This is a genomic window from Arcticibacterium sp., from assembly GCF_055134445.1.
Genome location: NZ_JBSRVI010000019.1, coordinates 1 through 57,671, shown reverse-complemented (window position 1 = coordinate 57,671; position 57,671 = coordinate 1). Strand labels below are relative to the sequence as shown.

At 37.4% G+C, this 57,671-nt stretch carries 53 protein-coding genes (1 of these 53 running past the window's edge); 35 read left to right on the top strand and 18 right to left on the bottom strand.

Annotated elements, in window-relative coordinates; all coding sequences use genetic code 11:
• The 3 genes from ACTBZY_RS02695 to rpmH form a co-directional block, all read right to left on the bottom strand.
• Positions 1-1,360: the 5' portion of a S41 family peptidase gene (locus ACTBZY_RS02695; protein WP_463044785.1), read on the bottom strand. Its footprint begins 293 nt before the window's first position; 1,360 of the gene's 1,653 nt are visible here — the first part of the coding sequence; it begins with the start codon at positions 1,358-1,360; the stop codon falls past the left edge of the window.
• A 69-nt stretch (positions 1,361-1,429) separates the two neighbouring features.
• A complete protein-coding gene (gene rnpA / locus ACTBZY_RS02690) occupies positions 1,430-1,798 on the bottom strand; it encodes a ribonuclease P protein component (RefSeq protein WP_463044784.1) in 369 nt (122 codons plus the stop codon).
• A 128-nt stretch (positions 1,799-1,926) separates the two neighbouring features.
• Complete coding sequence (gene rpmH / locus ACTBZY_RS02685; RefSeq protein WP_341227090.1) at positions 1,927-2,082, bottom strand: 50S ribosomal protein L34; 156 nt, start codon at positions 2,080-2,082, stop codon at positions 1,927-1,929.
• Between the two features lie 85 nt (positions 2,083-2,167).
• Here rpmH and ACTBZY_RS02680 point away from each other — a divergent pair, with 85 nt between their 5' ends.
• From ACTBZY_RS02680 to ytxJ, 6 genes are all read left to right on the top strand, one after another.
• On the top strand, positions 2,168-3,607 hold the full coding sequence (locus ACTBZY_RS02680; protein ID WP_463044783.1) for a M61 family metallopeptidase: 1,440 nt from the start codon (positions 2,168-2,170) through the stop codon (positions 3,605-3,607).
• Positions 3,608-3,721: 114 nt separating this feature from the next.
• Positions 3,722-4,531, top strand: a complete 810-nt coding sequence (locus tag ACTBZY_RS02675) for a glycogen/starch synthase (RefSeq protein ID WP_463044782.1) — start codon at positions 3,722-3,724, stop codon at positions 4,529-4,531.
• A 4-nt stretch (positions 4,532-4,535) separates the two neighbouring features.
• Entirely contained in the window at positions 4,536-5,900 is a 1,365-nt protein-coding gene (locus ACTBZY_RS02670) for a DUF4270 family protein (protein WP_463044781.1), read from the top strand.
• 101 nt (positions 5,901-6,001) lie between these two features.
• Positions 6,002-7,840: a glutamine--fructose-6-phosphate transaminase (isomerizing) gene (gene glmS, locus ACTBZY_RS02665; protein ID WP_463044780.1), complete on the top strand. Its 1,839-nt coding sequence runs from the start codon at positions 6,002-6,004 to the stop codon at positions 7,838-7,840.
• Positions 7,841-7,861: 21 nt separating this feature from the next.
• The gene (gene panC / locus ACTBZY_RS02660; RefSeq protein WP_463044779.1) at positions 7,862-8,704 is read left to right on the top strand and encodes a pantoate--beta-alanine ligase; all 843 of its coding nucleotides are present in this window, start codon (positions 7,862-7,864) and stop codon (positions 8,702-8,704) included.
• Between the two features lie 69 nt (positions 8,705-8,773).
• Positions 8,774-9,109 (top strand): bacillithiol system redox-active protein YtxJ, encoded by a 336-nt coding sequence (ytxJ, locus tag ACTBZY_RS02655; protein WP_463044778.1) that lies wholly within the window; start codon positions 8,774-8,776, stop codon positions 9,107-9,109.
• On the opposite strand, the gene ACTBZY_RS02650 is transcribed toward ytxJ, so the two are convergent.
• A complete protein-coding gene (locus ACTBZY_RS02650) occupies positions 9,106-9,729 on the bottom strand; it encodes a 4'-phosphopantetheinyl transferase family protein (RefSeq protein ID WP_463044777.1) in 624 nt (207 codons plus the stop codon). The genes ytxJ and ACTBZY_RS02650 overlap by 4 nt on opposite strands.
• 43 nt (positions 9,730-9,772) lie before the next feature.
• Between ACTBZY_RS02650 and ACTBZY_RS02645 the strand changes: the two genes are divergently transcribed.
• The 3 genes from ACTBZY_RS02645 (at position 9,773) to folB (ending at position 12,344) form a co-directional block, all read left to right on the top strand.
• Positions 9,773-10,687: a WD40 repeat domain-containing protein gene (locus ACTBZY_RS02645; protein ID WP_463044776.1), complete on the top strand. Its 915-nt coding sequence runs from the start codon at positions 9,773-9,775 to the stop codon at positions 10,685-10,687.
• A gap of 95 nt (positions 10,688-10,782) precedes the next feature.
• Complete coding sequence (locus tag ACTBZY_RS02640; RefSeq protein WP_463044775.1) at positions 10,783-11,979, top strand: DivIVA domain-containing protein; 1,197 nt, start codon at positions 10,783-10,785, stop codon at positions 11,977-11,979.
• A gap of 14 nt (positions 11,980-11,993) precedes the next feature.
• Positions 11,994-12,344, top strand: a complete 351-nt coding sequence (gene folB / locus ACTBZY_RS02635) for a dihydroneopterin aldolase (protein WP_463044774.1) — start codon at positions 11,994-11,996, stop codon at positions 12,342-12,344.
• 19 nt (positions 12,345-12,363) lie between these two features.
• Here the strand turns inward: folB and ACTBZY_RS02630 are convergent, their stop codons facing one another.
• Together ACTBZY_RS02630 and ACTBZY_RS02625 are read right to left on the bottom strand one after the other, a co-directional pair.
• Positions 12,364-14,220: a M1 family metallopeptidase gene (locus ACTBZY_RS02630; protein ID WP_463044773.1), complete on the bottom strand. Its 1,857-nt coding sequence runs from the start codon at positions 14,218-14,220 to the stop codon at positions 12,364-12,366.
• Between the two features lie 62 nt (positions 14,221-14,282).
• On the bottom strand, positions 14,283-15,071 hold the full coding sequence (locus ACTBZY_RS02625) for a TatD family hydrolase (protein ID WP_463044772.1): 789 nt from the start codon (positions 15,069-15,071) through the stop codon (positions 14,283-14,285).
• 149 nt (positions 15,072-15,220) lie between these two features.
• On the opposite strand from ACTBZY_RS02625, the gene ACTBZY_RS02620 reads away from it, so the two are divergent.
• The 4 genes from ACTBZY_RS02620 to ACTBZY_RS02605 are packed head-to-tail and all read left to right on the top strand — an operon-like array spanning position 15,221 to position 20,289.
• Positions 15,221-17,668 (top strand): bifunctional UDP-N-acetylmuramoyl-tripeptide:D-alanyl-D-alanine ligase/alanine racemase, encoded by a 2,448-nt coding sequence (locus ACTBZY_RS02620; protein WP_463044809.1) that lies wholly within the window; start codon positions 15,221-15,223, stop codon positions 17,666-17,668.
• Positions 17,665-17,919, top strand: a complete 255-nt coding sequence (locus tag ACTBZY_RS02615) for a hypothetical protein (RefSeq protein ID WP_463044771.1) — start codon at positions 17,665-17,667, stop codon at positions 17,917-17,919. Before ACTBZY_RS02620 ends, ACTBZY_RS02615 begins: the two co-directional genes overlap by 4 nt.
• A 58-nt stretch (positions 17,920-17,977) precedes the next feature.
• Positions 17,978-18,910 (top strand): ComEA family DNA-binding protein, encoded by a 933-nt coding sequence (locus ACTBZY_RS02610; RefSeq protein WP_463044770.1) that lies wholly within the window; start codon positions 17,978-17,980, stop codon positions 18,908-18,910.
• A 2-nt stretch (positions 18,911-18,912) separates the two neighbouring features.
• A complete protein-coding gene (locus ACTBZY_RS02605) occupies positions 18,913-20,289 on the top strand; it encodes a vanadium-dependent haloperoxidase (protein WP_463044769.1) in 1,377 nt (458 codons plus the stop codon).
• A gap of 14 nt (positions 20,290-20,303) precedes the next feature.
• Here ACTBZY_RS02605 and ACTBZY_RS02600 read toward each other — a convergent pair whose 3' ends face one another.
• Positions 20,304-21,023, bottom strand: coding sequence for an LOG family protein (locus ACTBZY_RS02600; RefSeq protein ID WP_463044768.1), 720 nt, complete (start codon positions 21,021-21,023; stop codon positions 20,304-20,306).
• Positions 21,024-21,102: 79 nt separating this feature from the next.
• On the opposite strand from ACTBZY_RS02600, the gene rpiB reads away from it, so the two are divergent.
• Positions 21,103-21,534 carry a ribose 5-phosphate isomerase B gene (rpiB, locus tag ACTBZY_RS02595; RefSeq protein WP_463044767.1) on the top strand — a complete coding sequence of 144 codons (432 nt, stop codon included), beginning with the start codon at positions 21,103-21,105 and terminating at the stop codon, positions 21,532-21,534.
• Positions 21,535-21,852: 318 nt separating this feature from the next.
• Here the strand turns inward: rpiB and ACTBZY_RS02590 are convergent, their stop codons facing one another.
• Positions 21,853-23,190, bottom strand: coding sequence for a hypothetical protein (locus ACTBZY_RS02590; protein WP_463044766.1), 1,338 nt, complete (start codon positions 23,188-23,190; stop codon positions 21,853-21,855).
• Between the two features lie 186 nt (positions 23,191-23,376).
• Here ACTBZY_RS02590 and ACTBZY_RS02585 point away from each other — a divergent pair, with 186 nt between their 5' ends.
• The 6 genes from ACTBZY_RS02585 (at position 23,377) to ACTBZY_RS02560 (ending at position 32,102) form a co-directional block, all read left to right on the top strand.
• Positions 23,377-23,766, top strand: a complete 390-nt coding sequence (locus ACTBZY_RS02585; protein WP_463044765.1) for a ribosome-binding factor A — start codon at positions 23,377-23,379, stop codon at positions 23,764-23,766.
• Between the two features lie 9 nt (positions 23,767-23,775).
• Entirely contained in the window at positions 23,776-25,005 is a 1,230-nt protein-coding gene (locus ACTBZY_RS02580) for an FtsX-like permease family protein (protein ID WP_463044764.1), read from the top strand.
• Positions 25,006-25,007: 2 nt separating this feature from the next.
• On the top strand, positions 25,008-25,466 hold the full coding sequence (locus ACTBZY_RS02575; protein ID WP_463044763.1) for a hypothetical protein: 459 nt from the start codon (positions 25,008-25,010) through the stop codon (positions 25,464-25,466).
• Positions 25,467-25,473: 7 nt separating this feature from the next.
• Entirely contained in the window at positions 25,474-27,945 is a 2,472-nt protein-coding gene (locus ACTBZY_RS02570) for a M1 family metallopeptidase (RefSeq protein WP_463044762.1), read from the top strand.
• On the top strand, positions 27,945-28,955 hold the full coding sequence (locus ACTBZY_RS02565) for an SPASM domain-containing protein (protein WP_463044761.1): 1,011 nt from the start codon (positions 27,945-27,947) through the stop codon (positions 28,953-28,955). Before ACTBZY_RS02570 ends, ACTBZY_RS02565 begins: the two co-directional genes overlap by 1 nt.
• 84 nt (positions 28,956-29,039) lie before the next feature.
• Positions 29,040-32,102, top strand: coding sequence for a T9SS type A sorting domain-containing protein (locus ACTBZY_RS02560; RefSeq protein WP_463044760.1), 3,063 nt, complete (start codon positions 29,040-29,042; stop codon positions 32,100-32,102).
• 6 nt (positions 32,103-32,108) lie between these two features.
• Here ACTBZY_RS02560 and ACTBZY_RS02555 read toward each other — a convergent pair whose 3' ends face one another.
• Entirely contained in the window at positions 32,109-32,942 is an 834-nt protein-coding gene (locus tag ACTBZY_RS02555; RefSeq protein WP_463044759.1) for a sulfurtransferase, read from the bottom strand.
• Positions 32,943-33,116: 174 nt separating this feature from the next.
• Between ACTBZY_RS02555 and ACTBZY_RS02550 the strand changes: the two genes are divergently transcribed.
• From ACTBZY_RS02550 to ACTBZY_RS02515, 8 genes are all read left to right on the top strand, one after another.
• A complete protein-coding gene (locus ACTBZY_RS02550; RefSeq protein WP_463044758.1) occupies positions 33,117-34,601 on the top strand; it encodes a glycine--tRNA ligase in 1,485 nt (494 codons plus the stop codon).
• 110 nt (positions 34,602-34,711) lie between these two features.
• On the top strand, positions 34,712-35,122 hold the full coding sequence (parS, locus tag ACTBZY_RS02545) for a type II RES/Xre toxin-antitoxin system antitoxin (protein ID WP_463044757.1): 411 nt from the start codon (positions 34,712-34,714) through the stop codon (positions 35,120-35,122).
• Positions 35,119-35,577: an RES family NAD+ phosphorylase gene (locus ACTBZY_RS02540; protein WP_463044756.1), complete on the top strand. Its 459-nt coding sequence runs from the start codon at positions 35,119-35,121 to the stop codon at positions 35,575-35,577. Before parS ends, ACTBZY_RS02540 begins: the two co-directional genes overlap by 4 nt.
• 132 nt (positions 35,578-35,709) lie before the next feature.
• Complete coding sequence (locus ACTBZY_RS02535) at positions 35,710-36,585, top strand: SMP-30/gluconolactonase/LRE family protein (protein WP_463044755.1); 876 nt, start codon at positions 35,710-35,712, stop codon at positions 36,583-36,585.
• Positions 36,586-36,621: 36 nt separating this feature from the next.
• The gene (locus ACTBZY_RS02530; protein WP_463044754.1) at positions 36,622-38,202 is read left to right on the top strand and encodes a serine hydrolase domain-containing protein; all 1,581 of its coding nucleotides are present in this window, start codon (positions 36,622-36,624) and stop codon (positions 38,200-38,202) included.
• A 249-nt stretch (positions 38,203-38,451) separates the two neighbouring features.
• Positions 38,452-39,030 carry an RNA polymerase sigma factor gene (locus ACTBZY_RS02525; RefSeq protein ID WP_463044753.1) on the top strand — a complete coding sequence of 193 codons (579 nt, stop codon included), beginning with the start codon at positions 38,452-38,454 and terminating at the stop codon, positions 39,028-39,030.
• Positions 39,020-39,337, top strand: a complete 318-nt coding sequence (locus ACTBZY_RS02520) for a hypothetical protein (RefSeq protein ID WP_463044752.1) — start codon at positions 39,020-39,022, stop codon at positions 39,335-39,337. Before ACTBZY_RS02525 ends, ACTBZY_RS02520 begins: the two co-directional genes overlap by 11 nt.
• Positions 39,338-39,409: 72 nt before the next feature.
• Complete coding sequence (locus ACTBZY_RS02515) at positions 39,410-39,934, top strand: Spy/CpxP family protein refolding chaperone (protein WP_463044751.1); 525 nt, start codon at positions 39,410-39,412, stop codon at positions 39,932-39,934.
• Positions 39,935-39,938: 4 nt separating this feature from the next.
• Here ACTBZY_RS02515 and ACTBZY_RS02510 read toward each other — a convergent pair whose 3' ends face one another.
• A complete protein-coding gene (locus tag ACTBZY_RS02510) occupies positions 39,939-40,391 on the bottom strand; it encodes a tRNA (cytidine(34)-2'-O)-methyltransferase (protein WP_463044750.1) in 453 nt (150 codons plus the stop codon).
• A gap of 42 nt (positions 40,392-40,433) precedes the next feature.
• Positions 40,434-40,808: a hypothetical protein gene (locus ACTBZY_RS02505; RefSeq protein ID WP_463044749.1), complete on the bottom strand. Its 375-nt coding sequence runs from the start codon at positions 40,806-40,808 to the stop codon at positions 40,434-40,436.
• 327 nt (positions 40,809-41,135) lie between these two features.
• Here ACTBZY_RS02505 and ACTBZY_RS02500 point away from each other — a divergent pair, with 327 nt between their 5' ends.
• The gene (locus tag ACTBZY_RS02500) at positions 41,136-41,543 is read left to right on the top strand and encodes a hypothetical protein (protein ID WP_463044748.1); all 408 of its coding nucleotides are present in this window, start codon (positions 41,136-41,138) and stop codon (positions 41,541-41,543) included.
• A gap of 216 nt (positions 41,544-41,759) precedes the next feature.
• Positions 41,760-43,073, top strand: a complete 1,314-nt coding sequence (gene nhaA / locus ACTBZY_RS02495; RefSeq protein ID WP_463044747.1) for a Na+/H+ antiporter NhaA — start codon at positions 41,760-41,762, stop codon at positions 43,071-43,073.
• 36 nt (positions 43,074-43,109) lie between these two features.
• On the opposite strand, the gene ACTBZY_RS02490 is transcribed toward nhaA, so the two are convergent.
• Positions 43,110-44,255 carry an MFS transporter gene (locus tag ACTBZY_RS02490; protein WP_463044746.1) on the bottom strand — a complete coding sequence of 382 codons (1,146 nt, stop codon included), beginning with the start codon at positions 44,253-44,255 and terminating at the stop codon, positions 43,110-43,112.
• Between the two features lie 124 nt (positions 44,256-44,379).
• Here ACTBZY_RS02490 and ACTBZY_RS02485 point away from each other — a divergent pair, with 124 nt between their 5' ends.
• The 4 genes from ACTBZY_RS02485 (at position 44,380) to ACTBZY_RS02470 (ending at position 50,099) form a co-directional block, all read left to right on the top strand.
• Positions 44,380-45,336, top strand: coding sequence for a ThuA domain-containing protein (locus tag ACTBZY_RS02485; RefSeq protein ID WP_463044745.1), 957 nt, complete (start codon positions 44,380-44,382; stop codon positions 45,334-45,336).
• A 134-nt stretch (positions 45,337-45,470) separates the two neighbouring features.
• Complete coding sequence (locus ACTBZY_RS02480; protein ID WP_463044744.1) at positions 45,471-47,885, top strand: DUF1549 domain-containing protein; 2,415 nt, start codon at positions 45,471-45,473, stop codon at positions 47,883-47,885.
• A 1-nt stretch (position 47,886) separates the two neighbouring features.
• Positions 47,887-49,317, top strand: a complete 1,431-nt coding sequence (locus ACTBZY_RS02475) for a DUF1501 domain-containing protein (RefSeq protein WP_463044743.1) — start codon at positions 47,887-47,889, stop codon at positions 49,315-49,317.
• A 98-nt stretch (positions 49,318-49,415) separates the two neighbouring features.
• On the top strand, positions 49,416-50,099 hold the full coding sequence (locus ACTBZY_RS02470; protein WP_463044742.1) for a membrane or secreted protein: 684 nt from the start codon (positions 49,416-49,418) through the stop codon (positions 50,097-50,099).
• Positions 50,100-50,393: 294 nt separating this feature from the next.
• On the opposite strand, the gene ACTBZY_RS02465 is transcribed toward ACTBZY_RS02470, so the two are convergent.
• Entirely contained in the window at positions 50,394-50,804 is a 411-nt protein-coding gene (locus ACTBZY_RS02465; protein ID WP_463044741.1) for a GNAT family N-acetyltransferase, read from the bottom strand.
• 6 nt (positions 50,805-50,810) lie between these two features.
• Positions 50,811-51,674, bottom strand: coding sequence for a protein-glutamine glutaminase family protein (locus ACTBZY_RS02460; RefSeq protein WP_463044740.1), 864 nt, complete (start codon positions 51,672-51,674; stop codon positions 50,811-50,813).
• A gap of 374 nt (positions 51,675-52,048) precedes the next feature.
• Here ACTBZY_RS02460 and ACTBZY_RS02455 point away from each other — a divergent pair, with 374 nt between their 5' ends.
• The gene (locus ACTBZY_RS02455; RefSeq protein WP_463044739.1) at positions 52,049-52,558 is read left to right on the top strand and encodes a UpxY family transcription antiterminator; all 510 of its coding nucleotides are present in this window, start codon (positions 52,049-52,051) and stop codon (positions 52,556-52,558) included.
• Here ACTBZY_RS02455 and flxY read toward each other — a convergent pair.
• From flxY to ACTBZY_RS02435, 4 genes are all read right to left on the bottom strand, one after another.
• Positions 52,547-53,836 carry a flexirubin biosynthesis putative acyl-CoA ligase FlxY gene (flxY, locus tag ACTBZY_RS02450; protein ID WP_463044738.1) on the bottom strand — a complete coding sequence of 430 codons (1,290 nt, stop codon included), beginning with the start codon at positions 53,834-53,836 and terminating at the stop codon, positions 52,547-52,549. The two genes, ACTBZY_RS02455 and flxY, sit on opposite strands and share 12 nt — an antisense overlap.
• Entirely contained in the window at positions 53,833-55,503 is a 1,671-nt protein-coding gene (locus ACTBZY_RS02445; RefSeq protein ID WP_463044737.1) for a C45 family autoproteolytic acyltransferase/hydolase, read from the bottom strand. The genes flxY and ACTBZY_RS02445 overlap by 4 nt, the downstream gene beginning before the upstream one ends.
• Before the next feature lies 1 nt (position 55,504).
• Positions 55,505-56,737 (bottom strand): NAD(P)/FAD-dependent oxidoreductase, encoded by a 1,233-nt coding sequence (locus ACTBZY_RS02440; protein ID WP_463044736.1) that lies wholly within the window; start codon positions 56,735-56,737, stop codon positions 55,505-55,507.
• Positions 56,731-57,671 (bottom strand): phytoene desaturase family protein (locus tag ACTBZY_RS02435; protein WP_463044735.1); only part of this gene is annotated, 941 nt, incomplete at its 5' end. The genes ACTBZY_RS02440 and ACTBZY_RS02435, both read right to left, overlap by 7 nt.

Genomic DNA, 57,671 nt, shown 5'->3' with positions numbered 1-57,671 from the left:
CCTCATTCGTATACTGGAAGCCAGACTTTTTCACAAAACTCTCAAAGGATTTATACAATTCATCTGAGGGTGTAAAATTATCACCAGGAACATTATTTTGATGACTAAAGTAGTACTCCGTGGCAAAATCAAAAATTAGTCCTTCCCTAGTCAACTGTTTAGTCAAGGCAGCCAATTCCTTGGGTTCTAAATAAATATCTGGGTCAACACCACCACCATCGTAAACAGGACGACCATTCTTGGTATAAAACGTTGATTTTAAAGAGTCAGGAACTTTCCCAACTGAACCATCTTCGTTTCTATGACTATAATCTATGGCCTGAATACATCTTCCAGAAGGTATATAATACTTGGCCGTGGTTACTTTTAACTGGGTGTTAAAAGATAAAGGCCTGGTTGTTTGTACCAATCCTTTCCCAAAAGACTTCTGCCCTATCACCACGCCTCTATCATAATCTTGTAATGTTCCACTCACTATTTCTGAAGCTGATGCACTACCACTGCTTATCAGTACCGCCACCGGAATATCTAAATCGATTGGATTAAACCTTCCCGTATATTTCTTATTCCACTGTCCTACTTTCCCTTTTGTTTCTACCACTAATTCTCCTTTAGGAATAAAAAAGTTGCAAATATCAATTGCCATATTCAACAAACCTCCAGGATTTCCTCTCAAGTCTAGAATTAGTTTTTTCATGCCTTCAAGTTTCATTTCCTCAAAAGCAGCTTTTATTTCAGCGGCGGCCGTAGCACTAAAATCGTTTAATTGAATATAACCAACCTCTTCATTGACCATCCCGTAATGTGGGACGTTCGGCGTTTTAACCACGGCTCTTTTAACCGTCAAATTCAAAGGTTTATTTTGCCCAAAACGCTTAATAGTTAAGGCTACTTCGGTATCTGTTTGACCTTTTAATAACCGACCTAACTGATCATTATCTCTTCCTTCCAGACTTACGCCATTTATTTTACTGAAAACATCTCCTATTTTAATACCAGCTTTATCTGCTGGAGAACCCTCATAAATCATCACTACGGTATGTTCCCCATAGACTTTACTAACTGTTGCACCTATCCCGTTATATTTCCCTGTGGCCATCGTGCGGTAGTCTTCAATATCATCTTCAGGGTAAAAGTTGGTATAAGGATCCAGCTCTTTAAGCATGGCTGTGATACCTGTCCGCATCACCTTATTTGGATTTATTTCATCCACATAAAGGGCATTGAGTTCTTTAAAAAGCGTAGCAAAAATGTCAAGATTCTTCGCAATCTCAAAATAACGATCTTCATATTTAAAGCCAACCAGGGCTAAAGTTGAGGCAATTAACCCCACCACCAGAAATCTGTACGTCTTTTTCATTTATAATTAGGTTGACAATGATTTTATATACTAACGCAAAATCCAATCCAGTCTTTTAATATCTAAAAATCAATTTTTAATATTACCCAATAACTTTATCATGGCCTCCTCTATTCTGGAATATTCTAGAGATTCTTTTGCGGTGTAAAGAAAGGCAATTCGAAGAGAAGCCTGATTTTGCAATATATTTTTATGGAGCCTGTAAGCCTCCCTTAATCTCCTTTTTATGAGATTTCTTTCTACTGCTCTTTTGAATTTTCTTTTAGGAACAGAAAATAAAACCTTTGGCATTGTTCCTTCAACAGTAAGCGAACTACTGTATATCATCAAAACTGGATAAGCACTATTGCTTTTATTCCCCCCATTTCTTCTATCAAAAAGACTGTCAATCACCTTTACGTGACATAATCGTTCTGATTTTTTAAGAGAGTTATCCAATTAGCAATAAAGTTTATCTGAAGCCAAAATTACATATAAAAGGCATAGAAACACCACACATGGGTGGATCACAAACAAGAAAAGCCACCAAAAAAGGTGGCCAATCAAAGTCCGAAATGCTATATAGATTATTTATGCGTCTTTTCGTCAGAAACGGTCAGCTTCCATCTACCTCTGGTACGACGTGCTTTAATAACCTTTCTTCCACCTACTGTGGCAGAACGCTCACGAAAACCATGTTTATTTTTACGCTTTCTATTTGACGGCTGGAATGTACGTTTCATTCTAATTCAATTAATTTTGTCCTTTCCTAAATTTGGGACTGCAAAAGTATATATTTAATTCTTTATTTCAAAAGCTAAAGCCAGAATGAATTACAAATTTTCACGTAAAAACGCTAACAGTAAGTATATTCAAATAGAAGCGACCTTCTCAAACGTAACTAAACGGCGTCAAAAGGTCAATTTGCCAGCATGGAGACCAGGAAGATATGAAATTCAAAATTTTTCCAAAAATATTAAAAGTATCAGATCTGAGTCGCTCAATGGGACTCCATTAGCCATAAAAAAGGTCAAAAAAGACGTGTGGGAAGTAAGTACTAAAGGGCAGCATTCCTTCAAAATTATTTATGATTTTTATGCCGATATTCAAAACGCTGGAGGCAGTTATATCGACGAAACTTTCTTGTACATTAACCCCATAAATTGCTGTCTTTACCTTGAAGATCAGCAAGACAAACCCTGCGGACTAGAGGTTACTTTTGAGGCAAATCAAGACGTGGCTTCAGGAATGAAGCACATCAAAACTGGAAATAAAACTTTGTTTACCGCTAAATCCTTTCACGACTTAGTTGATTCTCCCTTTATGATATCCTCTGCAATACAGCATAAATCTTATGAGTGTATGGGCTATAAATTCCACATCTGGGTAAAAGGTAAAATTGAAATTCCTTGGAAAAGAGTTCTAAGAGATTTTGAGAAATTTACAGAAGAGCAAATCCGGATATTTGGAGAATTCCCAGAGGAGGAGTTTCATTTTATGCTCTGGATGATGTCAAAACCATATTATCACGGCGTGGAGCATCACAACTCTACCATGATGACTCTTGGGCCTGACGCCCAAAACTTTGATGACATATATGTTGACCTTCTTGGACTGGCTTCGCATGAACTATTTCATACATGGAATGTCAAAAAAATAAGACCTAAGGAACTTTTACCTTATGATTATTCTCAAGAAAACTACTTCCAAACTTGCTTTGTGGCAGAAGGCTTAACCACCTTTTATGGTGATTGGATTTTGTATAGAGCTGGTGTTTTTAACAAAACCCTTTACAAAAAAGAACTAGAAACGACCTTGAGGAGACATTTTGAGCACTCAGATAAGGCAGACCAATCTTTATTAGCGTCTTCTTACGATCTCTGGCTTGATGGCTATGAAACTGGAGTTCCAGACAGAAAAGTCTCCGTATACTTCAAAGGAGCTATTGCAAGTTTAATTTTACACGCTCTTATAAAGGAGAAAACAAACGGTACAAAAGGCTTAGACGACCTTATGAAATCTTTATGGATAAACTTCGGAAAACCCTTCATAGGCTATTCCTACAAGGATTATCGCCATAACTGCAAAGAAGTGATTGGAGAAAACATAAGCTCATATTTCACAAATATTATTGAAGGGAATGCTTCTATAAAAATCGAAACCAACATAGCCCTTAAAAGCTTAGGATTTGGATTATCAGAAGACTCAAAAGGGTTTATAAAAATAACGGATATTTCGACTCAGAAGGGTTTAATTCCAGAGGGTTAAAAGCTTTCTTATAAAAGCTAAAGCGAATTGTTTGGGAAAGATTAGTTTTTTTTTTAGTATCTTTGCAGCCTAATTAGGAAGCACCTTCCTCATATTTAACAAAAATAGTCTTTTATGAGCAAAATCCGAATCCTCTATCTTACGAGCGAGATCGATCCATTTCTAGAATTATCAAAAATTGCAAGTCTGACTAAAAAATTACCTCAAGAGATGCAGGAAAGAGGCATGGAAATCAGAATTCTGATGCCACGCTTCGGTACTATAAATGAGCGTAAGAATAGACTTCATGAAGTGGTAAGACTATCTGGGATAAACATTACTGTAGGAGATGAAGAAAAGCCGTTGATTATTAAGGTGGCTTCTATTCCGTCTGCGAAATTACAGGTATACTTTTTAGATAACGACGACTATTTCCATAGAAAAACTGTCTTTACAGATAAGAAAGGAGCATTTTATGATGACAATGACGAACGTGCCATTTTCTTCTGTAAAGGTGCTCTAGAAACCGTAAAAAAATTAGGATGGTCTCCTGATATCGTGCACTGTACAGACTGGATGACTGCTTTGGTTCCGCTTTATTTGAAAACAACTTATAAAAACGACCCAATGTTTAAAAATACTAAGTCTGTTTTCACCGTTTATAATAATGTATTCGACCATAAGTTTAGCCAAGACATGATTCCAAAGGCTAAAATGTTAGATATTTCTGACGAAAACTTGGCCAATTTAAGATCTAGAGATTTTACTGGCTTTATTAAAATTGGTTGTCAATACGCAGATGTTGTGGTTAAAGCTAATGAAAACTTAGACTCAGACATAAGCGACATCGTTAATGAAATTGCTGAAAAGAAAATTGATGCTCAAATTGAAGACGAGAATATCACAGAAACATTTTTCCAACTTTACACAGATTTGGCAGAATAGTTTTATGCTTAATAAAATCGAATTATTGCGGAATTCAGTTCTAATACTGACTTCCGCTTTCTTTTTGTCCTGTGAAGATCCAACAAACATTGGTCTTCCTGGCACTGGAGGAAGTGGAGAGACCTTCTTTACAGATACGCTAGGCATTCAAACAAGTACCTATTTAATGGATTCTGCCATTACTTCGGGTCAATCGGCAGCATTGGTCGGCTCTTTAGACGACCCCTCTTTTGGACAAGTGTCTTCGGTAGCTTATTTGCAACCTTCTCTAAGCCAAACCTCAAATCCTCTAACTTTTCAGACGGAGACAGCGGCTCTAACGACACCAACTAATGTGGTTTACGATTCACTGATTTTAAGTCTAATAAATAGAGACCTACTATTTTATGGAGACAGTTTGGCAAATATGACTATTGAAATTCATAGGCTTACCGAACCGTTAGTCTCTGGGAAGAACTACAATTACGACGACGAACTGAATTATGATCCAACGCCTTTGGCAACAAAAAAGCTTACGAGAGCAGACTTTTACGATCCTTCAGATTCCTTAACATTGTATATTAATATCAAACTCCCTGATGCTATGGGAAAAGAATTAATGGCTTTGGCAAATAAGGATGCATCAGCCACAAATGTAGCTTTTGCTCAAGCTTTCAAAGGCATTAGGATATCTGCCAAGGCGGGAGCTAAAACATTGGTGGCATTTAACCTAGGTACATCCTCTACTGCTACTGGATATTCTCGTTTAAACTTACTTTTTCATGAAGCAAATACGACCACTGCAAATGGCTACACATTTGAGTTTAACGCAGGTAGATATAATAAGATTGCGGCTAACAGAGCGGGTACATCCATTTCTAGTTTAACACTAAAAACCGGAAGTATTAGTAGTACTCAGACAAATAACAACGTTTTTGTACAAGCGGGAACAGGTGTAGCAGCCAAACTAGCATTTCCAGCAATCTCAAAATTAAAGAACCCACAAGTTGGGAGAGCGGAAATTGAATTTTCAGCAGATGTTAACACCTTGAAGAGCGGCATCCCTATAGCTCCATTTATCACCTTTATTGAACTTGGCGATAACCAAAGGGTTAAAAGAGTGAATAATGCTTATGGGTATGTTAACTATACTACAAATGCTACCACTGGAATTTTAAGTACTTATAATGACTCTACAAATCTTTTTGTGGCAGATATAACGCCTTACATTCAGGCCATAACGGCAAAGAAAAAAAATGACAATGGAATATTGCTAGTCGCTGGTGTTCCTTTGAGTTCAACTGGCTATTCTGCCCAAGTATTTAATGCTGGCTTTAATAGAATAGTACTTAAGAACTTCAAATTAAACCTTTATTACTCAGAAAAGTAACAGTATTTAGGTTCTAAAACTGGTTATAAAAAAAGAAACCTTATCGCAATAGCGGTAAGGTTTCTTTACTTTTGCATGAATTAAAATTCATACTCAATAATATGTGCGGAATAGTAGCTTATGTAGGGCATAGAGAAGCAGCCCCTTTAATTATTAAAGGACTAAAAAGACTCGAATACAGAGGATATGATAGTTCTGGAATTTCGCTTCTAAATGGTGACGGCCTAAAGGTTTATAAGAAAAAGGGGAAAGTAGCCGATTTGGAAGCAGAATTAAAAGACAAAAAACTTCACGCCACCATAGGAATAGGTCATACAAGATGGGCCACTCACGGTGAGCCTAACGACATAAACGCACATCCGCATTTTTCTCAGGGTCAAACCCTGGCCATCATACATAATGGTATTATTGAGAATTACGCTTCTATTAAAAAATCTCTTTTAAATAAAGGATACGTTTTTCATAGTGAAACTGATACTGAAGTTTTGATAAACTTCATAGAAGATATAAAAATACAGAAAGACTGCTCTACAGAGGAAGCTGTAAGGCTAGCCTTACTTAAGGTGGAAGGTGCTTATGCCATAGTGGTCATAGATAAGGATGTTCCTAACCAGCTTATAGCCGCTAGAAAAGGGAGCCCACTGGTAATTGGTGTGGGAAAGGACGAATATTTCTTTGCCTCAGACGCTACGCCAATTATAGAATACACCAAAGAAGTGGTCTATTTAGACGATTATGAAATTGCGGTGGTGTCAAACGGCATCTTGGAGGTCAAGAGTTTGGAAAATGTTGCTAAAGGAGCATTTATTCAAACCGTTGAAATGGAGTTAGAGTCTATTGAAAAAGGCGGTTTTGAGCACTTTATGCTTAAAGAAATTTTTGAGCAGCCTAAATCGATAGGTGATTGTATGAGAGGTAGATTAAATGTCGAAACCTCACATATCCAACTTGGTGGACTCACAAATCACTTAGATAAACTATCAAAAGCGAAGAGGATAATATTCATAGCCTGCGGAACATCATGGCATGCTGGTTTGGTGGGGGAATATCTTTTTGAAGAATTGGCCAGAATAAATGTCGAGGTGGAATACGCGTCGGAATTTAGATACAGAAACCCCATTGTAAAGGAAGGTGATTTTGTCATTGCCATTTCACAATCCGGAGAAACAGCCGATACGATGGCCGCTTTAGAGTTAGCCAAGCAAAGAGGTGCCACCATCTTGGGAATATGCAATGTAGTGGGTTCTTCTATCTCTAGATTAACAGAAGCTGGTGTTTATACCCATGCAGGCCCAGAAATTGGCGTAGCCAGTACCAAGGCCTTCACGGCACAAGTTACCGTTTTAGCCATGATAGCGATAGCTACGGCAAAGCAAAAAGCCACCATTACAGACGATGTTTACAGAAGACTCCTTTCTGAATTAGCCGCTATTCCGAACAAAATAGAGGACATTCTTAGCAAGGTGGATGAAATCAAAGACATTTCTAAACTCTTTACTTTCGCATCTAATTTCATTTTCTTAGGGAGAGGAATAAACTTTCCAGTGGCATTAGAAGGAGCATTAAAACTGAAAGAAATATCCTATATTCATGCAGAAGGATACCCTGCTGCAGAAATGAAACATGGGCCTATTGCTCTTATTGATGAAGATATGCCGGTGGTTTTTATTGCCACTAAAGATAGTTCTTATGACAAAGTCGTTTCTAATATACAAGAGGTAAAGGCTAGGAAGGGTCGTGTTATTGCGGTGATAAATGAAGGAGATGAAACATTAAAAGAGATGGTCGATTTTGCCATTGAAATTCCTGAGAGTCATGAAATGGTTTCTCCCCTGCTGACCTCTATTCCTCTTCAATTGCTGTCCTATTATATTGCGGTTTTAAGAGGTCGAAATGTAGATCAGCCTAGAAACCTTGCAAAGTCTGTAACGGTAGAGTAAACAGAAACTATAGCGTTTAAAATGAAAGTTTTACATACCATCTTAGAAACCAAAGATTATCTAAAATCCAAAGTAAAAGAAGGTCGTAGTATAGGATTTGTGCCCACCATGGGGGCTCTCCATGATGGGCACATTTCTCTGATAAATAAAGCCCAGGAAGAAAATGATCTAGTGGTATGTAGCATCTTTGTTAACCCTACTCAATTTAACAATCCTGAGGATCTCGCTAAATACCCGAGAACCTTAGAGGCAGATTGTGAATTACTGGCACTGGCAAAATGTGATGTGGTTTTTGCCCCTTCGGCAGACGAAATGTACGTTTCAATGCCAAAGCTGGAATTGAATTTTGGTAATCTAGAACATGTCATGGAAGGCAAATTCAGAACGGGTCATTTTAATGGCGTAGGTACTGTGGTTGCCAAACTTTTCCATATCATAAATCCTAACAAAGCTTATTTTGGGCTTAAGGACTTACAACAAGTGGCCGTTATAAATAGACTTGTGAAAGATTTAAGCTTTGATTTACAGCTTATCCCCTGTCCTATAATCCGAGAAAAAGATGGATTGGCTATGTCCTCAAGAAATAGAAGGCTCTCGGAAACTGCCAGAACATCTGCTTCTCAAATATCCATTGCCTTGCAAAAAGCCAAAGCGTTAATGATTCAAGGGAAAAGTGCTTCTCAAGTTAAAAAGACCATTGAATCGTTTTTTCATAAACTACCTGAGTTTGAGGTAGAATATTTTGAGATTTCAGATTTTGAAAATTTAGAACCGATTGAGATAAAAAGTGCTAAAGGCAATACCACCATTTGTATAGCGGCATATCTGGACGGAGTAAGATTAATTGACAATATAGTATTCTAGAATATGCAGTTTTTGAAACTTTTATTATCCAAAATTATGTTCACAGGTGATAAATCAAAATCACAGAAGATGAACTGGAATCAGCTAGAAAAAGAAGAACAATTAGAAACTATTATTAGTGAGTCTAAAGAAAACCCTGTTCTCATTTTCAAGCACAGCACCACTTGCCCTATTAGCGGAACCTCGCTATCTAGAATGGAGAGGAGCTGGTCAGAGGATAAAGCCAAAGGCATTAAACCTTATTATTTGGATTTATTAAATAACCGTCATATTTCAAATGCTATCGCTGAAAAGTTCTCAGTAGAGCATCAGTCGCCTCAGATACTTTTAATTAAAGACGGTAAAAGCGTATATGATGAGTCGCATTTTGGTATCTCTTTTTCAGATTTAATAACAGCCGTTTAAACCGTCCAAACTAGAATATAGTCTTCTACAGGTTCTTGGTGAATTTTGTGCTTTTTATTATAATCAGGCATGGAAATTTCTCCAAACAATCCTTCAGTGGTTTGATGGAGTTTTAGGTTTTTAACAAAGTCAACACCTCGTTTTCCGTAGAGTTTATAAAGAGCTTCTTTGGCAGACCAATAAACAGAAAGCGTATTTAAATCGCTACCGATAGCACTTATTTCAATTTCTGAGTAAAGTCTTGGTAAGATTCTCCACATTTTTGTTTGTGGTTTTTCAATATCAATACCCACAGGTAAACTGGGATGCATAATCACACCAATAAAGTTTTTGGAGTGGGTTATGGACATTTCCCATTCAGAATTCACCATATAAGGTTTACCATGTTCGTCTTTTTTAATCCCGTCGAAATTAATTTGAAGAGAATTAGCCAAATGCCTAATGGCTATTCTGCTGGTAAGCATCTCCAGTTTCTTTCTTGGCGTTATAATACTTTGATATTCGGCATCCGTAAGAATACTGGACGGCAAATCTGTAAGCAATTCAAGCTCTTCCTCTTTGGACTCCCACACTAGTAAATGTGCACCACTGTCACATTCCTTTTGAAACCGAACTGGCATAATCTATCTTTGAAAATCAAATATCCCCTTTTTCCCAGTCTATATGAAATATGAAGCAGAGAAATTAGAATCCTTTACCGGCCACAAAGACTGTGTTTATAATGTAGTGGGTCATATAGACCCCAATAAATTCATTTCCTCCGCAGGAGATGGCCTTTTAGTGGAATGGGATGCTACAAAATCGGATTTAGGAAGGCCTTTAGCTCAAATGAAGAATTCTATTTATGCCCTGCATCTAGAACTTTCAAAAAATAGAATTTGGGCTGCCGAGAATTTTGAAGGTCTACGTGTCATAGATTTAATCTCTAGAAAACAAATAGCTTCTATTGCCTTAAACAAGGCTACCGTTTTTGATATAAAAACGTATAAAAACTTAGTTTTTGTGGCTGGAGGAGATGGCGTAATCACAGTTATTGACAGCGATCTTATGGCCTTTAAGAAACACATCAAGTGTTCGGATAAGAGTGTTAGGGCTTTAGCCATTAATCCTGTGGAACGGGAACTAGCAGCGGGCTTTTCAGATCATTCCATAAAGATATTTGACCTTGAAACCTTTGAACTTAAAAAACAAATTCTCGCTCATACCAACTCCGTTTTCACTATAAAATATAGCCCAGACTATTTAACGCTCTTCAGTGGATCTAGAGACGCCAATCTAAAAACATGGGATATCAACAATAATTATGCTCCCGGAGAGCAGATCGTGGCTCATATGTTCACTATTAACCACATTGCCATTAATCCATCAGGAACCCTTCTTGCCACATGCAGTATGGATAAATCCATAAAGCTTTGGGATACTGAATCTTATAAACTGTTAAAGGTTATAGACAAAGCAAGGCATGCAGGACACGGTACCTCGGTGAATAGATTACACTGGTTAACGGATGATACCTTTATTTCTGCAAGTGACGATAGAAGTTTATCTTTGTGGAAAATTAACCAATATGAAGCCTAAAGACTCGTTTAATTTAAAAAATAGCGTCTAAATTCCCTTTTTACTAAAAGTGCGTGTAATTTTGTAACTATACATTTCCTGAATAATATAGAAGAATGAAAATAACTGCTTTAGAGATTAAACAACACGAATTTGAAAAATCCTTTAGAGGATATAATATTGAAGAAGTAGATATTTTTTTAAATAACTTGGCCTCTGAATGGGAAAGAACCAGCAATGAGTCCAAAATGCTAAGAATGCAATTGGAAATAGCGGAAAAAGAAGCTGCTAAACTTAGAGAGGTAGAAATGTCTCTTATAAGAACACTCCAAAGTGCTGAAAATACCAGCAATAAAATCACAGAACATGCTAAGCATGAAGCCGATAAGAAAATTGAAGATGCTAGTGTAGAGTCTCAATCTATCTTAGAAAAGGCAAAAAAAGAAGCATCACAAATTTTAGCACATGCGAACAATGAGTCTGAATCTATTTTGGCTAATGCTCAATTAGAAGTGAGTCAAAGCCAGAAAGCCCTTATTGACCAAGAAGCAAACCTGCGTAAGGAAATAAGTGGTCTAGAGTCTTATAAAGTAGACATTATCAATCAATTAAAAACGATAAACGCTGCAACCTCTGAAAGGATAAAAGGATTAGAAGCCCCTATTTCTGAAACTTCTAAGCTTCAAACTATAGAAAAAGAAGAAATTATAGTTGAAACCAAAGAAGTGTCAATTGAAATTTCTGAAGAGGTAGAAATAGAAAATGAGGCCGTTCAAGGGATTGCTTCATCTGCCAATACACTCGTTTTAGAAAAGACCGTAGAAAGTAAAGAGGACGACCTAACGGTGATTGAAGGCATCGGTCCTAAAATCGCAGATGTTTTAAGAGAGAATGGAATTAAGACATTTAGAGATTTAGCCACTAAACCTGTTTATCAAGTCAAAGAAATATTGGGATATGCTGGTTCAAATTACGCGATGCACGACCCTACGACTTGGTCTGAACAAGCCCTTTTGGCTGATGCAGGTAAATGGGAAGAACTAGAAATACTGAAAGATAAACTTATTGGTGGAAAGAACGTTTCTGTAGAATTTAAGCCGTCTGAAGAGCCAGCTTATGTAAATACACCAGAACAGGTTACTGAGGAAATGTTAGACAGAGTCAACAAAGTGAAAGCGGCTCTTAAGAAAGCAATGATAGAAAAGGATGCTGTATCAGTTTCTAATACTGCTCCTAAAGTAAAAACTATTAATGATATCGCAGCAGACAAAGCCGCAGAGGGAAGCGGGTCGTTTTTTGACAATTTGGGTTAATCCAGCATAAAATTATGGGACTTATTTCTCTGGAAGGCATGGAGTTTTTTGCTTATCACGGTTATTACGATGAAGAGCAAAAGATTGGTAATAAATATGCTATTGACCTTACCATTGAAACCAATCTTACAGACGCCGCCGAATCTGATTTGCTTAAAGACACCATAAACTACGAGGAGTTATACCAAGTGGTACTGTCCATCATGCAAATTAAACACCGGCTGTTAGAGCATGTGGCTCATGGTATTATTCAGAAGGTAAAAGCAACCTATCCTAATGTTATAAAAGTCACTGTAGGAGTTTCAAAATACAATCCGCCAATCGGCGGAATTTGTGAAAGAGCTAAGGTTCTAATAAGTAGATAACCCTACTTATTAGAACCTTTTAAGCTATCCAAAACAAAAAAGAAGTCATAATCTGCTGCAGCCAAAATAGAGATTTGACGGAATATTTAGCCAATAGGGTATTAGGCTTTTCTAAGCTGTATTGATTATTAATCAAATTCAAATCCATCAAATTCTTTTTCTTAGGATCAATCTGCACAGATAGAATGCTGTTTTTGTACTCAAATCTTTTTAAAGGGCTTTTTGCATCCCAGATGAGCAGTTCAGAACTTCCATCCGAAAAGTTGACCTGAACCTCTTGCGGCAAAATAAATCCCCCTTTTCTACTCAGTATAAAATAAGAATAATGGTCTCCATTGTTTAAGGTATCCACGGCATAATCGCAAGAATAAGATTTATTAAAAGCCTGCTCAAAATACCAGTTATAATCTTCTTTTAATACTTCATCTACCACATTTACAAAATCTTGAAGTTTTGGATGTTTAAACTTCCACTTCTCGTAATAGGTTTTTAAAATGGCATCCATGTTTGCTCTACCTATTATGTTTTCAAAAGTCCTAAGAATTGTAGCTGTCTTGGAATAAGTAAGATCTCCATAAACGCCTTTAGGATATTCCCAAGAAGGTTTATTTACTTTTGATAGCTCTGGAAATCTCATACTCACATAAGAATATCTCGAACTCTCCATATCTCCCACTATGAAACCAAAAAGGTTCATTTGCGAACCCTTGCCATAGCCTTCGTCCATTATCCTACCTTCCATATATTGGTTAAAACCCTCGTCAAGAAAAGACTGTTCAAACTCATTACTGGCCAAAATCCCTTGGAAGTACTGATGACCAAACTCATGCACAGTGACCATTTCTGCCATTCTTAACCACTCTCCCACTCCCCAATAAGAACCGCAAGTTATAAATGTTGGGTATTCCATTCCTCCAGAACTACTGCTTTCAATGGGTGGATCCACCATAGTTAAAGTGCTATGAGGATAAGCTCCTAAAGTTTTTTCAAAGTATGCCAATGACTTTTCTGCGGCATCAAAGTATCTTTTATACTGACTGCTGTGTTCAGGCTGCATCATGGCCTTTAACTTAACATGCTTCCAGGTTTTCTCATAAACCTTAAAAGATGGCGATGCCGTCCAAGCAAAATCATGAACATCATCTGCTTCATAAATGACCGTCTTTAAACCATTTTTTAGCCTTGTACTTAGAACCTCTTTACCAGTAGCTCCTACTTGTAATCCTTCTGGAAGTGTAATGCTCACATGGTATTTACCAAAATCAGCATAAAACTCGCTGTTCGCATGAAACTGATGGCAGTTCCATCCCCATTCTCCATTACTATTCTCTTCAAATACACCAATTTTCGGAAACCACTGACCAATCAAATAGTAGTCATTTTCTCCATAGCCTGTCCGAGCAAAAATCTTTGGTAATTTGGTTTTGAAACCCATATTTAAGGTTATCGTTTCACCAGGTTGAAGCGGATATTTAAGCGGTACTACTGCCACGGTTCTATCTTTTTCATTTCTGTCATCCGGTTGAAAATACCTTAAACCTCCTAAAAGTTCTTCTCCTCTAGAAGACTTCAAAGCGGTTACATAAATATTCCCAAATCCATCTTGTTTGAAATAATCTCCTCTTAATCGCCCTCCAGATTCTTTCATAAAGGTGGATTCCTTATCCTTAAATGCATTCATGTATAGATGAAACTGAAGTTCCTTCACAGGCACAGGACTGGCATTTGTCCATGTTAGAATCTGCTCGCCTGTCAAACTCTTTTCATCCCTATTTAAACTTACCGCAATTTTATAATTGGCAATATCTGGGGCTAAGTTTTGAGACAAACCCTGAAACGAAACTAAAAGCAGGGTGTAAATTAAACTTCTTTTCATTGAATTATATCTGTTAATCAAAACCATGGGAAAAAGTCTCTACTTAAAAAGTAAGAATCGAATTAAAACTTAGGATTAACAAGTCTTCTGGCATTTTCGGTTGTCTTTTCTACAACCTCTTTTTTGTCTTTAGCCATCCAGAATGCCACCTTCTCAGCTACCAAATCTATATAGCTAACCTCATTTCTTTTTCCTCTGTGAGGTACGGGAGCCAAATAAGGAGAATCAGTTTCCAAAACCAAATCCTCGAGTGTAACATAAGGCAGCACGTTATCTAAGCCTCCATTTTTGAAAGTAGCTACGCCACCTATTCCCAATAAGAAATTCAGACTGAGAGCCCTTTTTGCTTCTTCCAAATTGCCCGAAAAGCAATGAAAGATACCTCGTAAATCTTTCCATCCGAACTCCTCAATGAGTTCACAGCACCTAATTATAGCGTTATGTTCATTGTTTTTAGAATTCCTAGAATGTATGCATATTGGGATGTTATACTTCTTAGCCAACTTCAATTGTGCCAAAAAAGCTTGCTCTTGTTGATTGGTAAAACTCAAGTCCCAGTAAAAATCGAGCCCTATTTCTCCAATCATTTTAAATTTGCGATCCGCAAGCCATTGCTCTACTAAAACTAATTCCTCTTTAAAATCTTCCTTAACATAACAAGGATGTAATCCCATCATAGGAACACAAAAGTCAGGATGGACATCTGCCAAATTTAACATTCCGGCTATGGTTTCACTATTGCAATTTGGCATCCAAATTTCCTTAACTCCCACTGCTTTTGCTCTTTGGAGTATCTGCTCTATATCTTCAGTAAATTGCTCATCATAAATATGAGCGTGAGTCTCTATCATTTAGCTATCACTGTTTTGCATGCAAGATACCAAATAGCCCTTCCACATACAGAACTTTAAGCATTAGAATTCGGAATTTTAGAATTATAATTACTCCGATTAAACGTAACTTTGCAGTTTACGACACAAAAAAACTACCATTGCAAAAAGTGCTTAATCCTAAAAATAAGACAATTCTTACAGACAGCAGATTCCTGTCAAACCCTTCTGAAACCCTATTTATAGCTATTAAAGGGGATAGACATGACGGTCATAAATTTATAGAACATCTCATAAATGAAGGCGTTAGGGAGTTTGTGGTCGAAAAGGAATGGCTTAAAGAGCACCCGGGAATGAAGGATAAGGCCGCATTCTGGCCAGTAGATAATACGGTAAATGCTTTACAGGCTCTTGTAAAAAAACATAGAGAAAGTTTCAGTTTACCTGTGGTGGGTATTACAGGTAGTAATGGAAAAACTATCGTTAAAGAATGGCTCTCCGTAATTGTTCAAAATAGCTTCTCGTTGGTTAAAAGCCCACGGAGTTATAACTCCCAGATTGGTGTACCACTCTCTGCTTGGCAAATTAACGAGCATCATGACTTAGGTATCTTTGAAGCGGGAATATCTCAACCCGCAGAAATGCAAAAACTACAAGATGTCTTGCAGCCAGAGATAGGTATCTTTACAAATATAGGCTCTGCTCATAACGAGGGTTTTAGAAGTATAAAGCAAAAGATAACAGAAAAGCTTAGACTCTTTAGACATTCAAAGCAGCTCATTTACTGCCAAGATTATACAGAACTACACGAAGAAATAAGGATTTTCCTTTCCGCTGTTAATCCAAAAATAGAGCTTATCGCTTGGTCTAAAAACCAAAAAGGGGCTATTCAAATTGAAGTTTCTAAAAAGAAAGATTTCAGCCTTCTTAATATTTATTGGAAAGGCGAGGATTATAAAATTCGCGTACCTTTTACCGATGATGCATCCTTAGAAAATGTCATCCATTGCTTTTTTGTGGCTTTTATTGTTCTAAGGAAGAAATACGCTGAAAGCGAAACCCTGGCAATTATTCAGGCCGGTATTGACAGCTTAAAGCCAATAGCCATGCGGCTAGAGCTTAAAGAGGGCGTAAGAAATTGTTATTTGATTGACGACAGTTATAATAATGATTTTGGAGGATTGGCCATGGCCTTAAACTTCATGAATCAGCATCACATCAACAGAAAGAAAACCATTATTCTAAGCGATGTATTACAATCTGGGCTCAAAGATAGAGAACTGTATCTAAAGATAAATGACTTATTGATAGGTGCTGGTGTTGATAAAATTATAGGAATAGGTCCTAAAATCTCTAAAAATGCCAGAGCATTCAGAAGAATAACCTGTTATGCCACCGTACCTGAATTCCTTGCCAATCATCCGCTCCATACTTTTAATAATGAACTCATTTTAGTCAAAGGGGCAAGAAGCTTCTCTTTCGAAAAAATCGTTAATCAGCTGGTTAACAAAGTACACGGAACTGTTTTTGAGACCAATTTAGATGCCATTACGCATAACCTCAATTACTATAAAAGTAAGTTAAAACCGGAAACCAAAATTATGGCCATGGTGAAAGCCTCTGCTTATGGAAGTGGTAGTACGGAAATAGCCAGTTTGCTACAATATCACAGAGCCGATTATCTAGCCGTGGCCTATACCGACGAAGGTGTGGAATTAAGGAGAAATGGTATAGAATTACCCATACTCGTTTTAAATACACAACCAGAAACATTTTCTAAAATCTTAGAATATAATTTAGAACCAGAGCTATATAGTTTAAAGAACCTAAAAGAACTGCTCCAATTCTTAGACACCTCAATAGAAACTAACCTTGAAATCAAAGTTCACCTGAAACTAGATACGGGTATGAATAGGCTTGGATTTAAAGAGCAAGATCTCCCAGAAGTTTTAGAACTTATCACTAAGGATAAGAGACTAGAGATTGCCTCCATTTTCAGTCATTTGGCTGGTGCAGATAATAAAACTCATGATGCGTTTTCTAAAGAGCAAATAGCCACTTTTAAGAAACTATCTGACTTTATTATTAGTAAATTAAGTTACAAACCGCTTAGGCATATTTTAAATTCTGCAGGCATTATTCGTTATCCAGAAGCGTCATTTGACATGGTGAGACTTGGCATTGGATTATATGGTATTGAAGCCAATTATGAAGCTCAAGGAGACTTACAAACTGTAGGTACTTTAAAAACTACTATTTCGCAGATAAAAACAGTAAAAAAAGGGGATACCGTGGGTTACGGGAGAGTAGGCAAACCCGACAAAGATGTTCAAATAGCCACCATTGCCATAGGGTACGCAGATGGCTTTGACAGACACCTGTCTGCTGGCAAAGGAAAAGTATGGGTCAATGGCACCCTATGCCCTACAGTAGGAAATGTATGTATGGATATGACCATGATAGACATTACCGAAGCAAAGGCGGAAGAAGGAGATAGTGTGGAAATTTTTGGTTCTCACCAAAGCATCTTCGAAATAGCCCAAACGCTGGAGACTATTCCCTACGAAATACTAACAAAAATAGGACATAGAGTAAAAAGAGTATTTTTTAAAGAATGAAAATTTCTAATGCAAAAAGTACTTTTTTGATAGGAATTGTACTTTTGATAATTACTTTTTTTCTCTTGGTTTGGGCTGCAGTAAACTTAATGCAAAGTAAGTCTCATGAAACGATCTTGCCTTGTGATTGCGTTTCCGTAGTAGATGGAAGAAATTTGTGTGCTCAGTTTAGTTTCCTTCTTGTAGCCGCTTTTTCGTCTTTAACGGCTGTGCTTTTCTTAGTTGTTAAATCAGGAAAAACTCAAAGCTAAACTCTTCTTTATTTAAAATTAGTTATCTTTCTGATGAGTAACTCTTTAACTCATCCATATGAACGCACTAATTAAATCCATAAAACAACATTTTGAAGTTAACAGGCACGAGGCACTGAGCATTATTTTTGGAGTACTTGGCTTTATTATCATAGCCACGGCACTTTTGCTATCCGATAGCTGGTACGACCAAAGCGAAGCAAAGCTAATACTTACAAAGTATGACAATCTAGAACCAAGTTTGTCCAAAATCTTTTCCAAACGAAAGAAAATTAAAGAAGCAACAAACACTATAAACCATCAGCATTTTAACCCGAATACAGTCACTTTTGACGTTTTAGTGAAAAATGGTGTTTCAAAGTATGCCGCCAAAAACCTTATCAATTTTAGAAATAAAGGAAAGGTATATAAAGCCAAAGAAGACCTACTAAAAGTGTACGGTATTTCAGAAGAGACCTATCTAAAAATTGAACCTTATATTGACCTGCCGAGTCAAGAAGAAGATAAAACATACGCTACGTTTGAACGAATCTATGACGACACCACTGCTTCGAAACCAATTTTCAAAGCATATACGCCACCCATTATACAATCCTTTGACCTAAATTTGGCCACCCAAGAAGATTTAAGGCAAATTCGTGGAATTGGCGAAGTTTTTGCCAATAGAATTATTAAATATAGAGATGGCTTAGGAGGTTTTCATGATTTAAAACAAGTGAAAAGCACCTATGGATTGGCGGATAGTACTTACCAAGAATTATTGAAATCTACCTTTCTTAAAGAACCACCTAAAAAAATAAAAATTAATACGATTGAAGAAAAAGAATGGAAATCAACGCTTTTGAAAAACTACCAAAAAAGAGCCATTATTGCTTATAGAAAACAGCATGGCCCTTTTGAGCAGGCAGAAGACTTGATGAAAATCAAAGTACTAACACCCGATTTAATTGAGCGTCTCATTCCATACTTAGATTTTAGTAAGCCAATTTAAAAATGAAAAGAAAATTATTTTATTGTTTCACGCTCTTAGTATTTGTCTTTAATCAAAGCTGTAAAGAGAAAACCGAGGAAGAGATAACTCCTGATCCCATACCAGATCCTGTGGAATTAGAAATCTCTGCGGATTTAGCCATCAGATGGAGTAATACGACACTTAATGTTTTGAAAAACTCTCCTGATAACTCTCCTACTTATGCATCACGGTCTTTGGGTTATATTGGTCTTACCATGTATGAATCCATTGTTAAAGGAAGTATCGTTTTCAAGTCTATAACTCCTAGCTTAAATGGAATTGGTCAAACTCCGGATTTACCGATGGATCAAAAAATTGACTTTGAGGTGGCCTTAAATGCGGGTCAAAAAGAAATCATTCATTCGCTATATCCTCATGCACCTGAAAAAATATCTTCTAAAATTGACTCTCTTTATAACCTTGTTTTAAAAGAAAAACTAGCGGCCTCTGTTTCGCAGGAAACTATAAACGCATCTGACAATTATGGTAAACTGGTGGCTCGTCAAATTTTCGAATGGTCTAAATTAGACAAAGGACATGAGGGTTTTTCTAATACTTTTGATTTCAACTACAACTATCCTAGGGGAGCTACTTATTGGTCGCCCCCCGTGGCTGGTCAATCGAGTATTATGGCTCCAATGCACCCATACTGGGGCAATAACAGAACTTTTGCTTTGGCAAATTCTGCATTGGGAATCCCAACATTCATGGAGTCGAATAAGGACTCGAAAAGTCAGTATTTCATTGATATGAAAATGGTTTACGATAAAAATAATGCTCTTACCCAAGAAGAAAAAGAAATAGCCTTATGGTGGGGAGATGACCCATCAGTTTCGGCAAGCCCTCCCGGCCATTCTTATTATTTAACTGCTAGCTTAATCACTAAGAAAAACTTAAAATTATTTGAAGCTACTTCTGCCTTTGCCAAAGTAGGTATGGCTGCCGCTGATGCCTTTATAAATACCTGGAAATGCAAATATCACTATTACGGTGAAAGACCAGCTAATTTTATAAAAAGGAACATCGATGGCAGGTTTGTCCAATTTTGGCCTGAGCCTCCGTTCCCTGCATTTACATCTGGTCATTCGAGTCAAATAGCCGCCACTACCACCGCCATGATTAGTGTATTTGGAAACAAAATAGAAATAGAGGACGATTTCCATACAGGAAGACCATGGGATAGTACCAGAAGAGTTGAATATAAAACACGTCATTTTAGCTCTCTTACGGAACTGGCAGAAGAATGCGGCTGGTCAAGAATTCTGGGGGGAATTCATACACCTCAAGACAATATAATAGGGTTAGAAGAAGGTAAAAAAATAGGCGACAATATAGTCGCCTTAGATTGGAAATACTAAGAAAAATGCAAAGTCTAAAAATTAGGCTTGAGCATATATTTCCCGTAAAAATCGGTAATAACTTGGATAGCTTCATCGGAAGTATCCACCAGTTTAACGAGGTCCGTATCTTGAGGACTAATATTCCCCTCTTGATCTCCCATTACCTTTTTAATCCAATCAAAAAGACCGCTCCAATAATCTGTTCCGACCAAGACAATAGGAAATCGACCTATTTTCTTGGTCTGAATAAGTGTTAAAGCCTCGAAGAGTTCGTCCATCGTTCCAAAGCCACCGGGCATCACGATAAACCCCTGTGAATATTTCATAAAACACACTTTACGTGCAAAGAAATAGTCGAAGTTTATACTCTTATCAATATCCACATATTTATTTGGAACAGCTTCAAAAGGTAGTTTAATATTCAATCCAATAGATTTTCCACCACTTTGCTGGGCACCTTTGTTTCCTGCCTCCATAATGCCAGGTCCTCCACCTGTAATGACGCCATAACCCTTTTCTACCAACTTTTCCGCTATCTCAACAGACATTAAGTAAAACTTGTGGTCAGGTTTTGTCCTTGCCGAGCCAAAAATGGAGACACTGGGTCCTATTTTTGCCATTTTATCATAGCCTTCTACAAACTCCGCTATGGCCTTAAAAATTTGCCAACTGTCTTGGCTTTGAATCTCACTCCAGTCTTTTTCGGCGAAAGCATCCTTTATTTTATGGTCTTCTTCGTTATTATTTATCATAGTTCGTTGATTGATTTTATAAAGTCATGTACCTTTACGTTTGTTTAAATGTACGCTTTAAAATTAAAAAATTTCTGTCATGAAAATAGCAATCGGTGGTGACCATGCGGGTTTTGAATATAAAAAGTTTATTCTTAGCTGGCTTCAAGAACAAAATTTCGAAACATCCGATTATGGACCTTATTCAACAGATTCTTTCGACTATCCAGACTCCGTACACCCATTATGTAGTGCCATAGAAAAAGGCGAGTACCAGTTTGGTATACTTATTTGCGGTAGTGGAAATGGCGTTTGTATGACTGCCAATAAACACCAAGGAATAAGAGCTGGCTTGGCATGGACTAAGGAAGTGGTAGAACTAACCAGACTTCATAATAATGCCAATGTAATTTGTATTCCGGCTAGATTTGTAGATAAAGGGACCGCACTTGACTTTGTTAAAACTTTCATTTCAACCGAATTTGAAGGAGGAAGACACGGCAGACGCGTTGATAAAATAGCCTGTGTTTAAGTTATTGCTGGGATTATAGGTCTTTTGGCACAAAGTATAAGTTGGTGCCATGCTTTAGATAATCCCCAAAGAAAATAATGCATTAGGAACTAAGCTCAGACTTCACCGTAGTTTTAACAAAAAAGAGAAAGGTAAGAACAACGTTTATGCTTTTAGTATTTGAAACCTAAAGGATTCTGCAGAAATAGTCTATCCAAACCAAGACGCAATAAATTACTTTTTAAGTCCAAGTAATGGCTTTTAATTTTCTGGAAACTGGTAGATAGATAGTTGCTATACCAAGTTTAAGAAACCCCAAAGCCCATTAAACCTTCAGAATTAATCTTTAAGTCTGAAATTTCTGGTTCCCTCTACCCTTTCATACATTTGGGCTAGTTTGGGGATTCTTTTGAAAATAGCAGGAAATACTTGTTCATTATCAATGATAAACTCTGGCCTTTCCTTGGCAAAATTCTCGTCAATTGCTATCAAACTTTCATACACCCCCGGACTCGCTAAATCATACTTTGAGACGCCCCAATTAAGATATGGAGAACCCGATTTTGCCATAAAATAGTCGTCGTTTTTCGAACCTGTCACTAGTATAGATTTATTCACGATATAAGACTTCTCGGTTTTCTTTATGATCCTTATTTCATCAAGATGAACATATCCTGAACCTATGATTGGACTTACGCCAAGATTATTAATTAAAACAACCAAACCTAAGAACGTGAGAAAGACCATTTCTGGCAACATTGTACCCTTGAAGTGAAGGAAGTACCCCGCCATAAAAAAGGCTAAAAATGGGGATAAAGCAAGCAATTGATAAGTCGCCATATTATCCGAAAGGAAAAAGGCAAAAACCGCAAAAATACCCGAAAACACCATAATTTGCTGCTTTCTGTTCTGGAAGTTCGAATATCTAGAATTACCAAAAATCTTAAAAATTCCCAAAACTGCTAAAATCATGGGCAGGGTATAAACCATTAAACCATCAAAAAACTCTATGCCATTCAAAAAGTGAAGTGAAAGACCTTTCTGAATCCAGAAAGAATAAAATTCTTCAAACGAGCCCATCAAATAAAAGAACAATGCCATAATGAACAGTGGCAATGCAAAGCCCAACATTAATAAAATTATTTGATTAAACTTAACCGATGTAAACATAATTAAGCTCAATAAAGCCCAAAATAAAAAGACGGGGAACGGATACCAAAATAGGGAACCAATGCCGAGATATAAGCCCATTTCAAAAATGGGTTCGGAGCTACCGTCATTATTTTCAATATGCCTGAAGATGCTATTGATGGCTAAAAGTAAGAACGTAGTAGCGAGTAAGGCAGGAGAAAGTTTATTGGCATCAAAAGATAAAGACATCGCAATGGCATAGAACAAGCCTGGAAGGTAATTTCTTTCAATAAAAGCCCTGTTATTATTAATGATAATGGTGAAAAGAACAGCCTGAATAAACACAATGCAGAAAGAAACGATCTCATGAAAATATTGGCCTCTGCCAAACAAAAAATCTATAAGACCATAAAAATAGGCACTCAGAGGACCAGTATTAGTCCATATCTCTTTATATAAACTTTTGTCTGAATTTAAGCGTTCGCCTATTAACATCCATTCCAGTTCTGTATTAAGAACTGGTAAAACGTTAAATATATAGAGCACTTTAAGCAAAAAAAGTACTACCAATAAGGATAAAACGTGAAAAAAAGTATTTGCTCTAAAAAAGGTTATCAACTGCCTTAACTTTTATCATTAAAAAGGCAAAATTATACTTTTGACGAGCGATTAACCAAAATAAACAAGGATATTTGCAAAGAATTAGAATAGTGCATTTTACACTTCACATTCATGGAAAATAAGAGACAGAAACAAATTGCCCGTCAAATCCAAAAAGACTTAGGTGAAATATTCCAAAAAGACCTAAAAGATGTCATTGGCTCTGCATTTGTGACTATTACAGATGTACAGACAACGCCGGATTTGGCTATCGCCAGAATTCATTTAAGCTTCTTGATGGTAGAAAACAAGGAGGAGCTTCTTGAAAAAATAAAAGACAACGGTAAAAAAATAAGAGGTTTGTTCGGAGAAAGGGTAAGAAACCAATTCAGAATAGTACCTAACTTTCAGTTTTATATTGATGAAACTGCCGCATATGCCCAGAAAATGGATGAGCTTTTTTCTACTTTAGACATCCCGTCTGAAGAAACAGAAATAGACGAAGACCTCTATCCCAACTAAGACTATTTCATGAATCTCTCTTTTCACATTGCGAAAAAATATTTTTTCTCTAGAAAGAAAAGAGGGTTTATTCATTTCATTTCTTTGATTTCAATGTTAGGCGTTTGCGTTGGCACAGCTTCATTGATTATTGTTTTGTCTGTTTTTAATGGTTTGGAAGAACTTAACAGAACCATTTTCAAAAGCAGCGACCCAGACATAAAAATTGAATCTGCTCATCGAAAGACATTTGATTTTGACCCAGTAGTTTTCAAGAAAATTACCGAAATCGAAAACGTAAAAAATGTTATTCAGGTTATTGAAGACAACGCCTTAGCCAAAAGAGAAGAAGACCAGATTATCGTTCAGGTTAAAGGGGTAGACAGTACCTTTCAAAACCATTCTCAATTAAAGGAAAGCCTGATTGATGGAGAACTTCTTCTTAAGTATGAAGAAGAAAATTATGCATTTGTAGGTGGTGGCGTTTTTAGCACACTTAATTTACAAAGTTTTAATTACCTCAGGCAATTACAGTTATGGTATCCCAAAAACCAAAAACTAAATGTACTGGATCCCGAGAATAACATTAACAAAATAACTTTACCAATTTCTGGGGCTTTTGTTTTGGAGCAACAATTTGACAACCTCGTTTACATTCCGCTCGATCTAATGGAACAGTTGACCGAAATGAAGGGTAAAAGAACCAGCTACGAGATTCAAGTTTCTGACGACAAAGATCTTCAAAGAATTAAATCATCTGTAAAAGAAATTCTTGGTAATGATTTTGAAGTGAAAGATCGCGACGAACAAAACGCCAGCCTTTACAGAGCCATTAAAATTGAAAAACTCTTTATTTTCATCGCTCTTTTATTCATTATAGGCATTGCGAGTTTTAATATTTTCTTTGCCTTAACCATGTTGGTTCTGGATAAGAAAGAAGACATCAAAACACTTTCTGCCTTGGGTGCTAGCGAATCTCTTGTCAAAAGAATCTTTCTTTCAGAAGGCGGCATTATTTCATTATCAGGTGGCAGCATAGGTCTGTTAATTGGTGTAGGTATTTGCTGGAGCCAAATGCATTTTGGTTGGCTAAAAATGGGTATGGAATATGCCATTGTTGATGCCTACCCTATTTTATTGAAAACATCTGACGTCATTATATCTATTATCGGAATAACTTTAATCGCATTTTTAGCTTCGTACTTTCCAGCAAAAAAAGCCGTTAAGTTTATGAACGAATCACTATCTACTACTACATAAAAATGAAAAAAATCTTCTTGCTTGGCTTAATGTTATTCTGCCAATCGGTTTCTGCTCAGTATCTACAACTTTTGGACGACTCGCAAAATTGGATTTTAAAAACCGCTGACATTAGTAGTGATCAGCTGGTTTTTGTCAATTACGAAAAAAAGAAAGTGGACCTCAATACCATGATCTGGAAGTTTTTACCAAATGGTAGGCTAGACTACGACTATCAAAGCAGTGAAGACGTTTTTGCATGTGCTGGCGTTAATTTTTTAGATATGGATGTGGATGAAAGTAGATGGGCTTACAATCCTGTTACTTTGGTACTAACCTTACAAATAAAAGGTGGCTACGCGAGCCTTGACGATTTTGTTTTCAAAAGGGAATACAAAGTAGGAATGCTTAGCGAGAACAATGGTTACGGATACACGCTAACCTTAGAAAAGGAGCAATATTTCAATGATTTAAAGAAATAAAAATGCAATGATGAGAATTTGGGGATTTATCTTTTTACTATTTTCTGTAGCACAAACTGCTTTAGCCCAAAATGTTTACCAATCCTCAGAAACTAAATATTTTGACTTAATTCATACCAAACTTAATGTAACGCCCGACTGGAAAACAAACCATTTGCTTGGTGAGGCCACACTCACATTAAAGCCATGGTTTTATGCTCAGGAAGAATTGGTTTTAGATGCTAAAGGCTTTGAAATCAAAACCGTAAAAGTAAACGGCAGTACTGTAGTATATAAGTACGACTTGGCGAAACTCCGAATCCCTTTAGGTAGACCATATCATGCTAAAGAAACCATAGAAGTATATATTAACTATATAGCTAAGCCAGACGAGCTTAACGAAATTCCACAATTTAAAGATTTAGAATTTAAAGGTTTGTATTTTGTTAACCCTGCTAAAAGCAAACCACAGCAAATATGGAGTGAGGGAGAAACAGAATATAATTCTTGCTGGTTTCCGACACTGGACGCTCCAAATCAAAAACACACACAAGAGATTTCATTAACCGTTCCTCAGCATTTTGAGACCTTATCTAATGGTTTATTAAAAGAGACTAAGAAAAACGATAACGGCACCAAAACGGACACGTGGGTTCAAGATATTCCTCATGCTGTTTATCTTACTAGTATAGTGGCTGGTGAATTTAGTAAAGTAGTGGATACTACTTTTACCAACTTTGAGATAAGCTACTACGTAGAACCCAAATACAAAGAAAATGCTTATCAAATTTTTGGCAGAACACCAGAAATGATAAAGTATTTTGAAGCACTGCTTCAGACACCCTATCCATGGAAAAAGTATGCTCAAATAGCCGTTAGAGACTATATAAGTGGAGCTATGGAAAATACCACAGCCACAACACACGGCAGTGGAATCCAGAAAAATAGTAATCAGATAGTAGATAATAATGATGACGGCGTTATAGCACATGAACTTTTCCATCATTGGTTTGGTGATTTTGTCACCGCCGAATCATGGGCAAATTTACCTTTAAACGAGGCATTTGCAGATTATTCTGAATACTTATGGGCTGCTAAGAAATATGGTAAAGACGAAGGCGACTGGGTAAACTACATTGCTTTAAATCAATACCTCAACGAAGCCGAAACCAAGCAAGAACCTGTTATAAGATATGGATATGCCGATAAAGAAGATATGTTTGACAGCCACTCTTACTCAAAAGGTGGGAGAATTCTTCATATGCTTAGAAACGAGGTGGGAGACGAAGCCTTTTTTCTGGGTTTAAAACTTTATCTGGAAGAGAACAAACTAAAAAATGCCGAAATAGGTAACTTGAGAATGGCCTTAGAGGAAATCACAGGTAAAGACCTTAACTGGTTCTTTGACCAATGGTTTCTTAAACCTGGGCATCCAAGGTTAGACGTAAAACATAGTTTTGAAAAAGGAAAGCTAAAGATAGAAATTGAACAAGTCTTAGACTCAGTCAATAACCTCATTTATAAATTACCGCTATCCATAGAAATTGGAACAGAAAATGGTCCTGTGATTAGGGAGCTTCTAGTTGAAAAAGAGGTAGGAAGTTTCACTATTCATTTGGATAAAAAACCATCTTACGTCATCATAGACCCAAACTCTTATGTCTTAGCTGAAATAAATCAAGAGCAATCTGAAAAGGAACTTTATGCTCAATTTGAGAAATCAAAATCAATGATTGCAAGACTTAGAGCATTTGACCAAATTACCGCAGAAGAAGAAACAGAAAACGAGCTGGCGGTGAGTCAGATGTATGATAAAGACAAAAGGAATCTTACGCTGAGGGCTCTAAACGATGAGTTCTGGAAAATAAGAGAACTGGCTACTCATAAATTCTTTAATTATGATGGCGAGGATTTCTTAAAGGTGGAGAAATCTTTACAATCTTTAATCAGTACGGACGGAAAATCTCAGGTAAGAGCAGCGGCTATTTTAGCCATGAAAAACTTCCTAAATCCGCAAAATGATTTACTCTTCAGAAAGGCTCTGGCGGACACTTCCTATACGGTTAGAGCTGCCGCTTTGGAGGCTATTTTAATAAATCAGCCGCCAGACGCTGACAAGCTCACTTCAGAACTACAAAACATAGATGATGTCAATATTTTCTCTGCAGTAGCCAATTATAAGGCGTCGCAAGCCAAAGCAGAGGATTTTCAATGGTTTGTAGAAAAACTAGGTCTGCTGGATGGTGCCGAACTATACCAAACCATGGGCATTTTTGGTTCTTACATCGTCAGTACAGATAATGAAACCCAGCTTAAAAGTATTCCTTTCTTAAAAGATATTGCCATTCATCAGGCTACTTGGTATGGTAGGTTTTCTGCGGCTCAAGCATTAATGCTCCTTTTAGATTTAAATGAATCAAAGCAAGCTTTAAAAGAGGTTGTTGCAGCAGAGAAAGAAGAAAGATTAAAAAACATCTATTCCCAAATTCCTTTAGATTAATGAATATCAAAGACCGCCTAAATTTTGCAAGCAAACTAAGCCCTAAAAGGTTTTGGAATGCCATTGGCATCTTAGGCAGTTATGGCATTTCTAAAATCACTAAGAAGCCAAATATCATTGGTTTGCCATTGGCCATCGGTTTTGAGCCTACCACCAGTTGTAACCTTCGCTGCCCAGAATGCCCTAGTGGCCTGCGGTCTTTCACCAGACCTACAGGCATGCTTCAAAAGGAACTTTACGAGAAGGCTATTGAAGAACTAAAAGATACTTTAATTTACCTTACATTCTATTTTCAAGGAGAACCCTATTTGCATCCAGATTTTCTTGAAATGGTCAAATTTGCGTCTGACAGAAAAATCTATACCGCCACCTCCACAAACGCACATTATCTTACACCAACTGTGGCAGAGAAAACAGTGAATTCGGGCATTGACAGAATTATAGTTTCTATAGATGGAACCACCCAAGAAACCTATCAGCAATACCGTGTAGGTGGTAAATTGGAAAAAGTTTTGGAAGGCACTAAAAACTTAATTGCTGCTAAAAAGCGATTAAAATCCAAAACGCCTCATGTTATTTTTCAGTTTTTGGTAGTCAAGCCAAATGAACATCAGATAGCCGATGTTTACAAACTAGCGGACGAACTAGGTGTAGATGAAGTAAGACTCAAAACCGCTCAAATATATGAGTATGAAAACGGCAATGAACTGATTCCGACCATTGATAAATACTCCAGATACAAAGACAATGAGGATGGTACTTTCAGCATCAAAAACAAGCTACTAGACCACTGTTGGAAAATGTGGCACAGCTGTGTGATCACTTGGGATGGAGCCTTGGTACCTTGCTGTTTTGACAAAGATGCCGAGCACCCGATGGGTACCTTACAAGATAACACCTTCAAAGAAGTATGGAATTCGCCTGCCTACACCAATTTCCGCAAGGCCTTAATATCTTCTCGATCTGAGGTAGAAATTTGCAAAAATTGTAGCGAGGGAGCTTTGGTTTAGAAGAGCACAAGACTATCTTAGCAAAGCCTTATAAGGCTAAAACTCAACTATATTTTTCGCAATACATACATCAATATTGACGATATGAAACAACTTTTATCTCTACTTATATTTATTTCATTTTTATCTTCTCCTGTTTTCGCTCAAAAGTTTACGGACATAACGCCTAAAACGGACCTTGATAGGACTAGTAATATCAAGACGATAGAATATTCTGATTTTGATGGCGATGGCGATATTGACCTAGCAGTTTCTGGTAGTTACAATTCTTCTTCCAATGTCAGTCAAAACATTATTGGGATTTACAAAAATGACGGCCAGGGAAACTTCTCACTGGATTTAGAACAAGATGTTATTTATACCGCCTCGGTTAATTTTAAAATCAAAGATTTAGATTTTGACGGAGACGACGATATTTTCTTTGTAGTACTAGAAGATGATTCTGATACGACACAAATATTTTATTACCACACTTTAACTAGTGATGGAAAAGGAAACTTTACAGACCGAAAGTTTAAACTAGCTGCTCCTGCAATGGAAAATTATAACATTGACCTTGGCGATTTTGATGGAGATAGTGACTACGATTTACTGCTTACTGGGAGCATGAGAGAATTACGTGATGATTCTGGAAATGGGTTTTATTCAACAGCATTCAGAGGCCATAGTTTTTTATTCGAAAACCAAAATAAGAGTAATTTCGCCATAATCGAGAGCTCAAACATTGATGGATACTATAGTGCAAAGGCCGTATTTGCAGATTTAGATGGAGATTCAGATATGGATTTTATTATTAGTGGAACGCCTTATTATTACATTGACGAAGGATTTGGCACTAGCGTATACTTAAACAATGGGAATAAAACATTCTCAAAAAAAGATGGTGATGATTTTTCATTCACATCAATCGAATCAATGACAGGAGGAGCTCGCCAACTTGCTCTAAACGACATTGACTTAGATGGGGATCTTGACTTAGTTATGTCAATGGTAGAAGTAGGGTTTTACTATACCAAGACTAAAGTATTTAAAAACGATGGGCTTGGAAACTTTACAATCATTGGCACTTCCCCTTTTGAAAACTATAGTGCAAATTTTGAATTCATAGATTTCAATGAAGATGGTTATGACGACATTATAATGTCAGGAAAACAGAATTTAGGTTTTGGTTCTGGCTACTTCTTTGTACCAAGAACGGAGCTTTTCCTCAATAATAAAGGACAAGGCTATGTAAAAGACACGCTAGTCACTTTTGAGGATTTGGGAGGTTTGATCAAATGTTTTGATTTTGACAATGACGGTTTCAGGGATGTTTTAACGTATGGTAGAAATCATGTTATCTCTTCAAATGAAGATTTTTTAACCTTCTACTTGAATAAAAAAAATGAAAGCTTTAAAACTCTATCTAAAAGCTTCTTTGGAGATTTAACGCAAATAAAAAACACTTCATTAAATTTTAATGCTGACGCATTCCCTGACATACTAATAGCAGGAGTTAATGAAACTGGTAAACCAGAAACTAGATTATATCTGAATTTAGATGGCACCGGAAGTTTGGTTCGGGAAACAAACCACCCCTTCCCTTCTCTTGACAATACCATAATGCTATCTAAAGACCTTAATAATGACGGTTTTGAAGATTTGGTTTTCGTTGGTTTTGACTCTTTAGGTCTTGGACAATTTCAGCTTTTCTTAAAAAACAATGAAGGCACATTTGCGTCAAGTAATAAGGCTGATTTTCAATCTGAAAAAATTAATCAATTGGAAGCCGTAGATATTAACCAAGATGGTTGGATGGACTTAGCACTTACTGGCATTTCTAATGACAGTGCGTTTTTATATGTTCTATTCAATAACCAAGATGGTGCTTTTGATTGGCAGAATCAAAGTGAAATATTTAATGATAACCTGGAGGACATACAATTTGGAAATATTGATGGAGACAAATACCCGGACATGCTCATTAAAAATGGGAAATTTGAACAAGTTGCAGGTTTTTATGAGCATTATATAAACACTTTTACTAATCCGAATGGCTTAGGTTATTCCTCTTCAAATTTAAAATCCTCATTACATACCGGTTACCTTACTTCTAATCCCAAGTATCATTTAATTGACACTGATAAGGATGGTGATGATGATATCATTTCCATACTTACCTATGCTGGAGGAAATTCTAGCCATGTCGAGTATACGAATTTCGAAAATATTGACGGGCATTTTATAAAAAAAGCATTTGAGAATTTATATACAGGACACTCAATTGCAACTTTAACAGCTGATTTAAACAATGATGAAACGGAAGATTTTTTAGGTTTATCTTATACAACTTCTACCAATAGATACATCAGACCAAAGCAGAGATATCAATATTCTTCAAAGATGTTAGTCAACATTGATAACGTTTTAATGAAAGAAACCACTTGTCCATCTTTTAAAAATTATAAGCAAGCAGAAATTCAAACAGCCGATTACAATGCAGATGGAAACACTGATATTATAATTACTGGAATTGACTTATCTGGCAAACCTTCAATCACTATTTATCTTAATGATGGTTCACATTTACCATACACAGCAGATAAAATCAACGCTTGCGACTCAACAACTTGGTTAAATGGCAAAACATATACATCCAATAACTTTGAGGATGTCTACCCTCCAGTACATGAAAGCTATTCCACCAGTCCTACGCTAAACTGTGACCCGAGAACGATGCTTTATCTAACAATGGGTAAAAGCGATAACTGGATAGATACCGTAAACGCCACAGGCGAATACCAATGGATAGATGGTAACACCTACTATGAAAGTAATAACACCGCCACCTATACTTTAACAAATCAGTCTGGCTGTGACTCTACTGTTAGCTTAAATCTTACGCTGATTCCATTAGCAAATGAGATGGAATCATCGGTTACTCTTTTCCCTAACCCAAGCGGAGAACAACTAAAGTTTGACCTTGGACATGAGCCTGAAGAAAACCTTGAATATCAAATTTTCAATACCTCAGGTTTGGAGATGAAAACTTGGGAAAGTAATCTCGAGGAACAAGTGATAGACATTAGCCAAATACCTTCTGGAACCTATATCATCAAATACCAAGAAGGTCTTAAAAGCCAATCTTTGAAGTTTGTTAAGCGATAAAAAATATCAAGAAGTATGCACCGGCAATTCCCCTGGCATCCCCCACTCTGCCCAGCTTCCGTCATAAACAGCGGCGTTTTTATAGCCTGCTATTTCGGCTGCTAGGGCAATAACTGAAGCCGTTACACCAGAGCCGCAAGTCATTACCAGATTTTTATTTTCTAATTGATAGTTATCAAAGATTACTTTCAACTCCTCTTCAGATTTCATGTAAATGTCATTTTGAACCGAAGGAAATGGCAAACAAACTGAATTAGGTATATGACCTCCTCTTAAACCGGCTCTTGGTTCAGGAGCCGTTCCGTCAAATCGTCCCTGTGACCTTGCATCCATTATTTGGAATGTCTTATTATCAATAATTGACAAGACATCTTCTGCTTTATAAAACAGGCTTTTATTGGCTTTAGCCTCAAAGTCTCCCTTCTCCACTTTTGGCCATTCGGCTTTCACCGTTTCAAAACCTGCTTCTTTCCACGCTGGATACCCTCCACTTAAGACGTAAACATGCTCGTGCCCCATGGCTCTAAACATCCACCAAGCTCTAGCACTTCCATAAGTACCCACTTGGTCATAAACCACAATGATGGAGTCTTTATTGATACCAATATTTTGAGCGGCTACTGTAAAATATTCATCAGAAGGCATCATGTGTGGTAAATCAGTATCTAAGATGCTAAAGTCAGCATTGATATCCATCATTACAGCATTCGGGATTTTAAAACCAGACTCCCAGTCATCGGAAGCATTCACTGGCTTCATCTTAGATTCTACCACAATTACTTTAGAATCTTCCTGCTGTCCTGCCAGCCATTTAACACTTACCAAAGGGATATTTTGCATTTGCATACGCTTTGTCTATTATTAGTCTTCATCAATTAATCGAAATTTAAGAGCATTTCCTTAGTTTTGCGATGCATTTGAGGGATTTAATGCTTTATGAAGAAAATTCAGTTTAAATCTTCCTATTAAATAACCCTATATTCAGATTTTCTTAGAACAAAAAAGGATACAATCATGTCGGCACCAGCCACAACGCTTCAGGATATCATTGCTCACGCAAAAGAATACGGTTTTGTATTTCCATCTTCAGAAATTTATGACGGTCTTCAGGCTGTTTATGATTATGGACAAAACGGTGTAGAATTAAAAAATAATTTGAAAACGGTATGGTGGAAAGCCATGACGCAGCTTCACGACAATATTGTTGGGGTAGATGCGGCTATTTTCATGCATCCATTAACTTGGAAAGCTTCTGGTCATATTGATGGTTTTAACGACCCTATGATTGACAATAAAGACAGCAAGAAAAGATACCGTGCCGACCAACTTTTAGAAGGTAAAGCCGAATTATTATCAAATGCTGGCAAAGAAGACGAAGCCAATGCCCTTTTAGCCAAAATGGGTAAACTTTTAGGTGATGAGGATCATGAGGCCGTAAGAGAATTGATTATTTCTGAGAACATTGTCTGCCCTGTTTCAGGAACCTTAAACTGGACTGAAGTTCGTCAGTTTAACTTGATGTTTTCTACACAAATTGGTTCTGTGGCTGATGATTCTAGCACTATTTATCTTCGTCCAGAAACTGCTCAGGGTATTTTTGTCAATTTCTTAAATGTTCAGAAAAGCGGCCGTATGAAAGTACCTTTTGGTATTTCTCAGATTGGTAAGGCTTTTAGAAATGAGATTGTAGCTCGTCAATTCATTTTCAGAATGCGTGAGTTTGAACAAATGGAGATGCAATTCTTCGTTCGCCCTGGCACAGAAATGGAATGGTATAAACAATGGAAAGAAACACGTTTGAGTTTCCACAAAGCCATAGGACTACCAGCAGATAGTCTAAAATTCCATGACCACGATAAACTGGCTCACTATGCCAATGCCGCTGTGGATATTGAATATAAGTTCCCATTTGGTTTCCGTGAGATAGAAGGTATCCACTCTAGAACGGACTTTGATTTGAGTAATCATCAAGCCCTTTCTAAGAAAAAGCAGCAGTACTTTGACCCGAATATTGACCCTGAAACTAATAAGCCCTACGGAAACTACATTCCTTATGTGGTAGAGACCTCTGTGGGTGCAGATAGACTTTTCTTAGCTACTTTCTGTAATGCTTTCACAAAAGAAATGGTAGGAGAAGGCGACAAGCAGAAGGAAAGACTTTACCTAAAACTTCATCCTGCTCTTGCTCCAGTAAAAGCAGCGGTTTTGCCTTTAGTGAAAAAAGATGGGCTAGCAGAAATTGCAGAAGAAATAGCGAATTCTTTAAAATCTTCTTTTAGAACCGTATATGATGATAGCGGAGCTATTGGAAAGAGATATACTCGTCAAGATTTAATAGGCACGCCATTTTGTATTGCGGTTGATTATGAAACAAAAGACGACAACTGCGTTACCATTAGACATAGAGACTCTATGGAGCAAGAGCGTGTGCCAATTTCAGAATTAAAAGAAAGAATAGGCAAAGAAGTGGCCATGGAGCGTATTTTGGAAGCTATCTAAGCATCATTTCATTGATTTAAGAGAGGGAGCACAACGTGTTTCCTCTCTTTTTGGCCAGAAAACTTGACAAGTGTCAAAAAAAATACGACATTTGAATAAAGGAAAATAGGATGGTAGAAGATAAAAAATATAATGTGCCTGATGATAATAATAGCCTAAACATTGCGGAAGAAGCTATGGCGGGTTATGGTTATGCATATGTTGCCAACTTACCAGTAAGCCAGAGTTTCACTCAAAAAGACTGGTCAAATTTCCTTCATATTTCAGAGCGTACTATCATAAGATACCGCGAGCAAAACAAAAAATTTGACCCACTCCAAACGGATAGAATAATACTCTTAGGGCATCTTTATGATTTTGGTTTAAGTATTTTCGGTAATGAAAACACCTTTAATCAATGGCTAATTAATAAAAACCTCGCTCTAGGTGGCCGTACGCCCAAAGAGCTCTTAGTTACCTCTTTTGGTATTAACATGGTTAAAGATGAAATAGGCCGCATAGCTCATGGTGTGCTGGCATGATAGTCTATCGTTTAGCTTCCGGGCCTTATAAGGATGATATTTCTGGTACAGGGGCAAGACTATTTGGTGGTAGATGGAACAGCAAAGGCATCCAAGTCCTTTACACCTCGTCTTCCATAGCACTTTGCACCGTAGAAATTGCGGTTAGAACTCCGCTGCATAGCTTGCCTATGGATTATTTCTTAATCAAAGTTTATATACCCGACGACTTAGCCATCTACCAGATACCAAACGAAGTTCTTCCTGACAAGTGGGATATACTTCCTCATGGAGATTTCACTCAAAGACTTGGCGATAGCTTTTTAAAAAAAGGTAATTACCTCCTCATGAAAACACCTTCTGCATGTGTAGCTGGTGACTTCAATTATCTTATTAATCCTTTCCATCCCGATTTTGATAAAGTAAAAGTTATTGAAATACAACCCTTTGAGTTCGACTCCCGATTATTCAAGTAAAGGTTGTCCAAAATAAATAGTTGAATTCATATGCTTTACCTTCAGAATTCTCTTTTGTCCAATATTTTGCTCGAGTCAAGCCATCATCAATTCTAATTTTTCTTATTTTAGGGTATAAATAAATATTACTTGATGAAATCAACCCTTTTACTCGCCTTACTTCCTTGTGCCTTCATGTTTAGCTGCTCTAATCAACCTAAAGAGACGGAAGAAAAAAACGAAAATACTGCATCAACCCCTCCTACCCTAAGCCTTGCTTGGGAAACTGACACTACCCTAATTACACCGGAATCTGTTATTTATGATGCCGCAAATGATGTCTATTATGTCAGCTGCATAGGTGTAGGAAGAGGTGCCGATTTTGATGGAGATGGCTACATCGCCAAGATTGGTCCAGATGGAACAATCATAGACAACCACTGGATTAAAAACTTAGACGACCCAAAAGGTCTAGCCTTAGTAGGGTCTACACTTTATGCCACGGATCTTAACAAATTGGTTTCTGTAGATGTAAATACAGGAGAAACCACCATAGAAATAGTAGAAGGGGCTAAATACCTAAACGATGCCGCATCTACCCCAGCGGGCGACATTCTTTTAACCGATTCTGATTTAAACACAGTCTTTCAAATCTCATCTGGTGAAACTAAAGTGGTTTATGCAGATACTACTTTAGGCCGTCTTAATGGCATTTTTCACGAATCTGGCCGAAATTTATTAGCAGGTTTTAACTCTGGAAAAATATTTGCTCAGAGCGGTTCAGAATTAAGTGTACTTGCTGATGGAATGCCAAAAGCAGATGGCATTGAAGCCATAGGTGATGGTTATTTCATTTCTTGCTGGAGCGGACACATCTATTATCTTGATAAAAACTGGAAAAAGACTCTACTAAAGGATACTTCAGCCGAAGGAATTGGAGCAGCAGACATAGATTACATTGCTGATAAAAAGCTACTGGTAGTACCTACATTCTTTGGCAATAAAGTAGTTGCCTATCATGTGAAATAGGAGGTTTATCTCCTATTCATTTTTCAACCCATAATAATGACAACAAGAAGAGAATTTCTTGGTAAAGGTTCTATGAGCCTACTAGGTTTAGCCGCTCTACCCACTATACTAAGCCAATGCCAGTCTACTAAAAATACTAGTATTTTAGACACTTTCAGCTTTCCTAGAACGAGCCCTGAATCTCAAGGTATTTCTTCTGAGTCATTGATCAACTTTATAAATGCCACAAAAAAATCAGGTCTTGAATGGCATAGTTTTAAGATCTTAAGACATGGCAACGTTTTGGCCGAAGGCCACTGGAAACCATTCAAAGAGGAATATAAGCACACCCTTTATTCTCTCAGTAAAGCCTTTACCAGTACCGCTATTGGGCTTGCTGTAAAAGAAGGAATTATAAGCGTAGAAGACCAAATCCTTTCCTTTTTCCCCGACCAACTTCCCGCTGTAATTGACGATAAACTGAAAAGCCTAAAAGTTAAACACCTCCTTACCATGAACTCTGGTCATGATACCGAAACTATGGAAAGTATGAGAGCCAATGAAGGGCAGAAAACGTGGGTGGCGTCTTTCCTGGCTCAGCCTTTAACTCACGAGCCTGGCACTCATTTCTTTTATAATACCGGTGCCACTTATGTTTTAGGAGCTATCATTCATGCCAAAACGGGACAAACTCTATCGGAATACCTTAAACCAAGGTTCTTTGACAAGCTAGAAATAACAGGTTACGACTGGGAAACTTCACCAGAAGGACTCAACACTGCGGGTTATGGACTAAGAGTTAAAACCGAAGATATTGCAAAACTAGGTCAGTTTTATCTTCAAAATGGTACTTGGAAGGGCGAAGAAATCCTTTCCGAAGCATGGGTGGCTGAAGCGACAAAAAAGCAAACAGCATCTCAGCAAGGTGACGGAGATTGGTCTCAAGGTTATGGTTATCAGTTTTGGAGATGCAAACCAGAGCCCGGTTTCTATAGAGGAGACGGAGCCTATGGCCAATACTGTATCGTGATTCCACAATATGACATGACTATAGCCGTGACTTCGGAATCTTGGGATATGGGGAAATCTATGCAGGTAATCTGGGATAATGTACTTCCTGCAGTGCAAGAAGAAGCTCTTCCCGAAAATGCTAAAGCAGAAAAGGCGTTAAAGGATTTATGCCAAAAGTTAGAGATTGCTGTACCTAAAAACCAAAATACCTCACCTAATGCTTCCAAAATAAATGAGCAGGTTTTCAAAGCTTCTGAAAATAGTTATGGCATAAAGTCTATCCAATTTGATATAGCAGAAGACCAAGGCCAAATTATTTTTGATACGGAAGAAGGAGAGAATAAATTAATGTTTGGTATAGAAAATTGGATAACCAATGATGCCTATGCTCTCAATAACTTCCCAATTAAGAATAGAATTCATGTGCCTTCTTTAATAGCTGCTTCCGCCACATGGTTAAATGATGACACAATACAGATTACTAGAAAATTTGTGGAAGCCATACATGGAGATACGCTTATTTGTAATTTTAAAGATGGTAAACTAGACATTGCGTTTAATAATTCCATTTCGCAAAACACACATAATGGAGAAGATGAAAGAGTCCATTTAAAAGGTGTAGCTTAGTGGATGGAACATCATTTAAAATATGAAACACAGATTTTAGCATCACCAAAAAATAGATAACCACTTTCTACGAAACTTTTATTGATTAATTTCAAACTACACCGCAAGTTTTTTAAGTAACCAACATCTAAATATAAAACAGCAATTAATTTAGCAAAGTGTCACTTATTAAATGTGAATTCATTCGTGGAGAATAAGTCATCATTAACAGCCATATCTTTATTAAATTAAGCTTAAATAAAACTTTTTTTGAACGAAAAGGATCTTATACTTCAGCTCAAAGACGGGCAAGAATCCGCTTTTCGGAGTATTGTAGAATTATACCAAGACCGTGTTTTCAACACCGTGGTATCTATTACGCAAAACACCTTAGAGGCTGAAGATATATGCCAAGAAGTGTTCATAGAGGTATACCAATCTGTGCAAAAATTTAGGGGTGACTCTAAATTGAGCACATGGATTTATAGAATTGCTTCTAACAAATCGCTAGAGTTCTTGAGGAAGAACAAAACTCAAAAACGATTCGCATTTGTTAAAAGTATATTTGGTGTGGATGAACAGATTCAACATCAGTCTGTAAATTTCATTCATCCTGGCGTACAATTGGAAGACAAAGAAAGAGCAAGCAAGTTGTTTGAGGCTATTAACAAACTTCCTGACAGTCAACGAATAGCCTATACCTTACATCATTTAGAAGGATTAAGTTATCAAGAAATTTGCGAAGTTATGAAGCTAACAAAATCGTCTGTGGAATCATTGCTCTTTAGAGCCAAACAAAACTTAAAGAAATTATTGGAGAAATTTTACGAAGAAGAATATGGAAACTAACAAGAACCAAGAAATAGAAAAAACGCTTGGCATTGTCAATCAGATACAGAAAGCGGAAATGCCAGATTTTTTCTATACCAGATTAAAAGCCCGAATGGAAAACGAATTGGTAACAAACCCGAAACTTAATTGGGTGTTAAAACCTTCTTTTGCCATCCCAATATTAACTGTTGTCTTGATGATTAATGTGGTGACCGTAAGCAAACTGATTCAAAAGAATGATAGTGCTTCAAATAGCCAAACGGTCATAGAATCTTTCCAATCCGATTATAACCTCAACTCAAATTATGGTCTGGAAATTTACTAGAGAAATACACTATAGTTCGTCTGAGAAGTCAATTTATAGCCAAGACTTAAGGACTATAAAAAACATGAAAAAATGCAAAATGTAAACATAAAATGGCTTTGGTTTTTAGGCGTTTTACTCCTCTTAAATTTAGGATTATTGCTCTTTCTTATACTGGGAAATGGTGATACCCGACCAAAGCAAGAAAGGAAGCCTCATTTAGAGAATATGCTTAATTTCGATGCTTCACAAAAAAAACAATTTGAAATCATTTTTGAGGAACATCAGAAAATCATTAAAGATAAAAATGATGAAATTAAAGTATTAAAAAGTAGACTTTTTGGTAAAATTGGAACAGAAGATGAGAATGCTGCCAAAGCTACCGCTAAAAGAATAGGTGAATTAAACGCAGCCATAGATTTAGCAACTCGAAAACACTTTCTAGAAATTAGAGAAATCTGTAATTCCGAACAAAAACTACTTTTTGAAAATTTCTTAAGAGATATTGTGAGCGGAAAAAGACCCCAGCATGCTCCAATGGAAGGAGACAGGCAGCAAGGTCCGCCACACGATGGAAATGGACCACCAATGGATGGAATGCCGCCACCACCGAGATAATTTCCTATCTAATTTGTTTTAGTCCCTCGTAGACTGCTATAGCTACAGCATTGGCCAAGTTTAGACTTCTTATATGCTCACTAAAAAGGGGTATTTGATACAAGAACTCGGTATTCTCTGCCAAAATATCCTTCGGAAGTCCCACAGATTCTTTACCGAAAATGAGAAAGATGTCTTTCTCAAAAGGCAAATCCCAATGGCTTTTTTCTCCATGTGATGAGAAGAAAGCCATTTTTTTATCCTGATGTTGATGAAAGAAACTTTCAGCATTATCATAATAATGAACTTCTAAGTGCTCCCAATAATCCAAACCTGCCCTTTTTAACCTTTTGTCGGTTATTTCAAACCCAAAAGGTTTTACCAAATGAAGCACAGAACCAGAGGCCAAACAAAGGCGTCCTATATTTCCGGTATTATTAGGGATTTCTGGTTCTAGGAGTACAACATTAAATGACATTTATAAACTTTTATAATAGTTGAAAACTGTGTTAAGGCTTCTTTATTTAAGCAACTTTCCAAAAAGAACCAGGCCGAAAAGTACGCCAAAAATCAGATAAATACTCGTCAAAATAGCGATGCCCCCATAAGCTTCATACTTTATTACCCATTTAGCAAGAGCAAGTCCGGCAATCATAAAATGAGAAAAATTACCCATGGCTACAGCCCTACCATAAATACCGCCTATGAGATTCGACTTACCCATCCAATTGACCATGGCAAAGCCGAAATATAGTGCTCCTAGAATTTGTAGAATGATAGAACTAGCAAGTTCTAAGCCCAAAAGGTTGACTATTTCTTCGGGAGCAAAAGTAAAAGCTACAGCCGCCAATCCTAAAAATATAGCGGAGGAAGTCATGATAGATTTCGAATTCATTTGCTGCATTTTTTTGTAAATATCCATCCAAAGGTAACACATATTATATGCTATAGTACCCGTACTACTTTAGGTTAATTCATCATGCACTAGCCAGCATAAACTTGGAAAAGCATAAGTTAAAAAAATGTGCCTTCAAAAAGGAAACGGAAAAATTGATGTCGTTTTACTGTTAAGTTCTGAATGGTAAGCTTTAATGAGTTTTAGAACCCCTAATACGTCAAGCATTTATAATTCTTTGACCTTTTTTTTAATCATACATACAACCTTTTATGGGTGTTGAACATTACTATATCAAAGTACTTTATCCAGACATAAACATAAGTTATGAAAAAGCTCATTCTGTTTGGTCTACTCTCGGTGGCTATGGTCGCCTGCTCGAAAAAAAACAATGTAATTCCCCAGGAACTGGAAGGCAAGTGGTTGCTTTTTTCCGTTAAATGCTTTTGTCATTTTGATGAAAGCTTCGACTTCAGTCAACATTCCTTAAGATTTGATACCGAAGAAAAAAGAGTCTTTATATCAAATCCTGACGACACCTATTTTATTCACGAAACTGGAGATTATGAATTTTCGGTCAGTGATGACAATGTGATATATATTGATAAGGAAGCATCATTTACTTTTGACATCTGTGATTACCAATTGACATTAATAAAAAAGGATAATCCACAGATTGCAGATGATGAATTAACACTCATTTATCATAAAGAAGCAGTTCTTGTATTACATTAATTTTATTAAAAATAGCATTTTTTAAAGCCCCAAAAACTAAGGTTTCTCACATCATTTTTCAAAGCGTTGTTCATAGAAATGTACATGCTGCGATAACCTTTAAATTATCCGTTTTGGTCTGTTTTTGGTCAAGAATGATGGCAAATCTCGTGTAAAACCCACCGATTTATGCGAAATTTGAAGAATAACAAGATATTGACAAACACATCATCAAACATGCTCAAAAAAATACTGCTCACACCTTTTCAGAAATTCGCGAAAATTCAGAGTTCCAGCGGTATTCTGCTTTTTGCAGCTACCGCCATCGCTATGATTTGGGCGAACTCTGCCTTTAGCGAGAATTATCAATCTTTATGGGAATATAAAATAGGAATAAGCTCAGAGGGCTTTGAACTAAAAAAGCCTCTCATTCTTTGGATAAACGACGGCCTTATGGCCATTTTCTTTTTTGTGATAGGTCTTGAAATAAAACGAGAGCTGTTAGTAGGTGAATTAAATTCTATTAGAAAAGCAACCTTCCCCCTCTTTGCTGCCATAGGGGGTATGATTACGCCATTTGCCCTATTTTACTTTTTAAATGAATCCCCTGAGACGGCCAACGGTTGGGGAATTCCAATGGCTACTGACATTGCTTTTTCTCTGGCTATTATCAAGTTGCTCGGAAAAAGAGTCCCTCTTAGTTTGAAAATATTTTTGACCGCTTTTGCTATTATTGATGACTTGGGTGCAGTGTTGGTCATTGCCATTTTCTATAGCACTGGTATTGACTGGAACCTCATACTTTATACCCTTATACCATTTATCCTTTTATCTTATTTATCATTAAAAGGTTCTTATTCGGGTGCTTTAACCTTATTCTTAGGAATAATAATTTGGTACTTATTTTTAAAATCTGGTATCCATCCTACCATAGCTGGCGTGCTTTTGGCATTCACTGTGCCTATTAGCCAAAAGATTGACATTGCTTCTTTCAAACACAGGCTCTTGAGCGTGGTAAAAAGAATCAGCAAATCCGAAGACCCCGACATCCCAGTTTTAACCAAGGATCAGGTAGAACAGATTGAAGAATTAGAAGAGGTTGTAAACAAATTTAACTCTCCGCTTCAAAAACTTGAACATCAGCTTCATGGATGGGTGGCCTATTTTATTATGCCAATTTTTGCTCTCGCAAATGCGGGGGTCATATTTGCGGCAGACATGGTCTTAGATATCCCGCTAATTGTCAATATCGCTATTGCACTGTTTATTGGTAAATTTATAGGCGTTTCCTTATTATCTTACCTTAGCATCAAACTAAAACTAGCCGAGCTTCCTGAAGACGTTACTTACGCCCAAGTTATTGGTATTTCCATTCTGGCTGGAGTAGGTTTTACCATGTCTATATTCATAGCCAACCTTGCCTTTTCTGGAAGTCCTATTTATATGGACTCTGCCAAAGTAGGGATTATTGCAGGTTCAGTTATTTCAGGAATAGTAGGTTATATTATTCTAAGAATAAGCGGTAAACCTGATTTGAGTACAGAAAGTTAAGCGAAACAAAATTCCTTGATGAAAAGGCTATGAACGTTAAGCCTTTTCATCAATGTAATTCCAAACCAAAAAGAGCATTAGTCCAAAAAGCAAAATAACCGATGCCAGTGCTAGCCTCAAACCAAACACATCCGACAAATAACCAATGGAAGGAGGCCCTATAAAGAAGCCGGTATATCCAATCGTTGTAGCCATAGCTATTCCCACGGCAGGGTTAACACCTTTGGTATTTCCTGCCAAGGAGAAAATAATAGGAACCGCAGTAGCCACTCCCAGACCCACCATAAAGAAACCTATAAATGCCGAATAGACAGAAACATAGGACACCGCTACAACGAGACCTAAAATAGCCAAAACGGCATCATAAATTAAAAGCTTTTTGTGCCCAAAAAATGCGGTTAGTTTATCACCAAATAATCTAGCAAGTGTCATTCCCCCAGCATATACGCCAAATGCCATTGCAGAGAATGTTGGTCCTTCTCCCACAACCTTATTCATAAAGATGGCCGACCAGTCTGTCATGGAGCCTTCTCCTATCATAGAACAGAAGGCTATAATCCCTAAGGGGATAATGGCTTTTGAAGGCCATTTAAAACCACCCGAGCCCTCTTCTTGGTCTTGTTTGATATTGACTTCCTTATCGCTAATCAGATAAAAAGAAGCTACCACCACTATCACTAAACAAACCCCACTTAGAATAGCCAAATGGTAAAATAAAGAAACATGAAATTTAGAAAACAAACTCCCTGCTCCGGCTCCCAGAGCCATTGCTATACTAAAAACCGCATGAAACGATGAGATAATGGGTTTACCCCAAAGCCTTTCTACGTATACCGCTTGACCGTTGGCACAAACGTCCATTGAGCCCGTAGTCATGCCTAATAAAAACAAGAAAACACCTGCAAAAGTAAGGTCCGGATAAAGGGCTATAAAAGGCGAAAAAATGCAGAACAAAATACCTGCCACTCTTGTAATGCCATCTGAACCAAACTGAGTGGTGAGCCAGCCCGTAAACGGCATGGCCGTCAATGCTCCTGCGGCTACCAGAAACAAAAGGGAGCCCAAAACACTGTTACTAATTTGAAAAAAGGATTGGAGTTCAGGAAGTCTTGCCATGAGATTGGCATATAAAAAACCATTTACAAAGAAATAGGAAGACACCGCAATTCGGCTTTTGAACATATTATCGCTATAATTTTATGAATATGGCTAGGCGTCAAAGTTAATATAAGAGATATTACCAAAAGAATATTATTTTTGAATTAGCTTGCAAAACGTCATTCAGCCCTCTTAATTAATATTTGAAATGAAAATAAAACTATTAACTCTTTACTTTTTACTAAGCCTAATTACTTTAAGCTCCTTTGCACAGAAAACGATTAAAACCCTCATTATAGACGGGCAAAACAATCATGACCAATGGCCAAAAGTTACATTCATGATGAAAAACTATTTAGAGGAGAGTGGCAAATTCACGGTAGACGTAAAAAGAACTGCTTACACATGGAAGGGTGAAGAGTACATTGCCGAATTCCCAATTGAAGGTGTGCCAGAAACCGAAGCCTTAGAAAAAGCAAAAGCTGACCCTAACTTTGCACCGAACTTCAAAGCTTATGATTTAGTTATCACCAATTTTGGTTGGAACGCAGCCCCTTGGCCAGAAACTACTAAAAAAGCATTTGAAATATTCATTAAATCTGGTGGAGGCTTGGTGGTGGTTCATGCCGCAGACAATTCCTTCCCAGAATGGCCAGCATATAACGAGATGATAGCTCTTGGTGGATGGGGCGACCGTACAGAAAAAGACGGCCCTTACGTCTATTATGACAACAATGGCACTCTCCAAAAAGACATGACTGCCGGAAATGCGGGGCATCATGGGCCTCAGCATGAATATCAAATTCAAATAAGAGATACCGAACACCCTATCACCAAAGGAATGCCGCTTAAATGGCTTCACACTAAAGACGAACTTTACGATCAACTAAGAGGTCCTGCCAAAAACATGAAAGTATTGGCTACTACATATTCTAGTAAAGAATTTAAAGGGACAGATAGACACGAACCTATGCTCATGACCATTGACTATGGCAAAGGACGTATTTTTCATACCCCTATGGGACATGTAGATTACTCTGTTTCCTGCGTTGGCTTTATCACCAGCCTGCTTAGAGGCTCAGAGTGGGCAGCCACGGGCAAAGTGACTATTCCAATTCCTTCTGATTTTCCTACAGCAGAGAATACGAGTCAAAGAGCAGAGTAAGCAGTACAGTAAAGGATGGTTTAGTTGGCAATTCAAATTAAGTTTGATTAAGGCATTCTTATACCCAAACCCTATTACAAAGACTTAAATACTTCATCACCTTTATGATGGCTTATTAGTCTCCAATAACACTTATGCTTAGTTTCTTCTTGCTTCTTTTTGCTGAAAATGCCGAGCCGTCAAAAACTTTTTGGCTGTTTTCCTTTTTGGGAAGATTACATCCAATGTTGGTTCATTTTCCGATCAGCCTATTAATATTAGCTGCTCTTTTTGAACTTTTAAGTTTAAGGAATTTCCATTCTAAACTAAGACCGAGTATCAACCTCATTCTAATAATAGGTGCCCTTAGTGCGGTTTTATCTGCTTCTTTTGGTTTATTATTAGCTCAAAATGAAAACCTAGACGGCGACCTATTATTCCTTCATCGGTGGGCAGGAATTTTCACCAGTGTTTTAAGTATAATACTGTTGCTATTACTACATCAAATACTTAGAAAAAATCTAACAAAACTTGTTTTTCCTTACAGACTAGTGCTATTCCTAAGTGTCATTGGTGTTTCAGTAGCGGGGCATTTTGGTGCCAGCATGACCCATGGCGAGACTTATTTAACCGAAGTATTACCTGGTCAAAACGCTAATTATTCTAGTTCCAATGGTCAATATCAATTAATAGCTTATCAAGGTGACACTTTAAGCGAAGCCAATCAACTAAAGCTTACCAATGAGATAAGAGCCATATTGGCTCATAATTGTTATAAGTGCCATGGCTCTGCCAAACAAAAAGGAGAACTACGATTAGACGAAAAAGCCTATGTTTTTGAAGGTGGTGAATCTGGCAAAGTTATTATTCCAGGGAATGCTAAAAAAAGCGATTTATACCAACGAATCACATTACCGAAAGGACATGATGATGTCATGCCTGCAAAAGGTAAAACTTTGACCCAAAACGAAATTGCACTCATAGCACTATGGATTAATAAAGGTGCTCCATGGCCCGATGGTGCTTTGCAAGCCTCTGTTTTTAGGGTAGCCGAATTAGCTCCAAGAAATCCAACACTGCCTGCCCAGACACCAAACTTAAGAAACCCTATAGATTTATGGGTCAATGAATATTTCAAAAACAATGAAATACAATGGGGACAACCCGTAGATGACCGAACGTATTTAAGACGAACCTATCTAGATATCATTGGGCTTATTCCTTCCAATGAAGACCTGAAGAGTTTTGTGGCGGACACTCGCCCGAACAAAAGAGAAATTTGGGTTCAAAAACTGCTTGATAATAATGATAGCTATGCTCAACATTGGCTTACATTTTGGAACGATGCCCTCCGAAATGACTATACCGGTACAGGTTACATTACTAAAGGCAGATATAATCTTACGGATTGGCTTTATAAATCATTGCGACAGAACAAACCTTACGACGCCTTTGTCAAAGAATTACTTAACCCAAATGAATCATCAAAAGGTTTTATAGCTGGAATTCAGTGGCGAGGAACGGTTAATGCAAGCCAGAGAACAGAAATGCAAGCGGCTCAAAATGTAGGACAAGTGCTTCTAGGACTAAATCTAAAATGTGCCTCTTGTCATGATAGTTTCGTGAGCGACTGGAAGCTGGAAGATGCCTATGCCTTTGCCAATATATTCTCAGAAGAGCCACTCGAAATGAATAGATGTGAGATTCCAATGGGAAAATTCGCTCCAACAAGGCTCCTTTGGCCTAGTTTAGGAGAAATAGATGGTACCGCTAGTAGAGAAGTAAAACTAAAGCAGCTTTCTGATAAAATAGTACAGCCGGCCAATGGAAGACTTTACAGAACCATCGTAAATAGGGTTTGGAAGCAAATGCTAGGAAGAGGGGTGGTGGAACCGGTAGACGAAATGGATAACGAACCATGGAGTCAAGATTTGTTAGATTGGCTGGCAGTTGATTTTGTAAATAAGGGATATGACCTCAAAAAGCTTATTTTCCTTATTTCTACTTCTAAAATCTACCAAATGCCTTCTCAAGGTTTTGAAAGCTCCGGTTTACTGGTAGGCGAAGCTTATAAATTCAAAGGAATGGTCAGGAAAAGAATGACTGCTGAACAGTTCTCAGATGCCGTAAGTCAGCTTTTTGCTCCTGTTTTCAACATGGACGAAGTAAAGTATGAACCCTTCGAGCTCGTCGCTTATCTGCCATCGGAAAAGAAAGCAAGAGCATCTTTAGTTCAAAACAATCCTTTCTTAACGGCTCTTGGACGACCAAACAGAGAAGTAGTAAGTACCAGCAGGGAATCGCAAGGCAACTTACTCCAAGCCTTGGAAATGACCAATGGAACACAGTTAAATCAGGTTTTAAAACAGGGGGCTAAAAACTGGAAGGCACGTTATCCAGACACAGAAAATCTTATTTCTGAAATGTTTAAACAAGCTTTAGCCAGGAACCCGAATCCAAAAGAACGGGAGATTGCTAAGGCGTCATTGGGTCAGAAACCCTCCATAGAAAATATTCAAGACTTTATGTGGTCGGTGGTTTTGCTACCAGAATTTCAACTAGTTTATTAACATGAAAAAATATTGGGACAGAAGAGATTTCTTAAAGCACAGTGCCGCTGCGGTAGCTACCATGGGTATGGCTTCTCCCATCTCCAGTTTGCTATCTAGCTGTTCCACTAAAAATGGGTTAGCTTCCACGGCCGATTCCGTCATCTTACTTTTTATGGCTGGGGGTATGGCTCATACCGAAACCTTTGACCCAAAAAAGTATACACCCTTTACCAAAGGCATGCAATCCGATGCCGTCTTAAGCACTTTTAAATCGGTTCCGACGGCCTTAGATGGCATTCACTTCTCCGAAGGTTTGGAATCTATTGGAAACATTATTGACCGAGGAAGCCTGATAAGATCCTATGTGGCGGCAGATTTAGGGCACATCTTACATACGCGTCATCAGTATCATTGGCACACTTGTTACGAACCTCCACAGTCTGTCACTGTACCTCATATAGGTTCTTGGATTTCTAATGAATTAGGACCTCTGAATAAAGTCATCCCTTCTTTTATAAATATTGGGCAGCGTTTTGAAGTTGGCGAAGGCGAAGAATTAAAGGCGTTTCATAGTGCTGGTTTTTTGGGTAGCGAACATGGTCCTTTTCTTATCCCCGACCCCACTTCTGGTTTAGATAGTGTGCGACCACCCGTTGGTATGTCTACCAAAAGATTTGAAAGTAGAAATCAACTATACAATCAGCTTTTGAGCGAATCTGCTATGGGGGAATTTGGTAGTGACTACCAAAAAGAGTCTTTGAAAAGGTCTATGGAACAGGCTTATATCCTGCTCAATTCGCCGGAAGCCAAAGCCTTCGACATTCATTTAGAACCCAAAGAAAGTTACGACACGTATAACACAGGAAAATTTGGATTAGGCTGTCTTATGGCCAAAAGGTTAGTTGAAGAGGGTGCTCGTTTTATCACCGTCACCTCAGAATACGAACCTTTTATGAATTGGGACACCCATGACAATGGACATACCAGAATGGAAGAAATGAAAAAGCGGATTGACACCCCTATTTCTCAGCTTATTAAAGATTTAGAAAAAAGTGGTAAACTAGACAGCACCATTGTGATAGTGGCCAGTGAATTTAGTCGAGATATGCTCACCGAAGGTAGGCCTGACCTAAAAGTGAAAGACCAAGTGGAAGTTCCGGACATTATCAATGATATGAAAAACTATGGTATGCACCGGCATTTTACTGACGGATGCTCTATGCTTCTTTTTGGCGGCGGCATAAAAAAAGGACACGTTTATGGAAAAACAGCGGATGAAAGACCTTGCAAATCCATTGAGAAACCTATAAGGATTGACCGCATTCACCAAACCATTTACCATGCTCTTGGTATTTCGCCAGAAACCAATTATGAAATAGAACAGAGACCATTTTACACCACACCGGATGGAAAAGGTTTGGCCGAATTAGATTTATTGGCAAAAGGCTAAGTCAATTTTCAAAAATCATTATCCAAATGTTATAGAAACAAAGCAGCTTTTACTGTTTATCTTAGTCATTTGATTCTTTAAACTTAAGGCTATTTATCATGATTAATTCTAAAATATTGGTCGCTATCAAAACCTGCTTACTTCTCCTTATGGGGATTAATACCACTATAAAGGCACAGAAAGTTTATCAGTTTTCTACGGAAAACAATCACGGACAAGAAGAAATACACCGGCTTTTTATCGATAATCAGTACTTTGTTGAATCTGTCTTTATAGGCTCTCCGGCAACATTTCTAAGTACTAAAGGTGGTTTCTACCAAAAAGAAGGCAACACATACCAAGTTAACTTCGAGTTTAATTCAGACTTTGAAAAGGATGGGATTAAATCACAGCGTTATACGCAAGAATCTTCTTGGAAAAATCAGGGTAATACTGCTCAAGATCTAGCCGGAAAGTGGCTTATGGGTGGTAGAATAAATGAAGACGGCCTTAGCAGAAGAGATACAAGCGGAACACGAAAAACGATGAAAGTACTTTTCGGAAACTATTTTCAATGGATTGCTTACGATACTGCCACCATGAAATTTTCAGGCACCGGTGGAGGAAAATATGTCATTGACCATGGAAAGTATATAGAGCAAATAGAATATTTTTCTAGAGATAACGCTAGAGTAGGTGCCGAATTGAGCTTTGACTACAAAATCATTAACGGAGAATGGCACCATAAGGGCTTAAGCAGTAAAGGTGATGCATTTCATGAAATTTGGGTTAAAAGGGAATGAAAGGCTTTTATTAAATTCCTCCACCTTCACATTTTACTACCCAGTCTGCTTTCAAATTAATATAGATAAATCTCATTAGAGAAAAATCAAAAATAACCAATAAATAGTACCAAGCTTAGACAGTAAAGGACAGTTGTGAAACTTGGCTAAATTACATTTGTGCATCGAATTATTAAATTATTTAAAATTACCAATTCGGTCTATTCAACCCTATTCTATAAAATGAACGCATGGTTTTGTTTAAATTCTAAAAACACATTTAGTATAAACAGAACCATGCTTTCTCACATTTTATTAGAAAAGTCTCTCTAAAATCACAAAGTCTATTCCTCCTTTTTTGTATTTCTTTTCTGTCTCTTGCAAACCAAATTTGTGGTAAAAAGCTGTTTTATCCACTCGGGCATTACACCATAATTTATCAACTTGGCGTATTTTGCACATTTCTAGTGTATGGTATAATATTTTAGTGCCAAAACCCTGACCTTGCTCAGAGGCTATGGTAGCTAATTTTCTAAACTGAGCTTCATTTTCCTCAAAGAATAAAGAAACTACAGTAACCAGTACTTCCTTTTTGAAAAGACCTAAATGTAGCCCTTTTTCATCCTTTGGAAGTTTCACAAAATCATAAGGCATATCTGGCCACATAACGGTGTGTCTCAAATCCCACGTTTGAGAAGCTTCTATCTCTCTGATTGTTATTTCCAAAATTCCTTAATTAAACAATTCCCAAAGTTTATCACTCCAATGCGTATACCTCAAGTTATAAAAGTGCATTAAGGCATCATTTGTTTCATCAGATAGTTCAACCGGTTTTGGCAAGAAAGTATAATTTACCAGCCAATCGAAGTTCATTAGTAGTTTGTTCAAAAAATCCCACTCGTCATCTAAAAAACGCCCCTTTCCTTCATGTATTTTTATGGCTAGGTCATTTATGGCGAGGCCTCTTTGAACATAATCATCGCCTACATTTAGGTACCAAAAGTTTCCAGTAATAATAGAAGGCAAATAAGTGGGAGGATAATATTGTCCCAAGGGCTTTGCCGTGTTTTCCTCTAAAAAGCCGTCTAAAGAATTGAAAAGATAGCAATCTACATCCGTTAAAAGGTATAAAGATTTAGGACAATCTATTCTCTTAAGCCACTCTTCTTTCGTTAAAAGGCTGTCTGGCTTGAAAGACTGGTCTATCACCAAAGTTTCTATATTTCCTTCCTCATCAAAAGAAGTAAAATAGGGAGCCACATGATATCCCCAATTGGTGGTTTCAGAAATGCCAAAAGGGTCTGGTACATTAAATAATTCATCTGAGAGCAAAGAATATCTGGCTGGAGCAAAATTCCAGATTTTCCCAGTAAAAATACCCTCTTTCCTAAGAAGCAAACAAATATAATGAGCTCTATCCTCACAAGAGCCATTAATGTATCTGTACTCAATATTCTCAGACCTCACCATTTCAAAAATCTTAGCCCTGGCTTCAAAGGGTAAAGGCTCTAAATAGGGTATAAAAGGTGCTGCAGAAAGAAGTAAGCTATACTCTTCTGGACTAATTAAATCCCGACCTTGGTCTGTGTTAAACATCTTTTATCAATAACATTTCGATGTTTATCTAAATTTATAAGGCTTCGAAACATTAGTACGAAACTAAGACTTAAAAACGTCCTTAAAAACGAACAAACCAATAATTAATAGAACATTTATTTATAATATAATGATTGTATTTATAAAATTGATTATGCCAAGATTTTATAAATCAAACGCCTTTCAGAACATTTCAAAATCCTTCATATTTTAAAATCACGGCGATTTAGGTTCAAAATAAATATCCTGAAATTCATTAAAAACATAGACCATATTACCACTTTTTTATCTCCCAAAGATTATTCGGATTTGGGAGCTTATTTGCCTGTGTAAAATAAACAAGTTAGCTTCGTTCAACCAGATATAGTTTAGCCATGAATTGGTACGTATTGTACACAAAATCAAGAAATGAAAAAATTGTAGCCGAAAGGCTCAATGAAATAGGGATAGAAACTTACTGTCCGGTTTTAAAAAAAGTAAAACAATGGTCTGATAGGAAAAAGGTGGTAGAGGAACCCCTTTTTAAATCTTACATTTTCGTAAGACTGGAAGAGCACAAAAGAGCGTTGGTTTTTAAGGTACCAGGAGTGGTCAGATACCTTTTTTGGCTTGAGAAAGCGGCTATTGTTAAAGAACATGAAATAGATGCCATTAAAAACATGCTGAGCGACTTTGAACATTCAGAGATTCAGATGCAGCAGTTTGAGGCCCAAGACAGAGTGAAACTAAAGTCTGGTCCCATGATAGACATGGAAGGCTATGTAGGAAAGCAAAGCGGCCATAAAATTGAAATTCTTTTACCTGCTCTTCAAATGAAGCTGGTGGTTGACACCAGACATAACAAAGTCTCTAAAATGACTTCTGACGCAGATTCAGACTCTTAAGTCGTGAAACAGAATGGGCTTTCTGCTCAATTTTGGATTTTTAAGACTTTCTATTTCTTTTACATCTATAAATTCTACTTTAGGAGCTACTCTTAGTTTAGCTCTAAAGTGGTCTTTTATTTCCTTTTCAAAATCCGGACTAGCTATTTGTGATGCCACTTTCACTAAGATTTCGTCTGTACCAAGTTCATTGGTAAATACCGCAATCAAATAGTTTTCTATTCCCTTTATATCATTCAATACATCATATAGGGCAGGCGGATAAAGTGTGGTGCCCTTGTATTTTATCATCTGTTTTTTACGGCCGAGAATAGGTCCAAGCCTAATGGTCCTTCTGCCGCAGGTACAAGCGTCCGTATAGTGCATACAGATATCTCCCGTTTTAAATCTTAAAAGTGGCATTCCTTCCACCCCTAAGGTAGTTATCACTACCTCGCCGGCTTCGCCCTCTTTTACAGGATTGTTATCATTATCCAAAAACTCTACGATGACCAATTCTGGGTGATGATGTCCACCCAAACCCGCTGAACACTCTGTAAAAGCGGTGCTCATTTCGGTGGAAGCATACGTAGAATAAAGTTGAATATCCCACTTTTCCTTTATTCTTTCACCTAAGGTACTCAAACTAAAATCTTCATTTCTGAGAGACTCCCCAATACAAATGGCTTTTTTGATATTGGTGGCACGGTAATCTATTCCGTTTGCTTCTGCATATTCTATTAACTTCAGCAAGAAGGATGGCACTGTAACAAAGGCCGTAGGATTTATTCTATGAATGGTATCCCATTGTAATTCGGGTATTCCTCCTCCTACTCTCACCACACCAGCACCTAATTTTCTAATGCCCATAAAGTACGCCAACCCTGCCATAAAACGCTTGTCCATGGTGGTCATTAGCTGATAGACATCGTCTTGGTTACCATCTGCACATACAAAAGAAATGTACTCATTATAAGCCAGCCTGTCCAAGTCTTTATCTGTAAGCGGAAAAGTTACCGGATCTCCTAATGTACCTGATGTGGTAATGTAGTCTATTATTTTACGTGGCTCTACACAAATAAAATCCTGATTGAAAGCCTGCAAGTCTTCCTTCGTGGTCACAGGAATCTTGCGTAAATCTTCTAAAGTTTTTATGTCTGAAACATCAATAGATTTTTCCTTAAACATACGTCTGTAAAAGTCCGAATGCTCATTGAAGTATCTAAACAATTCCGGTAATTTTGCCTCTTGAAATGCCTTTTGCTCGCTTAGTGATTTTAATTCAATCTCGGGAATCATTTCTCCTTCTCTAGTTTATCAATTTCCGACAAAACTTCTTCCTTTTCATAGCTCGTCGCAATCTCCATTTTCAATGCTTTCCTATAATACGCCAAAGCTTCCTTCTTCCTCCCCTTCTTCTCCAAATAAGCCGCTATTAAAATATAAGTATCGTAGTAATAAGGATTGGTTTTTTCAAATTCTGCCAACTCACTTTTGGTGATATTACCAGCTCTAACTTTTTCCTTTAGATATTTGAAGGTTTTAAAATTCTCAAACTCCGAAGACTTTAAAAATGGGTCTGAAGGTATGTTCAAATCTTTCTCATAAAATTCTGTTTTCGTATTCAGCGTATCTGCCAAGGCAAAAACCCTATTCAAATCATAACAAACATATTGACCCAACTGGTAAGGATTTGTAGAAATCCAAACTTGTAATTTCTCTGGTTTAAAAACAATAGAGTGGTGAGCTATCAACTGATTTATGGCCCTTTCATTTCCCATTCCAATATCTTTACGCCCTATGCCTTTCTGGTTTCTCAGTATGGAAACAGCATCTGCTACGGTCAGTTTAGGTTTTTCTGTGACCAAATCTGTCATCAGTTCAAACCTATATGCAGAGGAACTTTTCTGAATGTTGTTCAAATTAATGGCATCCTCCTTAAAAACGTCTCCTTGAAAGTGATTGGCACAAATTTGATAATCTGATTGCGAAGCAGGAAACAAATCAACCTTGGTAGGGCTCACTTCAATAAGAGCCGATTTCCCATCTTCCGCAGAACCTATCAATAAAGATTCGGACACAAAAACCTTTCTTTTCTTGGCTATTTCATAAGCCTCCTTAATGTTTTTGGCGTATTGCAGAATTTCTCTGGCCACTAGTGAAATAGGCGTTGCTGCGGCAGTTGGAATCTCGGATTCTGAGGCGTTTAACGTAACAGTCAATCCTTTTTCATTCATTCCAGAAACCGCCCCAATCATACCCGCCCAAGAAACCATCATCAGCTTATAGCCCTTCTCAGGATTCACAAAATTAATGACCTTGTTTTTGGCGAAATCTTCTCCCACAAAAAAATCAAAATTCCGCCCTACTATCAGCGTACTGTCTGCCGTTCTTTCATTCCAGGCAGAAAAAGACGTACAACCTACTTTAAAGTTTTTCCCTTGTAGTGCATGACCAATATCATGTGCGGCATGATAGTTCAGCATTCTATGATACTTGGGAGCTATATAATCAAAATCGTCAGACGCAAATAAGGACTCGCCGTAAATTTCTTCCTGATACTCTTTAGTGATATGTTCGTCCAAATCCTTATTAAAATAAGCAATGAAATACTTCATTTGCTTCAAAAGAAATTGGGAGGGAATCATCTTGTTTATCTGTCTAACAAAGGCCTCCTCTTGTTCCGAAGCTAGTTCCTTCTGAAGTTTGCCTTCCATTACACCACGCTCAAATCCTCCCCCTTTAACATAGAGTTCCCATAGTCCTGTCTCACTTTTCTTCAGCCAGTTGCCATCTATTTTATAAAAATCTTTGTCAATGGTTTCTCTTTCATGGTTTAAGAAATCCGCCAGAACTGGTGTAGGCTCATCAATTTTAACCCAAAAATAAAAGCATAGAATGACTACCAGAAATAGCGAAAGCACTCCCACCAGAACATAAGAAATGATTTTCAGGAATTTCTTCATGCTATACGGTCCTGTTTCTCATTTCCAAAAATGAATTTAAGGCTTTCAAGGCTTTAACGGGATTTCTGACAAATGCGTTTTGCGTATCCCAGACGTAGCCCGCCAAAACAGAGCATATTTGTTTCTTAATTAAGGGGTCAGGGGCTTCTGCAAAGAATATTTGCTGCAATTCACCTTTATACCAAGCATCCACATATGCCCTAAAAACTTCAATGCCTTGCTTCATATATTGACTGTACTCTTTCTCCCAATCGACTTCCTCCTTATTTAGAAACCGCCCTACCAAAGTGCCAGCCAAATGACCAGACTCTACGGCAAAGGTTACCCCTGAAGAAAAAATAGGATCTAAAAACTCCGTAGCATTCCCCACCAAAACATATCCTTGTCCATACAGCTGTTTAGTCGCAATGGAATATCCTCCCAGGGTTTTAGGTTCAAAAATAAACGCTGAATCTCCAAATCTGTTTTTTAGTAATTCATTACTGGCGAGCAATTCAATGAATCTTTCTTTTGTATCTTCTGAAAAAGAACTAAAAAAAGAAGCATCAGAAACTATACCAACCGAAGTGGTGCCGTCTGAAAAAGGGATTATCCACGCCCAAGCCCCTTTTTCCAATATTAAAGCTATAATTCTATTCTCGTTTGTACGTTTATTATCCTGTAAATGAGCAAAGACCGTTTGCCTCGCTGGGAACGAGGAAGGTTGGTCTAGATCGAACATTTTGGGTATAACTCTTCCATACCCACTGGCATCTACTATAAATCTTGCAGACAGCTCATAGGCGTCCCCATTTTCGTTCAATATTGTAGTGATAGAGTCCGTTCCGAAAAACGCAATATGTTCTACTGAATGTTCAAAGAACACTTCTACACCTTGCTTGGCTACTTCATCTGCCAGTGTTTTATCAAAATCTGCTCTTTTTACCTGCCAAGTCCAGTCCCAGCCTTCGGTAAATTTCTCGCTAAAATCAAACTCACAGACTTTATCATCTTCCACAAAAACAGCTCCCCTTTTCTTTTGAAAACCAACGGCTTCAACGGCCTTTAGAAGACCTACATCTTCTAAACGGCTCATTATTCTAGGTAAAAGGCTTTCTCCAATAACGAATCTAGGAAATTTCTGTTTTTCCACCATCGTCACTTTAAAACCTTGCTTTCTAAGCATAGCTGCGGCTAAACAGCCAGCGGGACCAGCTCCAATAACCAAAACGTCCGTTGTCTTTTTTGCTAACACTGGTTTATTTTTTTGACAAGGTAATCTTGACCTAATATTACACCACAAGTTCTAACAGCACCTACGGATACGCCAAGAATACCATGCATGTTTAAGTTTTGCCCCGTAAAAAATAGGTTAGATATTTTAGTGGTAGGCGATATAAAAGTCTTCAAAGGCTCATTATAATCTTTGGCTATACCATAAAGGCTTCCGTCGTTGGCTCCAATATAATCTCTGTACGTTAATGGGGTTCCACAGGAAAATGATTTTATACAATTCCTCAATTCCGGAATCCTCTCATATACCACATTTAATAGCCTTTCTCCCCTTTCATTCTTAAAATCCTCATAGTCCTGTCCCCTACTTTCTCTGTCATGTGGAACAGTGCTGAAAGTATCCTTCCATTTGGCCACGTCGTCCATTTCCATGTAACTTAAAATGGTCAAACTATCAGCCCAATCTCCAGATTTCGAAGACTTTGGCACAAAAACACAATAAGAATCCGGCCATAAATCGCCCTTAATATTTCTACTGCTCCAAACATCATCTCTTCTAAAATGATAGTTATTATAGTTTCTGTATTTGAAAGTATTTGGCTTTAACACCACATCTAAGACGAAAGCTGAAGTTGAATTTTTAAGGTTGGCTATTCTATTTCTATAAGCCTTTTTAATTCTAGCAGAATCCAACATTTCCATGGTGTTGGCTGGGTGTATATTTGATATAAAGTTCTTCCCTTCTATCTTTTCTCCGTCTGTCAACAAAACGTGGTCTATTAAACCATCTTTTTCGACAATTTTGACGACCTCGCTATAATTTCTTACGACTGCACCTAAATTCTTAATATTTTTAGTTAGGTAACGCTCTATCTGTGCCCCCCCGTCTATGCATTTATAGGAACTTTCTATGTAAGTATTCACCACCAGGGCATGTACATATAATGGTGTTTTAT

Excerpts from the sequence above, each read along its gene's own strand:
- rpmH (WP_341227090.1), bottom strand. The coding sequence starts at position 2,082 with ATGAAACGTACATTCCAGCCGTCAAATAGAAAGCGTAAAAATAAACAT.
- ACTBZY_RS02680 (WP_463044783.1), top strand. The coding sequence starts at position 2,168 with ATGAATTACAAATTTTCACGTAAAAACGCTAACAGTAAGTATATTCAA.
- ACTBZY_RS02675 (WP_463044782.1), top strand. The coding sequence starts at position 3,722 with ATGAGCAAAATCCGAATCCTCTATCTTACGAGCGAGATCGATCCATTT.
- ACTBZY_RS02670 (WP_463044781.1), top strand. The coding sequence starts at position 4,536 with ATGCTTAATAAAATCGAATTATTGCGGAATTCAGTTCTAATACTGACT.
- glmS (WP_463044780.1), top strand. The coding sequence starts at position 6,002 with ATGTGCGGAATAGTAGCTTATGTAGGGCATAGAGAAGCAGCCCCTTTA.
- panC (WP_463044779.1), top strand. The coding sequence starts at position 7,862 with ATGAAAGTTTTACATACCATCTTAGAAACCAAAGATTATCTAAAATCC.
- ytxJ (WP_463044778.1), top strand. The coding sequence starts at position 8,774 with ATGAACTGGAATCAGCTAGAAAAAGAAGAACAATTAGAAACTATTATT.
- ACTBZY_RS02650 (WP_463044777.1), bottom strand. The coding sequence starts at position 9,729 with ATGCCAGTTCGGTTTCAAAAGGAATGTGACAGTGGTGCACATTTACTA.
- ACTBZY_RS02645 (WP_463044776.1), top strand. The coding sequence starts at position 9,773 with ATGAAATATGAAGCAGAGAAATTAGAATCCTTTACCGGCCACAAAGAC.
- ACTBZY_RS02640 (WP_463044775.1), top strand. The coding sequence starts at position 10,783 with ATGAAAATAACTGCTTTAGAGATTAAACAACACGAATTTGAAAAATCC.
- folB (WP_463044774.1), top strand. The coding sequence starts at position 11,994 with ATGGGACTTATTTCTCTGGAAGGCATGGAGTTTTTTGCTTATCACGGT.
- ACTBZY_RS02630 (WP_463044773.1), bottom strand. The coding sequence starts at position 14,220 with ATGAAAAGAAGTTTAATTTACACCCTGCTTTTAGTTTCGTTTCAGGGT.
- ACTBZY_RS02625 (WP_463044772.1), bottom strand. The coding sequence starts at position 15,071 with ATGATAGAGACTCACGCTCATATTTATGATGAGCAATTTACTGAAGAT.
- ACTBZY_RS02615 (WP_463044771.1), top strand. The coding sequence starts at position 17,665 with ATGAAAATTTCTAATGCAAAAAGTACTTTTTTGATAGGAATTGTACTT.
- ACTBZY_RS02610 (WP_463044770.1), top strand. The coding sequence starts at position 17,978 with ATGAACGCACTAATTAAATCCATAAAACAACATTTTGAAGTTAACAGG.
- ACTBZY_RS02605 (WP_463044769.1), top strand. The coding sequence starts at position 18,913 with ATGAAAAGAAAATTATTTTATTGTTTCACGCTCTTAGTATTTGTCTTT.
- ACTBZY_RS02600 (WP_463044768.1), bottom strand. The coding sequence starts at position 21,023 with ATGATAAATAATAACGAAGAAGACCATAAAATAAAGGATGCTTTCGCC.
- rpiB (WP_463044767.1), top strand. The coding sequence starts at position 21,103 with ATGAAAATAGCAATCGGTGGTGACCATGCGGGTTTTGAATATAAAAAG.
- ACTBZY_RS02585 (WP_463044765.1), top strand. The coding sequence starts at position 23,377 with ATGGAAAATAAGAGACAGAAACAAATTGCCCGTCAAATCCAAAAAGAC.
- ACTBZY_RS02580 (WP_463044764.1), top strand. The coding sequence starts at position 23,776 with ATGAATCTCTCTTTTCACATTGCGAAAAAATATTTTTTCTCTAGAAAG.
- ACTBZY_RS02575 (WP_463044763.1), top strand. The coding sequence starts at position 25,008 with ATGAAAAAAATCTTCTTGCTTGGCTTAATGTTATTCTGCCAATCGGTT.
- ACTBZY_RS02570 (WP_463044762.1), top strand. The coding sequence starts at position 25,474 with ATGATGAGAATTTGGGGATTTATCTTTTTACTATTTTCTGTAGCACAA.
- ACTBZY_RS02565 (WP_463044761.1), top strand. The coding sequence starts at position 27,945 with ATGAATATCAAAGACCGCCTAAATTTTGCAAGCAAACTAAGCCCTAAA.
- ACTBZY_RS02560 (WP_463044760.1), top strand. The coding sequence starts at position 29,040 with ATGAAACAACTTTTATCTCTACTTATATTTATTTCATTTTTATCTTCT.
- ACTBZY_RS02555 (WP_463044759.1), bottom strand. The coding sequence starts at position 32,942 with ATGCAAAATATCCCTTTGGTAAGTGTTAAATGGCTGGCAGGACAGCAG.
- ACTBZY_RS02550 (WP_463044758.1), top strand. The coding sequence starts at position 33,117 with ATGTCGGCACCAGCCACAACGCTTCAGGATATCATTGCTCACGCAAAA.
- parS (WP_463044757.1), top strand. The coding sequence starts at position 34,712 with ATGGTAGAAGATAAAAAATATAATGTGCCTGATGATAATAATAGCCTA.
- ACTBZY_RS02540 (WP_463044756.1), top strand. The coding sequence starts at position 35,119 with ATGATAGTCTATCGTTTAGCTTCCGGGCCTTATAAGGATGATATTTCT.
- ACTBZY_RS02535 (WP_463044755.1), top strand. The coding sequence starts at position 35,710 with ATGAAATCAACCCTTTTACTCGCCTTACTTCCTTGTGCCTTCATGTTT.
- ACTBZY_RS02530 (WP_463044754.1), top strand. The coding sequence starts at position 36,622 with ATGACAACAAGAAGAGAATTTCTTGGTAAAGGTTCTATGAGCCTACTA.
- ACTBZY_RS02520 (WP_463044752.1), top strand. The coding sequence starts at position 39,020 with ATGGAAACTAACAAGAACCAAGAAATAGAAAAAACGCTTGGCATTGTC.
- ACTBZY_RS02515 (WP_463044751.1), top strand. The coding sequence starts at position 39,410 with ATGCAAAATGTAAACATAAAATGGCTTTGGTTTTTAGGCGTTTTACTC.
- ACTBZY_RS02510 (WP_463044750.1), bottom strand. The coding sequence starts at position 40,391 with ATGTCATTTAATGTTGTACTCCTAGAACCAGAAATCCCTAATAATACC.
- ACTBZY_RS02505 (WP_463044749.1), bottom strand. The coding sequence starts at position 40,808 with ATGAATTCGAAATCTATCATGACTTCCTCCGCTATATTTTTAGGATTG.
- ACTBZY_RS02500 (WP_463044748.1), top strand. The coding sequence starts at position 41,136 with ATGAAAAAGCTCATTCTGTTTGGTCTACTCTCGGTGGCTATGGTCGCC.
- nhaA (WP_463044747.1), top strand. The coding sequence starts at position 41,760 with ATGCTCAAAAAAATACTGCTCACACCTTTTCAGAAATTCGCGAAAATT.
- ACTBZY_RS02490 (WP_463044746.1), bottom strand. The coding sequence starts at position 44,255 with ATGTTCAAAAGCCGAATTGCGGTGTCTTCCTATTTCTTTGTAAATGGT.
- ACTBZY_RS02485 (WP_463044745.1), top strand. The coding sequence starts at position 44,380 with ATGAAAATAAAACTATTAACTCTTTACTTTTTACTAAGCCTAATTACT.
- ACTBZY_RS02480 (WP_463044744.1), top strand. The coding sequence starts at position 45,471 with ATGCTTAGTTTCTTCTTGCTTCTTTTTGCTGAAAATGCCGAGCCGTCA.
- ACTBZY_RS02475 (WP_463044743.1), top strand. The coding sequence starts at position 47,887 with ATGAAAAAATATTGGGACAGAAGAGATTTCTTAAAGCACAGTGCCGCT.
- ACTBZY_RS02470 (WP_463044742.1), top strand. The coding sequence starts at position 49,416 with ATGATTAATTCTAAAATATTGGTCGCTATCAAAACCTGCTTACTTCTC.
- ACTBZY_RS02460 (WP_463044740.1), bottom strand. The coding sequence starts at position 51,674 with ATGTTTAACACAGACCAAGGTCGGGATTTAATTAGTCCAGAAGAGTAT.
- ACTBZY_RS02455 (WP_463044739.1), top strand. The coding sequence starts at position 52,049 with ATGAATTGGTACGTATTGTACACAAAATCAAGAAATGAAAAAATTGTA.
- flxY (WP_463044738.1), bottom strand. The coding sequence starts at position 53,836 with ATGATTCCCGAGATTGAATTAAAATCACTAAGCGAGCAAAAGGCATTT.
- ACTBZY_RS02445 (WP_463044737.1), bottom strand. The coding sequence starts at position 55,503 with ATGAAGAAATTCCTGAAAATCATTTCTTATGTTCTGGTGGGAGTGCTT.